We start from the raw sequence: 57,671 nt of genomic DNA on the forward strand, positions 1-57,671 counted from the left end.
CGACGCCCTGGTCGCCGATCTGAACAACTACCTGGCGGGGCGGGTCATCATGGCCCACGCCAACTCAACCCCCGGCTATCGCATCGCGCGGGTCGCCGCCCTGGTCCTGCGCAACTATCCGCGGACCGTGCAGGTCGCGGCGTTGCTGTTTGTCGCCGTGGTGTTGGTGGCCCTCTGTCGCATCCAGGGCGCGGGCGGGTTCGTGCCAGCGGGCGCGGCGGCCACACCGACGGTTCTGGTCGGGTTCACCACGGAAACCCAGGACGCGTTGCAGGGAGGCGCTCTGGGCGCAGAACTGCCCGCGCTGGACCCCGCGAACCCGAAGAGCTATCGCGTGCTGTACGGCCGGGTGCTGGAGAAGCTCGCCGAGGCACACCCCACGGTGGTGGTCTGGGACTATTTTTTCCCCATGTGCCAACCGGAGTTTGATCCAGCATTCACGCGCGGGTTGCGCGCTGTTCAGGCGCCCGTAATCGTCGGTGCCAAGACGATGGACGCGAACGCCGAGCCAGCCCTGTGTCCCGACATTCGCGCTGCGGTGCACGGGTGGGGACTCCTGGCGAGCACGCCGCCGAAACCGGGCGAATCGAACGTGTACCCGGTGCTCGCAGTACAACGCGGGCTCAATCCGCTCATACCGTCGCTGGCGATAGCGGGTTTCGCTGCCGCCCGTCATCCGGATTGCAGTCCGGACGTGCGCGTGGCGGGCAGCCAGCTCGAAGTCCGGTATCGGCGCCGGCAGGTACCGCCGGAGGGGCTGCGATTCCCGTACCGCTCGGATTTCATCCCCTTCATCCAGCGCCAGGAGGTTCTACCCGGGTCCACCGAGCTGGAACCGGGCGACGGGTGCTACTTCGGCGGATTCGGCGCGCGCCGCCTCCCCGAATGGGCCCGGAACGCGATCCGCATGGAGGACGTGCTGACCGGCGACGCGTCGTGGTTGCGGGAGAAATTCGCCGGCCGCGCGGTCCTGATCGGGCAACTGATCCCCGGCATTGATCAACACGAAACCGCGTCGGGCGAAGCGGCCTTCGGGTGTCAGATTCAGGCGATGGTCCTGGCGGACCTGCTCGCGGGTGCGCTGAGCTATCGCTTTGCCCACGAGGAACTGGTCCTGCTGATTCTCTGCGCGTGTGTCGGCGGCGCGCTGCTCGCTGGCCTCGTCCCAGTCCAGCCCGGCCCTTCCCTGCGGCTGTGGATCGGCTTGGCCGCCGCGCTGGTCATGGGGGCCGCCGCGACGGCGATGTTCCTGACGCAGTCGCCAGGGACGCCTGGGATGAACCGGATCGGGCTCGGGATTTGCGCCGCGCTGGCCGGCGCAGGCACCACCCTGATCGTCAAGCTGCTGCACCAGCGTCAGTTGCGGTTGACGCCCGGCATCGTGTGGGTAGCGGACAATACCGGCGCATCGACGACGGTCCTGGCGTCATCGGCGGCGTCCCTCCCGAATGCATAGCTTACGGCTGCTCCCCCTGCCACGAACCGACCGCGGCGATCGCCGGGTCGGTTCATCAATGCCGGTGACTCACCGGGTGCGTGCGCCCCGTGAGTGCGACCGCGAATCTCAAGCTACCCAGCGCGACCCGGTGGACCAGACTACCAGCAGCACCAGGAGTGTCGCCGACACGGCCCACAGGCCCTGAGCGACATAGACGCTCCACTGAACCTCAGTGGCGGTGTAAGAGGGTGGCATGTTGCCTAGCCCTCCACCCCAAGTGTGACGAGTTGGGAAACCAGCGAGATGAACTCGAAAAACCACGAAAAGAACATTACATACCTCTCTTTCGTGCGTTTCTCGCTCCGGAGGGCCTGCCCTCCGCTTCCAATCCCGACCGACGAGACGAATATCTCAATCGTCGGCAGCTCTGAGCTGTGCTGGACCGGCGTATTGATGGCTATCGACCGATTCCACCCCCAGGGCTAAATTAGCTGGGCCCCGAACGAGAGTTTTTTTGCAGCCGCGCAGAATCCGCGCGAGACGTGCCATTTCGGTATCGCTCCCGGACCAATACCCCACCACCAGCCTTGTTGTCGAATATCACCCCCCTGCCGGCGAATACCCGTCCGGCGGGCGTGGCGTCCGAACCGTCCAGGTTCGGGTCGCCGGCTCGTCGGCCGAGCGTGGTAGAATCCCGTCGCAGTTCGCAGGCGACGCAGTACGAGGACCGAGAATGTTTGCCCGCTGGCTTTTTGTCCGACTGCACGCGGCCGAGAAGGCCCTCCGGGACGGGCGGCTCGACGACGCGTACGCCGCGGCGGCCAAGCCGGAGCATCGCGCCGACCCGCGCTGGCAGCAACTGCTCGACGAGCTTGTCAAGCCGCTGGTGGCCCGCGCGCGTCTGGCACGTCAGGGTGGCCGGTACGACGCCGCGCTGGCCGACCTCGACAAGGTCACAGCCCTCGGCCGCGGCGGGCCTGACGTGGACGTCTTGCGGCAGGAAATTGCGGTGGAGCTGCGGCAGCACGTGGAACGGGACGCTGACCGGCGGGCGGCGGCCGGGCGTGTCGCCGAGCACCTGGATGCCGGCCGGCTGGAGACGGGCCGGCTCAACGTGCAGCGTGTGGACGATCCGCGGCAGCGCGCGGAACTGGCCGAAGAGCTGGACATCCGCGTGCAGCGCAGCGCGCAACTGCTCCAGCAGGCAACGGCCGCGCTCGAGCGTGACGACGTGCTGGCCGCCGTACGCTACTGGCACGAGGCCTGTGAACGGCACGGACGCACGCGGGATTCCGATACGTTCGCCGCGCGGCTCGGCGCGGCGTGCCGAAAGGCGATCGAGACGTGGGTGGACGACGGGCGGATGGACTGCCTGGTTGCGGCGCGCAGCGGGCTCGGCGCCTTGTTGCCGATGGAGCCGACGCTGGCTGAGTCCGACCGGGTCGTAGGGTTGTGCATGCGGGCCGTGAGCCAGTTCTCAGCCGCGGACTACGCCGGCCTGCGGCAGACGCTGCTGCGTCTGAAGGCGGCGCGCGGCAGGGTGTCGTGGGTCGAGGGCGCGCTCAAGGCGCTGGCCGGCATCGTGGAAGGCCAGGATGCGCTGCTCGCCTCTCCGCTGGGGCTGTATGTCACGACGGCGGAACCGGCGGCGCGGCGTGCGAGCCCGACCGGCCACACGGACACGGCCGCCGGTGCGATCGCGGCGCCGGACGCGCTGCGGATCGACCGGCCTCTGTTGATGCTGGTGGATGGCGGCGGAAGCTGCCTGCTGGTGCACGAGGACCGTGTCCGCATTGGCCGCGCGGGCAGCTCGATGACGGTGGAAGTGCCGGTGCCGGGCGACCTGCAATCGCACCACGCCGACGTCGTGCGCCATGGCGAGGACTATTTCCTGACGGCGTACGGGCCGGTGGAAGTCAATCATCGGCGGGTGACGCATACGCTGCTGCGGGATGGCGATCGCATCGCGCTGGGCGGGCAGGCGAAGATGGTGTTCTGCAAGCCCAGCGCGAAGAGCGAATCGGCGGTGTTGCGCCTCTCGCACCGCTGCCGGTTGCCGCAGGATGTGGGCGACGTGGTGCTGTTCCGGCAGACCTGCCTGATCGGCCCCACGGAAAGCTGCCACCTGCGCACGCACGACAGCCAGGGCCAGGTCGTGCTGTTCGAGCGGGGCGGCGGGCTGCACGCGCGGCCGACCGCGGAACCGGCCTGGCAGAGCAGCCCGTCGCGGCCGGTGCGCACGGGCGAGACGATGGAGTTCGGTGAGCTGCGTCTGACGGTCAAGCCGTACGAGCTACGGGGCTGGAGCGCGGAAGCCTAGGGACGCGCGATGAGCCGGCCCGGTGCCAGAAGCCGGGTCGAGCGGAGGAAGAGACGTGGCGTACACGTTCAAGCATGGTGATCGGCCGCTGGAAGGCGTCACAGTGCAGCGTGCGATCGGCCGCGGCGGGTTCGGCGAGGTGTATTACGCGCTGGCCGACTCGGGGAAGCAGGTCGCGTTGAAGTACCTGCGCGAGAACCCGGAGATCGAGCTGCGTGGCATCGCCCACGTGATGAACCTGAAAAGCCCGCACCTGATCACGATCTACGATGTGAAGCGAAACCCGGCCGGCGAGCCGTTCGTCATCATGGAATATGTGAGCGGCCCGTCGCTGCGTGAGCTGCTCATGGCGGAGCCGGGGGGGTTCAGCGTCCAGAAGGCCGCGTTCTTCCTGAGTGGGATCGCGAAGGGCCTGAGCTACCTGCATGAGCGCGGCATCGTACACCGCGACCTGAAGCCGGCGAACATATTCTACGACGACGGCTACGTGAAGATCGGCGACTACGGGCTCAGCAAGCACATGTCCGTGTCGCAGCACAGCGGCCAGACGGTCAGCGTCGGCACGGTGCACTACATGGCGCCGGAGATCGGCTCGGGGAGCTACACGAAGGCCATCGATATCTACGCGCTCGGCGTGATCCTGTACGAGATGCTGACCGGGCGGCTGCCCTACAGTGGCGCGAGCATGGCCGAGGTGCTGATGCGGCACTTGCGCGATCGGCCGGACCTCAGCGGCATACCGCAGCCGTTTGCCGGGGTCATCGCCAAAGCGCTCGCCAAGGACCCGCAGGAGCGCTACCAGGACGCGGACGAGATGCTCGCGGCGATCATGGAATCCGGCGACGTCGGCCGCAGCATCGACTCGTTCGATGCCACCAGTCTGTCGCGGGTGCCGCGCGCGCCGGAAGCCAGCGACCAGGATCCGACGCTGACGTCGCCGCACCGGCCGTCGCCGCCGCCGCTGCCCTCGATGGACGTGCGGGCGCCGCTGCCGGGGCAACCGCTGCCCGAGCGCCTGCAGCGGAAGTTGGACCGGCTGAACGAGAAGCTGGCCCGCAAGGCGGCGAAGCTGGAGCAGAAGCTGGGGCCGCGGCGTGGTGGGGTTCCGATCCCAGCCGCGCCGGCAGCGACCCCGAAGGTCAATCGGCGCGGGCAGATGTTCGTGCTCCTGGCGGTAGCGGCCGCCATTTCGGTGGCCTTCGGGTCGCTGGCCGGTTCGGGGCGCAGCCCGGAGACATGGGCCGTGTGCATCGCGCTGTTCATCATCGGCGGCACGGTCGGCCCGCTGATCGCGCACCTGCGACTCCTCCGGAACTCGCCACTGCGGAACACGCTGCTCAGCCGGCTGGCGCATGCGAGCATGGCCGGGCTGTTGATGCTTCCGGCGTTCGGAATCGCAGCCGACGAACTGGACCACCGCTTTGCCGGCGACGTTTCTCAGTTGATCCTTGCGCCGATCGTGGCGATCCTGCTCTGCGACTGGGGCAAGCGCATCGAAGCCGGGCGACGAGGCCGCGTGGACGGCTGGGCGGCCTTCTGGCCGGCACTGATCGGCTTTGTGTTGGCGCAGATCCTGGATCTTGAAAACTACGCCTGGGTGGCCGCCGGCATCTGCGCCGCGATCGCGCTGCTGACGCAGGCCGCGGCCAGCATGTGGCCGGCGGTAGCGACACCGACGCCTTTCGCGGTTCCCCCATTGCCGACCACGCCGCCGAAGAACGACGCCGCCGTTCAAGCGGTCGCGCCGCTGGCCGAGGCCGCGACATCGCTGGCCCAGGCAGCTGCCACGCAAGCGAGCAGTCCGCCGCCGCCGCCGGCCGAGCTCATCACCGCGAGCCAGCCTTCGTTCGTCGGGCGGACCGCGCACGCGGGGGTATCGTTTCTGGGCAAGGTGCTGCTGCTCATCGGGCTGGTCTGGGCGCTCGGGCAGGACCCGGCGCTGCACTATGCCCGCGAGTACGCCAACGAGGCGAGTGCGCACGGCGTCCGCGTGGACCGCGACATTCAGCAGTTGATCGACAGCGGTGTGCCCCGTGGGCTGCCGCTGATCCCGCTGGTGCTGGGCAGTCTGCTGCTCATGGCGGCCCGCCGCCGCGACGGCGTCCGACACTTCGTCCGCGGGGCGTGCGGCTACGGTCTGGTGTGCTTCGGTGCACTGAGTGCGATCCTGTGGGGCAGCCGCGGGCTACAAGGGCTGTTCGTCGCCGGGGACATGAGCGGGTGGGACGATCCGGAGTTCTGGGGTCCGATGCTGCTGACGACCCTTGGCCTGGGCGTTGGGGCGCTGCTGCTGCTCTGGCCGGCGCAACGTGATAACAGGCCGATCGTGATCTAGCTGAGAGTGGCACACGTGGTGGAACAAGCTTTCGTGCCTAAGATCATGCTGCTTTTGCTGGGAGCGTTGGCGCTCGCCGGCGGCGTAGTGGCGATTATCGCCGTGGCGCGGCTGGCGATGCGCAAGCCTGTGGCCGGGGTGGTCACCGCAGTGGTGCTGCTCCTGGTGCTGGCCGCCGGCGCCGCGGCGGTGATGGTCGTGCGTGCGCCCGTGTACACAGCGGGACGAGCCTCTCGGCTCATGCCTGTCGCCGTCGAGGTACCGATGCCGCCGGCGCCGCCGGAAGCACCCCGACTCCAGCGGCCGCGCGCGGTCACAATCACCCGGGGCGGAGTTGCCGACGAGCGCGGGCCCGAGTTCGTGACGATCGAGCTGGGCAACCTCGACATGTCGGAGATGCGCGCGGACCTCGATGAGCTGCGCGTTTCGGCGGGCGAGCAGGAGCTGCCGCCGCAGGCGACGGAGTCGGTGTCGAGGCTGGCGGAAGAGTCCATGCCCGAGCGGCTGTTCGAGTACTTCGACCGCCTGGCCAAGGAAACGTCGCCGCCCGCCGAAGCGCTGCGGACACTGCGGACCGAGCTTAAGAAGCTCACTGGTTCCCAGCGGCGCGCGCTCGCCGCGAAGATAGCCGCTCAGCGTGACGCGATCGCGACCTATCGCCTCAAGGCCCTGAGCGACCTGGACGGCGACCCGCGGGACCCGGGGCACTACGGGGTCGAGGCCGAGCTGGAGCCCGACGCGATCTTGCGGCAGGCCGTGCAGGCGCGGGAAACGAGCCGGCGGGAACGGCCGAGGTTTACCCGGCTGTCCGCGCTCGGCACATGCGGCGTGATCGTGGCAGCCGCCATCATCCTGAAGCTGGCGACACGGTGGAACCGCGCGACCGGCACTACCACCATCAAGGTCTAGCACGGCGCCGCGCGGGGTCCGCGGAGCGCCCGCGGGTTGGCCGCCGAGCGCCCCGGCGGTATCCTGCCTGCGCGGCATGCGATCCGTGAGACCAAGGCAGGGCGCGAACGATGGCCGGCGACGAAGCCGAGGCTTTCCTGATTGAAGCGGTGCGGCGCGGCGACCAGGTGGCCTGGCGCGCGGTGATCGAGCGCTACCAGGGGCGGATGCTCAGTTTTGCGCGGCGCATGCTCGCCGAGCGCAGTGAAGCCGAAGACCTCGTCCAGGAGACGTTTCTCGGCTTGCTGCGCAGCCTGCCGACTTACGACGCGAGCCGCGCGCTGGAAACCTACCTGTTCGCGATCCTGCGTAACAAGCTGCACGACTACCTGCGGCGGCGGCAGAAGGGCCAGCGCCAGAGCCTCGATCAACTGGAGATGGACGACGCCCCCGAGGCCTGGGTCGACGCCGACACGCCCAGCCGCTACCTGGCCAACCAGGAGAAACTGACCGCGCAGCGCGCGGCGCTTGTGGCGGGTCTGCGACAATGGGTGGAGCAGTGCACACAGCAGCGCCGCTTTCAGGATCTGATCGTCACCGAGATGCTCGTGGTGCTGGGGCTGCGGAACAAGGAGGTCGCGGCGGACCTGGAGCTGACCGAGCCGGCCGTCGCCGGCATCAAGTTCCGCGTGCTCGAGCAGTGGCGCAAGCTTGCGAGCGCCGCGCCGGGGGCGCAGGAATGGACCGAGGCCGACCTGGCGCTGGACAGCACGCTGGGGCGCATCTGGCGCGAAGAAGGCATCTCGTGTTTGAAACGCTCGACACTCGGGCGGTTCCTGCTGGGCACGCTGGATGAGGAATGGAACGAGTACATCGACTTTCACGTCCACCAGGCCGACTGCGACACGTGCAACGCCAACCTGGACGACCTGCGGAGCGAGGACGAACGCGACGCCGCTGCACACGAAAAGCTGCGTGAGCGGTGCTTTGCATCGAGCGTAGGATTCCTGTCACATTCCCCGGGGAAATGACGCGCGTCAGCGCCGCGCCTGCGTGGTGGCGGCCGATTCGAGCGGCGAGGCCGGAGCCGTTTCGGGCGGCGGCGTGATCTGCTGCGCCCGCTCGCGCAGCCGCACCAGCTCCGTCAGCGCTTCCTCCGGCCACCCGCCGGGCGGGCAGCGCTCCAGCGCCGCCAGCATCGCCAGCGCCTGGCCGGCGCCGGCTGGCGTGAGCCGCATTTCGACCTCGGTCTTCGCCGCGTCCCACAGCGCCAGGCGCTCCGCGACCGGCAGGGCCTGCGCCAGCGCCGCGGCCACGGACTCGTCATAGCGCCCGCTGGCCAGCGCGCAGCGCAACAGATCGAGCGCCACCGGCCCGATGGCATTGGAGCCGACGGCGTGCAGGTCCGCGAGCGCCGCCACATAGGCGGCGACCGCTTCCGTAGGCTGGTCCAGGCGCACGTGCTGTCCGGCGAGCCGCGCCCGGATCAGCCCCAGTCGCCCGCGGTCAACCGGCTCGGTCTCCTGGGCCGCGGTGACGAGGCGCTGCAGAAGCTCGACGCGGCGCTGAATGTCCTGGGGGCTGGTCCCCGACAGACGCGCGATCCAGCGCTCGATGTCGTCGGCGGAACCCTTCGAGAGAATATCCAACACGCCACGCCACGCGGCCTGCCGGATCGTCTCGTCCGTCTCCAGCGGCGAGACAACGCGCTCCCAGAGGGCGCGGACCTGGCTCTCGCTGCCGCTGGAGCCCAGCAGGGCGAGTTTCTGAATCGCCGCCTTGCGCACGCCCGCATCCGGATCGCTCGTGGCTTCGGCAAGGGCGTCGGCGAACTGGGGGCTGTTGAGCGCTGCAATCCCACGGACGGCGGCCTGGCGCACGACAACCGCTTCCTGCCGGTCCAGGGCGGCAACGAAGGCAGGCCCGCAGCGCGGGTCCGCCACGTTCCCCATGGCCCACAAGACGCGCTCCCGCAGCGCGACCTGCGCGGTCTGGCTGCGTTCGAACACGCGCAGCAATGCCTCCACCACGACGTCTTCCTGGTCCTCGGCGAGTACGCCCCGCTCGGCGAGGCGGCCCAGCGCTGCGACGGCTTCCGTCACGCACTGTTCGTCACGCTGTTCGAGCTCGCTCACCAGCGGACCGGTGGCCGACTCGGCGCCGACGTACCCCAGGCCGTTGAGCAGGGCCATGCGCACTTCGCGGGTGCGCGCCGCAGGGAGCATTTCGAGGAACCGCGCGCTGTCATCCCGCTCGCGCAGGCTGGCGACGGTCTGCACCGCTGCCGCCTGCTCCCGGGAATCCGTGCTGCCCAGCAGATCTCGAATGCGATCCTGCAGCTCAGTGGGCAACGACTTGCCTTCGGCCAGGTGGAGCTGCGCGAAGCGCAGCCCGAGCAGCCGGATGGTCGTCGAAGCGTCCGCGAGGTAGCCGACCAGCAGCGTGACGCGTTCGGTATCGGCCGCGCGCAGGAAGCTCGCCTCCAGCGCTTTCGCCAGGCGCGCCTCCATCGTGTCCAGTCGGCGGCGCATTTCACGGTCCTTGCGGACCAGCCGCTCGATCTGCAGCTGCTGCCACACCTCGCGCGAGAGCGTGCGGCTGCCTTCCCACCAGGCGCGGGCCGCGGCCGCGTCCTCGCCGAAGTCCATGGCGGTCGCCTGCGCAAGGGCGCTGAGGGCCGCCTGTGCGAGCGTCGGGTCCGGGTCGGACAACACCGCGACCAGCCCGCCGATCGCCTCGCGCTCGGTCATCAAGCCCAGTGCCGAAATGGCCGCCAGCCGGGCCGGCCGCGTCTGGGTGCTGTCCAACGCCAGTTGCTGGAGGCGGGGAGTCACGCCGTTGTCACGATAGCCCGCCAGCGCGCCCGCGGCGGCCTGTCGGACGGCGGGGTCGGCATCCGCGAGCATGTTGATAAGCGGATCGATGTACGCGGGGTCCAGGAACTCAGGCTGTTCCGCGAGGACCGTGGCGACCGCCACCTTGGCCGCCGCGTTCGGCCCGCTCAGTAGGGTGATCAGCCGCGGCGGGGTCTCGGACCAGCGTTGGAGGAGCAATTCCCGCGCCCCCGTGCGGCGCACGTCCGGAGCGTTCTGACCCTCGATGAGGGCGAGCAGGCTGGCCAGACGCTCCTGGTTGCTGGTGGCGGGCCGGGTGGCCGGCTGCGGGGCGGGTTCCTGCGCGAAACCCGTCACGGCCGCAAGGACCAGGATGAGTCCGACTGCCGCTCGCCACATGTCGATCACCGTCGGCGGTACGTCCGTTTGACAACGCAACGCTAGACCCGGCCTGCCGGCAGGCGTTAGGCGCCGCGCAGCCGATAATAGTTACACCCACACGGAGGCCGGCCGCGGACCGGCGACGGATTATAACCCGATCCGGCGGGCGCACACCCCGCCATGAAGCATTATCTTCTTTTCTCCGATAGAATTGTGATCACACGCTGCGGCTTGAACGAACGGTCGGCGGCGGCTATTGTATCCTCCGGCGTAGCGTCGCGCGGCCGGCTCCACGCGACGTGTCCCGGGACAGTGGAAAGACAGTGTGACCCAACGAGGGCCGTGCTCGACCTGGTGAAGGATCGCGCTATGAAACGCATCGCCTTGGGGCTGCTCGTGTTGTTCGCGGCGCAGGGTGCGGTCACCGCGTATGCCGGTTTCGTCGACAACATCTACCGGGGCTTGGAAATCCTGACCACGCCGCTCGGCGGGCCACTCAGCACGGCCAGCGACGGGACGGTGTTCAACGGTTCGCGCTCCGGCCGGGTGCGCATCGTGCCCAGCGGCATCGGCGAGGGTTACCAGCTCGAACTGGACCGGACGTTTGGAGTCGACTCCCGTGGGCGGGCCGAGACGTTGCACCTGGGCGGCGTGGCCGACCTGACGCTGAGCGGGCCGATTCAGATCACGGCCGGCTACAACGGCCGGGGCATGTTCCGCACGTACCGCGGCGAGTTCGGCGCGTCCAACCTGGGTTATCTCCTGCGGACCAAGACCGGCGCCCAGGATGCCACCATCGCGGGGACGTTCAACACGTCCACCGCCTTCGAAGTCAACCCCCTCGGGTTCTACAACCTGGCGGTGGACATTTCCAACAGCAACGCGTCCTACGCGCTCGACGGCGTCGTCATTCGTGACGAACAGGACATGAACTTCAATGTCGGCCCGATCAACATCCAGGGCAACATCTACTACGACATGGTTCTCGCGCTGCTCAACAGCGCCGGCGTCGACACCTCGGACCTCGAGGAGCTTTTCCCGCGCTCCCCGATCGGCACCATCAACGAGGCCATCCAGGACGCGATTCAGCAACGCGACGTCGTCGCGGGCGTGTCGAGCGAAAACAGCCACGCCGCCCTGCTCGCCAGGGCCGTGATCGGCCAGGACGCCGGTGCCGCGGAGACACTCTTCGCGGACCTGGCAATCGCACCGTCCGTGACCGCCACAGCCGATGCGGCGACCACGCCGGCGCTGGCCGTGCCTGAGCCCGGCGCGCTGCTGCTGCTGACGTTCGGCGCAGGCACCGTCTGGTACTGGCGCCGCCGCGGGTAAAGCCGCACTTGCTTCCACTCCCCCAGAACCGCATGCACCGGCGCGCTACAGGTCGGGTACGCGCATCTCCCCGCTGACCGTCGTGAAACACTGACCGCCGATCTGTACGCGATACCCGTGCGGCGTCGCCTCGACCAGCGCCCGGACCAGCCCGCTGCGATCGCCCGGCCGGCCCTGCGCGCAGAACAGCGCCGCGCGCCCCGCCACGCTGCCGACGACGCCGTTGACTACGAGAAATACGGCGAGCGGGCCGTGCACGCTGCCCGTCACCGGATCCTCGTTCACGCCGACGGCGGGCGCGAAGAAGCGCGAATGCACGCTGACGGCCGGCGACAACGTCGCGGTCGTGGCGACGCAAATGCCGCGGATGTGACAGCGTCGGCACCACGCCGCCAGCTCGTCGTAGCGCGGCTGCAGCTCGGCCAGCGTCTGCCAGCTCCGGACCATGTAGATCACGTCGTCGTCGCGCGTGCGCATCGCTGGTAACGTGGCGTCCAGGTCGTCCACGGTGATCCCCAGCAGTTCGCACGTACGCAGCGGGTTGGTGTGATCCGGCTTCAGGACGGGGTCCGGCACTTGCAGCCACCACACGAACACATCGTGCGGCGCGGGCAGCGACTCGACCTGCAGGCGCAGCGCGCCGGCCGCGCTGTCGAGCACCAGCGCCGCGTCCGACCGGGTCAGCAGTCCACCCAGGCAGCCGCTCTCGTGCAGCGCGTGCGCGGCGGCCAGCGTCGCGTGCCCACAGAAACCAACCTCCTCCGTGGGCGTGAACCAGCGGATCCGCGTCGGACGGTGCAGGTCGTTGGCCCGGCTGAGGAAGGCGGTCTCGCTGGCATGCACCTCGGCGGCGATGCGGCGCATCTGATCCTCGGCCAACTCGTCCGCATCAAACACGACCCCGGCCGGGTTGCCGCGGAAGGGCTGCTCGGCAAACGCATCCACGAGCCAGAAACGCAGGGTCGGTGGCATCGACTGCTCCCAGGCGCGCGGGTGGCGACGCCCACTTACGGCAGTTTATACGCCCGTAGGCCGTCCGACTCCACCAGGATGAGGTGCGTGTCAGTCCACGCGACCCGGCGCGGGCGGCCCGCGTCACGCAGCCGGAACTCCGTCGTGGACGCGGGCTGCGTAACGGGCTGCGACGCGGTCAACTCGATCAGTCCCAGGCACAGCGTCGTCGCGGGGCCGACGGCGCGCTCGCCAAGCGTATACAGCCGCGTCGCGCGCGCAACATGCCAGCCGAGCAAACGCTCGCCGTCCACGGCCTGCCGAACGAGCGGCGTGCCATCCGTCATCGTATGGAGCGCCACGCCGCGCTCGTCCGCCAGCACGACGCAGTCGCCGGTCACCGCCAGCGACGGCGTGCCATGAACCGGTCCGACCGATTGCGTCGCCGTACGCCGGCCGGCGGCGAGGTCGAATGTGACCAGACGGTGGCCGTCCAGCACCAGCAGCCGCGCGCCGCGCGCCGCGTCTGCATCCACGGCTATGGCCGTCGCGCGCAGCTCAACCGGCCCGAGCGGGATCATGCGCGGCGGTCCAGCGTCCGGCCAGAGCGCAGCTTCCGACGAGGTGACGGTCAGCAGTCCCTCGGCGACCAACGTGCTCCACACCGGCCACACCGGGCCCAGTTCGCGCGTGCGCACCGCCGGTGGACGCTCCGCCAGCCGCACGAATGCCGCACGCACGCGGCCGCCTGTTTTTGAGAGCACCACCGCCGTCTCGGCGCGGACATGCAGCCGCGCGATCGGCAACGGGTCCAGGTGCGTCACCCAGGTCTCCGTGGCGTCGGTGGGCGACCAGAGCGCAACGCGGCCATCCGTGTTTACCAGCAGCAGGTCACCGGCGTGCGTGACAACGGCGTGCTGCCAACTGCTCAACACCTCCGGGTCACCCGGGAAGTCCGCGGCCTGCGCGGATCGCCCGCCGAGCTGGTGCACCAGGCGCGCCGGCGCGGCGATCCGAATCGCATAGGCGGAGTACCGGTCGAAGCAGAAGGCGGTGTCGGACGGGTGCTGCCCGCGCACGAGCCGAACACCGGGCGCGGCCTCGATCGGCGCGGTCAGCCGCATTTGGCCCGTGGCCGGGTCGAGCACGTGCAACGCGCCGGCCGGCGTAGCCAGCAGCAGTGCCTCGGCCTCTTTCGCTGCCACGGGCTCGACCCATTCCACGCCGGCTGCCAGAGGATATGTCCACGCCGGCACGAGTTCGGCCCCCGCGCTCTGGGCGTGCGCCACGACAGACAGCGTCATAGTGACCGAGGCCGCGAGCACGCGCCATCCGCGCGGCGGGGTCATAGCGAGGTCGCCAAGACTGCGCTAACGGCGCGGCGGAGGTTCTCAGCGGTCGCAGCGAGCGCGGCGTCCTCCGGCGTGCCCGGCGGCGTGATGCACACGATCTGCCGCACGCCAACCGCCCGGGCGAGGTCGGCCAGCGTTTGTCGCGGCTTCAGGCGGGCCGCGCCGACCAGTGCGATGGTGGGAACACATTCCTTGGCGGCGAGGCGCGCCACCCCTGCGACGACCTTGCCGCCCACCGTTTGCTCGTCGATCCGCCCCTCACCGGTCAGGCACAGGTCGCAGCCCCGCAACCGGTTGATCAGTTCCACCCTCCGGGCGACCTCGTCGAAACCCCGGCACAACTGCGCGCCGCACGCGCTCGCCAGCCCGAACGGCAACCCCCCCGCCGCCCCCATGCCCGGGCGCGCGTGCACATCCGCGCCGCTCAGCCGCGCCAGCAACGCCGCCCAGTGAGCAAGGCCGCGCTCCAGTTCCGCCACAGCGGCGGGCGACGCGCCTTTTTGCGGGCCGAACACGGCCGCCGCCCCGCGTGGCCCCAGCAGCGGATTGTCGACATCGCAGAGGATTTCGATGTTCGCCGCCGGCGCCGCCGGTGGTCGCACGCTGCCAATCGTCGCCAGCATGCCGCCCGTGATCGGCACGTTGAGCACCGCGCCGGCGTGATCGAAGAACTTCCAGCCCAGGGCCTGCAGACAACCCGCCCCACCGTCCACCGTGGCCGATCCGCCGACACAAAGCAGCACGCGCGTGCAGCCGGCCGCCAGGGCCGCGCGCAGCACTTGCCCGGTGCCAAAGCTCGTCGTCCGCAGCGCGTTACGCTCCGCGGGCGTCAGCAGGGCCAGCCCCGACGCCTCGGCCATTTCAACGAGGGCCGTGTCCAGCTCCGCCTGCCACCAGCGCGCCGTGTGCTCGCGGCCAAGTGGATCAAGCACGTCCGCCGCGCACTCCGTGGCCCCCAAGACTTTGGCCAGCACACGCCCGGTGCCCTCGCCGCCGTCGCCCAGCGGACAGCTGACGATCTCCGCGTCCGGGCGCGCGGCACGCACGCCGTCAGCGATTGCGGCCGCGACGCCCGCGGCGTCCAGGGCATGCTTGAACTTGTCCGGCGCGATCAGGATCTTCACGCTTCGTCGTCACCCTCGTCGCGACCGCCGCCCCACGTGCGGAACGGAAGGAAGCCGCGCTTCGACGGACTGCGCAGGAACGCCAGCAGCCGTCGGCCCGGCTCCGTCTGCACCATGTCCGCCACGCGCTCGACCGCACGCGGGAACAGCAGTCCGCTGTGGTAAATCACCTGGTAGCACTTCTTGATCTCAAGCCGCTCGGGCGGCGACATCCCCGCCCGCCGCAGGCCGATCGTGTTCGGCCCGAGGATCACCTGCGGGAACCGGACCAGCATGAACGGGGGGATGTCCTGCGCCAGGGGCACGTTGCCGCCGATCATCGCGAGCTCGCCGATGCGCATGAACTGGTGCAGCACGACGTTGCCGCTGATGAACGCCCGCGCGCCGACCTCGACGTGCCCGGCCAGCATCGCCCCGTTGGCGAGGGTCACGTCGTCGCCGACGATGCAGTTGTGGCCGACGTGGCTGGTCGCCATCAGGAAGCACCGCGCGCCGATGGTCGTCGTGCTGTCGGGCATCGTCCCACGGTGAATGCTGACGTGCTCGCGAATTACAGTCTCGTCGCCGATTCGCGTATAACTGGGCGCTCCCTTCCACTTCATGTCCTGTGGCGGGTGACCGACGACCGCGAAAGGATGGATGCAGCAGCGGGCGCCGAGCGTGGTGCCTTCGGAGACATACGCGTGCGGGTAAAGGCGCGTTCCGGCGCCGATATGAGCGTTCTTTTCAACCACGGCGTACGCGCCGATTTCAGCGGTCGGGTCGATCTCGGCCGTCGCGTCGATGATCGCGGTCGGGTGAATGGGCATGGATATTCCGGACGGCGCGGGGCACACAGCCTCGTCGACCGGCCGCGCCGCCGTTCGCGAGGATCCGGCTCGCGCCGCCGCACACAGCCGCGCGGGCCAGACCGGCCTAAGGACGGGCGGATTTTAGCATGAAACGGTGGGCGCGTCGTCGGCGTCACGCGCCCGGCCGATCAGGCGGCCGTCGTGCAGCACGGCCCGCGGGCGCGGCCGAAGCCGCAGCAGTTCCGGAATTTCTGCAACCGGCCAGACGGCGAGGTTCGCCGTGGCGCCTTCGAGGACCCGGTGGCAACCCAGGTTGACCACTTCGCCGGCCTGGCAGCAGATCATCTCCATGGCTTGCTTCATGCGGTGCGGGCTGCTCATGTGGTCGGCATGCACCAGCAGCCAGGCCTGGTCGAGCATCTGCCCGGTCCCGAGCGGGTAGAACGGGTCCTTGATGCAGTCCTGACCGGCTGCGCAGATGACGCCGGCGTCAAGCAGCTCGCGGACGCGCGTCAGGCCACGGCGCTTGGGATAGCGGTCGCAGCGACCCTGCAGGTGCAGGTTCACGCCGGGGTTTGTGACCACGCGGACGCCCGCCTCGGCCAGCAGCCCGATCACGCGGGCCGCGTGCACGTCTGTACAGCTCGACAGCGCGCAGACATGCGACGCCGTCACACGACCCTGCCAGCCGCGTTCGATCGTCAGGGCGGCGAGGTGCTCGGTGTACATGCTCTGTGGATCGTCGGTCTCGTCGATGTGGACGTCGATTGCCGTGTTGAATTCTGCAGCCAGGTCGAAGACGAGCTCGAGATGGCGCAACCCGTCGCGCGGCACGCGTTCGATGTGCGGGATGCCGCCGACGAGATCGACGCCCGACTTGAGCGCTTGGCGCATCAGATCGACGGCCCCCGGATCGCGAATCAGGCCGTCTTGCGGAAACGCAACGAGCTGGATCTTGCATTCGCGGCACGTGTCCTCACGCGCCGCGAGCACGCCCTCGCACAGGCGCAGGCCGGCCGCCGAGCCGACGTCAATGTGGCTGCGCAGGATGCCGGTGCCAAAGCCGATCTCGGTGCGAATTGCCCGGACGGCGCGGGCCCGCGTGTTCTCCGCCGTGATCTCCGCCTTGGCGCGCGACCAGAGCCCGATCGCTTCGAGCAGCGTGCCGGACTGGTTCTCCGGAACGAGATCGAGCGAGTACGCCAGGTCCAGATGCACGTGGGCATCGACCAGCGCCGGCGTCACCAGGCCGCCGGCCGCATCGACCTCATCGGCCGCGGCTCGTCTGCCCGGCGTGGCCGGTGCCGGCTCAGCCACGATGGCGGCGATCCGCCCGGCGTCCAGCTCCAGCGTCCACAGCCCCTCCAGGTCGCGCCGCCGCGCGTGTACGATGCGTTTCACGTTCATGGTGCCACCGTGCTTACGGAGTCGGATCCGGATGCGGACGGCGGAACACTTCGTCTACTCTTCCGCCTCGAGCGCTTCCGCGCTGGCCGCCAACTGCACGGCGCGGTCCAGCAGCCGCTTCATCTCGCGCACCGCCTCGCGCAGGCCGACAAACACGGCCCGCGCCACGATGCTGTGCCCGATGTTGAACTCGCCGAACGCCCCCAGCGCCGCGATCGGCTCGATGTTGCGATAGGTCAGGCCGTGCCCGGCGTGGACCTCCAGGCCGCATTCCCAGCCGATTTCGAGCCCGCGGCAGAGCGTCGCCAGGGCCGCGTCGCGCTGCCGGTCATTGCGGGCGTGGGCATAGCCGCCGGTCCAGAGCTCGACGGCGTCGAAGCCGCACCCGGCGGACGCGCGCAACTGTTCCTCGGTCGGCTCGATGAAAGCGCTCGTGACGATGCCGGCGTTTTTCAGCTTGCGGACGACCGGGGCGATGCGTCGCCGCAGCCGGGCCACGTCGAGCCCCCCTTCCGTGGTCAGCTCCTGCCGGCGCTCGGGCACCAGCGTGCACTGATCCGGCCGCAGGCGCAGGGCAATCCGCACGATGCCCGGGTTGATCGCCATCTCCATGTTCAGCTTGCACGCGACGGACTGCTTGAGCAGTTCCGCGTCGCGGTCATTGATGTGCCGGCGGTCCTCCCGCAAGTGGAACGTGATCCCGTCCGCGCCGCCCAGTTCGGCCTCGGCCGCCGCCCAGACCGGATCGGGCTCATCGGTGCGGCGGGCCTGGCGCACCGTGGCGACGTGGTCGATGTTCACTCCCAGCTTGTTCATTGCGCCAACCTCCTGCTGCGCGGGGTATGGTAACCGCTTGTCGGGCGGGGCTGTAGGGGCCGCGTCGGCGCCCCCTCTCGGGTAGGGCAGGTCGCGTCTGTTTGCGACCTGCCGTCCGCTGCGCCGCATGGTGGGTCGCTGGCGCGACCCGCCTTCGGCTGCGCACCTAACGCTCTTCCTCGCTGAGAGCTCGCGCGAGCGTGCGCAGAAGTGCTTCCGTATCGCGCTGCAGGCTCTCGGACTGCCGCACGGTCAGCAACCCGGCGTGGCAAGTGGTCTGGCCGGTGCCACCGTTGACCACCCATGAGTCTGGTTCGACCGCCTGCGTCAGCATTTGCTCAAGCTCCCTGGCGGCGTCGAACTCCGGTATGGACATCGAGGGCGACGCGCCACGCGCGCCGGGTACGTCGCTCATGGGCACCAAACGCGCCCGGCGAATGTAACGCTTGACGGCACGCTCGTGCTCGGCCTCGGTGGCGGCCAGTAGCGCACGCACATCGTAGATCCGCACGGCCATGCGTCGCGCGAGGATTTCACCCGTGCTGATCCGCAGGCATCCGTCGCGGACCTCGTACGCAAGGCGCAGCTCATTGCCGGCGTCCGCGAGCGCAAGTTCCAGAGCTTGACGAACCGACAGACCGCGAAAGTCGCAGCGGATGGGCGCTTCCCGCTCGACGCCCATACTGTTCAGCGCGTCCCAGTCCGCCCACACGCAGCCCGGCACCACGTCGGACAGCAGCGCGACGAACTCCTCAAGCGTGGTTATGTCGGTCGCTTGGGGCAGGGGCGCCGCCAGCACAGCCTGAATGCGCTGGTCCGCCACAGCACTGTCTGGCGCGGTCTCGGGAAGCGCGTACACGCGAATGGCTATCGCCTGGCGGCTGTGCAGCCCGCCTTGTGCACACCCCGCAGCGAGCGCGGACACTATCGCGACGGCGACGGCAGCAGTGACTCGGCGCATGGCACACCTCCTCTGCCAGCTTGGACGCCGCATCATAGTGCCAAGTTCCCCGGCGGGCCGCCCAGATTGCGCAGCTCGGCCGGTCGCGCACGGACGCGACCTGCCCTACAAATCGGCGCGGACCCGCGCCTGGGCCGGCGGCGGCGTGATATGCTGTTGGGGGTGGTCGTGCCGCGCGTGGCGGCGCGACTGCCGCGGGACGTGAGCGGACCACGATGTCGAGTTTCGGCCACTGGTTCCTGACGCCGGTCGTGTTCGCGATTCTCCTGGTGGTCGGGCTGCTGCTGGTGGTGTACGTGCTGCTGCTTGCGGCGCAGCGTCGTGGCGGGGCCGGCCGCATCTGTCCGTCGAAACACTGCGGGCATCGCAACCCGCCCCAGGCCCATTACTGCGCCCGCTGCGGAGCGGAGCTGCCGCACGACTAGGCCGCTGCCAGGCGCGGTTCGCACACACTATGGGACCTCCCCGTTTTCACACCGCGCACAACGGAGGCCCGCCAGCCCGTGCCGATATGGATACCGAGGGCCCGCGCGGCACGGCGCGCGCGGTTTCGGAGCCGCGGCACGCCGGCCTGCCCGCCGGACCACGCGCCCCCGCGGCGCGACGGGAGACACCATGCCGGACACCAGTGCGAACATCGAATTGCGGGAGATCGGTTCGGCCGGCCTGCTGCTGAACTGCACCGGCGGATTGTCCTGGGAAGAGCGCACCCGGCTCGCAAGCGCCGTCGAGGAATACCTGGCGACGCGGCCGGGCGTGACGGCGGTGGTCTGCGATCTGGCCGCGGTCACGTTCGTGAACTCCGCCGGCCTGGGCGCGCTGTGTCAACTCGTCGGCCGGCTCCGCGCCCGCGGGGCCCGGCTGATCTTCACCAGCGTGCCGCAGCCAATCGCACGCATGTTCTCCACCGTCGGCATGGACCGTCTCGCCGAAACCGCGCGGGATGTACCCGCCGCCCTCGCCGCGCTCGGTTTGCCCGCGCCGCCCGTGGCCGGCCAGGCGTGACGCCGCCGCGGACTACATCACACTCACCGAGAGCAGGCAACATGGAACCGACCGCGGCGTTTGCGGCCGGGAACCGCGCTCGCGCTTCGGGCTCGGATTGGGCTTCGACCCGCTCAAGGTGCGAGAACCCTTTGCGCCAAGAGCATGAGATACGGGATCAAAGAGGTTCCTGCCAGGAACCTCTTGGACCCGATGGCGTGGCGCCCTTTTGACATTTTGCTGACCGCTCAGCGGGGCGCCAGGCCGAGCTTGGCGCGCCAACCGGTTCGATTCGCGGGCACGGTCTGTCCCGCGAGACGGGTGGCCAGCGCGCGGATGGCGGCGCGAACCTTGTTCCGGTGCGTCAGCGGATTGCCCAGGTCCAGTGCGGTGTGCACCGCCTTGAAGTCGCTCGGCACAGTGGCCAGGATGCGGCGTCCGAGTTGCCGTTCGACGGGCTCCGTCGCGCACGAATTGGCCCGCTCGTCGTAGCGGTTGACGACCAGCTCGATGAGCTCTTCGGAAAAGCCTTCGGCGCGGACCGCCGCGATAATGCGCTGCGCGTTCTTGACACTCGGCACGGTGAGCTGCAGCACCAGGATCAGCTTCGTGCATTCCTCGATGGCGACGCCCGCCACCGGCGACAGGCAACGCGGCAGGTCCAGCACGCTGTGCGCGTACGTCGCGGCAGCCGTTCGGAGAATGTCCCGCACGGCGGACTCGTCGATCGCGTGCGCTTCCTGGATCGTGTGCGGCCGGGCGAACACGTGGATGCCGAGCGGCAGCGCGGTGCTCGCCTTGCTCAGCAGGTCGGCATCCACCTTGCCCGCAGTCGCCACATCGGCCAGCGTGTACCGCGGCGCCAGATCGAACGCATCGGCCACCCCGCCGTACTCGAAGTCCAGGTCGAACAGCGCCGTGGCATCCTTCGTCAGATACGCCAGTTCTACGGCCAGGTGGGTGGCGATCGACGTGGTGCCAGCGCCCCCGATCGAGCCGAGCACGGCGAAAACGCGGCCGCCGCCGGGCTGGTCCGCGACCGGCTGGTGGCCGCGCGCCCGCTGCAGGGCGGCGGTGAGATCGGCGGCGTCCAGCGGGCGGGTGGTCACCTGAGCGCAGCCAGCGCGCTGCGCGCTGATGACGCGCTGGATATCCGCCCGCGCGGTCACGCCCACCACCGCGAGTCGCGGCTTGGCTTCAATCAGCCGTGCGATGGCGCGGATCGCATCCGGCGCGTCGAGGTCGAGGAGCACCGCGTCCGCGTCGAACGCGCTGAGCGCCGTCAGCAGCTCATGCAGATCGGTCGTGGACACGACGATGGAATAGCCCGGGACGAGCTCGGGCGCGACGTCCTGGACTCTGTAAACACACAGCTTGTGCGCCACCACTGCTCCTCGCATGCGCGGGACCGTCCCATAAAGCGTGACGGCGCCGTCGCCGGCAACCTGCTCGACTGGGAACATCGGCCCTTTCGCATCCGCGGTTAAGCACCGACCGGCGACGGCGTGCCCCGAGTTGGCCCTCCTCACGATCGGCGTGCCACGGCGGGTCACGCCTGGAGACCAGCGAGTTATTCCCGGAATTTGCTATTTCCCCCAGCCGCCTGCTCCGTACGTCCGAGTCGCCGGGCGTTGCCGCCGGGGGCGTTCTCGCTAGTCGAGAGACACACGCTGGCCGCCACGCCAAGTTCGGCACGCCCCCGCGCTGGCAAGGATCTCGCGCGCCGGCGCGCGGGATTGGTTTTCTGAAAACACGCGCTGAATCCGTGCGGTGAGGACGCTGAGGGCGCGGAGAATACCTGGATTGCTGGATTCTGGCGGGTAAATGCGGTGATAAGGTGATGAGGGGGACGGGGCGGCGGAGCCGCCAGGGAACTGGGAACGGGAAACCGGGAGCGGGGCGGCGGACCACGGCCCGAGCCGCGCAGGGGAGTGAGCGGACGTGCCGCGCACCGCCGGAACGTCGACCGGAAACTGGGATGGTGTTTCCGGATTAGAGGCTGGTTCGTCCGCCCTCCGGGCGGGGAAAGACAAAGGAAGTGAGGTTTTGCTGTCCAAGGGGCTTAAGCCGCCTGGCAACCAGCGCGCGCCCTCTCAGGACGAAGCTGGGCACCGAGGCGGAGCTTGGTGCTCGCCGGCAGGTCGAAAGGCGGTCCGGAACCTCTTCTTGTTGAGCGGAAAAGACACCCGACCCTTTCTTCCCTTCCGCGCGGGGCGGTTCGCGTTCAGCGATCCGGCAGTGTGCGGGCCACGCGGAATCCGCCCCAACTGAACGCCAGGTCGGGCTCGCCCTTGCCGCGGTTGGCCACGCGCTCGCGCTCCACGGGGCAACCGAAGCCCGCGTCACGGCAGGTCCGCAGCGCGGCGCTCGGCGGACCGGTGGGATTCTGCACCGGACTGTGTGCGTAGTACTCCTCGCCGTACCAATCCCAACACCACTCATAGACGTTGCCGCTGACGTCATGCAACCCCAACGCGTTGGGCGCAAAGCTCCCCGCAGGGGCCGTGAAGGCGTAGCCGTCGTCGTAGCCGCTCCAGAGCTTGTTGATGCCCCACTGCCGGCGGGCGGCCTCGTCGCACGTGTTGCCGGCGCGGCGACCGCCGATGTACGGCTCACCGTTGCCCCAGGCATACCGGCAGTCAAGGCCGCGACTGCGGGCGGCGAACTCCCACTCGGCCTCGGTCGGCAACCGGTAGCCGTCGGCCGTGAAGTCGCAAGTGATTGTGTCGCCGCTGCCACGATAGCAAGGCGGCAGGCCCTCCCGGCGACTGCGCCAGTTGCAGTACTCGACCGCGTCGTACCAACTCACGCAGACCACCGGATGGCCGTCGTCCTGCTCGAAGTACGGGTTCTTCCAGCTCGCGTCCGGCCGCGTCTCGACCTTCTTTCCCACGAACACCTTGGCGTCGCCGGCGCGCTCCGCGCTGGTCACGTACCCGGTCGCTTCCACGAATTGGCGGAACTGGCCGACCGTAACCTCATGCTTGCCGATCGCGTACGAGCGCAGCTCGACCGAGTGCGGGGGCCTCTCATCGGCTTCGCCGCCCTCGAACGTGTTCCCCATCTGGAACGAACCGCCGCGAACCACGACGAGGTCGCGCGCAACTTGAGCACAGCCCGACCACAGCACGGTCAGGGCCACCACTGTCACGGTCGCCTTCATGATAATCTCCTCAACCCGTCCGCCGGGCTGACCGCGAGGCGGGGACGTTGTGGTATAGCGCGACAGCCACCTATTTCTGTGCCTCCAATTTCGCCGGCGGGGAACCGACCGGCCGTAGACGCAGACGCCGGCCGCAGTTTGCACTATGGCGACATGTTACTGCGCGGCGGGCGTGTGTTCGACTGGCGGCGGGGAGGCAAGGCTGATTCGTCCGCCCGTTGGACGGGGAAGAGGAAAAGGAGGTGGGCCTTCTATCCCAGGGGCTGAAGCCCCCTGGCAAGCGCCGCGCGCCCGCCGTGCGAAGATGGGTGAAGAGGCGGAGCTGTGTGCTCCCCGGCTCAGCGGGGACTTCGCACTCCCTACACCGGCAGGAACGCCGGTGCCACTGACCCGCTCGCTGGCGTTTCGCGCTTTGACTGTGCTTACCCGTCTGCGAACCGGCATGGCAGCAGTAGCGCGGCACGCAGCCGGCGAAGGTATTCGCGGCGGGGAATCTCGATGGCGCCGAAACGGGCGAGGTGCGGCGTCGTCCATTGGGTGTCGAGCAGCGTGAAGCCGCGGGCCTTCAAACGCTCGACCAACGCCGCCAGCGCGACCTTCGAGGCGCCGGTCACGCGCGTGAACATCGACTCGCCGAAGAACGCGCCGCCGAGCGCTACGCCGTAGAGGCCGCCGGCGAGATTATCGGCCTGCCAGCACTCCACGCTGTGGGCGAAGCCCTGCCGATGCAGCTCGGTGTACGTGGCCATGATGCTTTCCGAAATCCACGTACCCTCCGCCCGGTCGGCGCAGGCCGCGATGACCTCGGCGAACGCCGTGTCGATGCGGACCTCGAACACGCGGCGCTGGATGAGCTGGCGCACGGTGCGGGGCACGTGGAACTTGTCCAGGGGGAAGATGCAGCGCGGGTCGGGGCTGAACCAGGCGATCTCGCCGTCCGGATCGGCCATCGGGAACGCCCCGATGCTGTAGGCGTGCAGCACAAGCTCGGGGGGCAGTGGCGAATCCATCGGGCACACGGCCTTCCGGCGGTCGGAACCGCGACCGGCGGGGCGGATAAATGGGCCTGCGGCACTTCCAAGCCGGCCGCGAAGAATCTATCCTGTCGGAATGCAGAAAGTCCAGCCGGCACAGCAGATAGGGAAGGCGGGGGAGCCAACCGCCGCCGCGACGGGGGCCGGGCTGTTCGGGGTGGCAGCCGATTTTCCGGACTGGCTGGCCCGTGGGCGCGCCGAAATAGAGGAAGCCCTCGCCGCGCACCTGCGCGAGCTGGAAATCGTGATGGGGCCGCACAGTCGCCTACCGGCCGCCGTACAGTACTCGGTGAAGGTCGGCGGCAAGCGTGTCCGGCCGATCCTGGTGCTGGAGACGTGCCGGGTGTGCGGCGGGCGGACGGAGACGGGGCTGCCTGCGGCCCTGGCCATCGAGCTGGTGCACACATTCTCACTGATTCACGACGACTTGCCGGCGATGGATGACGACGACCTGCGTCGCGGGCAGCCGACGAATCACAAGGTATTCGGCGAAGGGATGGCGGTTCTGGCCGGGGACTGGCTGGTGACGCACGCGTTTTCGCTGCTGGCGTCGGACCGTTGCGACCGCGGGATCGTGCCCGCGCTGGTCCAGGCCTTGGCGGACGGCACGAAGTGGATGATCGAGGGGCAAGGGGCCGATATTGAAGGTGAAAGTCGGCCCACGGACCCCAAACTGGTGCAATACATCGACGAGCACAAGACCGCGGCGTTGATCGAGACGTCCTGTCGTCTGGGGGCGTTGTGCGCGGCAGCGCCCGCGGAGTCCGTGGCGGCGCTCGCACGATACGGACGGCACCTGGGCCTCGCATTTCAGATTGTGGATGACATCCTGGACGCGACGAGCACCGCGGAAAAGATGGGCAAGCGCGTCGGGAAAGACGCCGGTGCGGCAAAGCAGACGTATCCGGCGGCGTTTGGGCTCGAGGCGAGCAAAGCCCGGGCGTGGCAGGAAGTGGAAGCGGCGCTGCGTGTGCTGGATTCGTTCGGCAGCCGCGCCGATCGGTTGCGCGACTTGGCGCGTTTTGTGGTGAGCCGGGACTGCTAGTGGGTTTGGGCCGACGGCCCCGGTTCAAAAGCGGTCGCTACAGGACACAGGGCATGATGAACATTCTGAATTCAATTGCCGGGCCGGCGGACGTGCAGCGGTTGTCGTTGGCTGAGCTGGGGCAGTTGGCGGGCGAGATCCGGGCGCGGATCATCGACGTGGTGAGCAAGAACGGCGGGCACCTGGCGAGCAATCTCGGGGTGGTGGAGCTGACGCTGGCGCTGCACCGCGTGTTCGATTTCAGCCGCGACCGGCTGCTGTGGGACGTCGGGCACCAATGCTACGTCCACAAGCTGATCACCGGGCGCAACGCGCGGTTCGATACGCTGCGCCAGGCCGGCGGCATCAGCGGCTTCCCGAACAAGGCCGAAAGCGAGTTCGACCTGTTCAACGTCGGCCACGCAGGCACGGCGATCGCGACCGCGGTGGGCCTGGCGCGCGGCGACCAGGCGCTGGGGCGCGACCGGCGGACAGTGGCACTGGTCGGCGACGCGAGCATCGTGAACGGCGTCGCGTTCGAGGGCCTGAACCAGGCGGGCGTGCTCAAGCGGCAATTCCTGGTGATCCTCAACGACAACTCGATGGGGATTGCGAAGACGCAGGGTGGGCTGGCGACGTACCTGGCGCGCTTCCGCGTGAGCAGCCTGTACGAAGAAGTGAAGCACAAGGTCGAGAACCTGCTGCCGAAGGTGCCGGTGGTGGGCAAAAGCGTGCAGGATGCGCTGGCGCACATCAAGCAGGGCATCAAGGCGACGGTTTCGCCGCACCAGATTTTTGAGCAGCTCGGGTTCCTGTACGTCGGTCCGGTGGACGGACATGATCTGCCGCACCTGGTCGATCTGCTGCAGTTGTTGAAAGACGTGGCCCAGCCGGTGCTGCTGCACGTGCACACGGAGAAGGGGCGTGGCTGCTCGTGGGCGATGGACGATCCGTGTGCGTTCCACAGCCCGGGCAAGCTGAAGATCGAGGGTGACACAGTCAGTGCCGTGAAGAGTGAGCGCAAGAGCTGGACAAGCGCCTTCGCCGACGCGGTCGTCCGCATCATGCAGGAAGACGAGCGTGTCTTCGCGTTGACGGCAGCGATGCCGGATGGGACCGGGCTGGCAAAGGTCCGCAACGTGTTGCCGGATCGGTGCCTGGACTGCGGCATCGCCGAGAGCTGCACGACGGACATCGCGGCGGGCATGGCGCGGGCGGGGCTGCGGCCGCTGGCGTGCATTTACTCGACGTTTCTGCAGCGGGCGTTCGATCAGGTGTTTCAGGAGGTCGTGCTCCAGGGGTTGCCGGTCGGGTTCTGCCTTGATCGCGCGGGACTGGTCGGGGGCGACGGCTCGGTACACCACGGCTATCTCGACATCGCCTATCTGCGCGCGTTCCAGGGCATGGTGCTCATGGCGCCGGCGGACGAGCCGGAGCTGGAGCAGATCCTGCGATTGGGGTTGAAGCTGTCCGGGCCGTGGGCGGTGCGCTATCCGCGCGACACGGTGCCCGACGAGCTTGGGGCTGCGCCGCCGTTTGTACTCGGCAAATGCCGCGTGCTGCGCGAGGGGCCGGACGCGACGATCCTGGCGTATGGCAGCCTGGTGCCGACCGCGCTGGAGGCGGCGCAGCGGTTGGCCAGCGAGGACATTTTCGTGTCCGTCGTCAATGCCCGGTTCGCGAAGCCGATCGACGAGGACATGGTGACGACGGCCGTCACGCGCGGCGCGCCGGTGGTCACGGTTGAAGAGCATTCGGTCACGGGCGGCTTCGGCAGCGCGGTGCTGGAGACGGCGAACCGGTTGGGGCTGGCGACGGACGGCATCATCCGGCTGGGGATGGCGCCGGAGCGCTTCTACGAGCACGGGGCGCGCAGCGGGCAACTCGCCGAGGCCGGGCTTGACGCGATGGGCATCGCGGCGACGGTCCGGCGGGCCGTGCAGGCGGTACGCAGCGCGGGCGAGTTGGCGCCGCAGACGCCGGCCGAGCGAGCGACGCGCGTGCGGCGTACGTCGTAGCCCGGGGCGGCTGGGCCGGGACGCCGCGCAACGGAAACACGCTGCCGTGGACGCATTCGTTGCCAGACACTTGCAGGGCGTCTCGCGCACCTACGCGATCCTGGTGCCGATGCTGCCGCCGCCGCTGGCAGACGCCGTGGGGCTGGCCTACCTGGTCATGCGGATCGTCGACACGGTGGAGGATGATCCGCAGCTGACGGCGGACGAGCGGCGGCGCTATTTCGCGGTGCTTGCCGCGGCGCTGGGCGGTGATGCAGCGGCGGCCCAAACGCTGGCGCAGCCGCTGGGGGACAACGATGACGAACGCGCCTTGATGGTGGACGCGCCGGAAGTGCTGGCGCGCGTGCGGGCACTGCCGATGGAGCAGCGGACCGCGCTGGCGGACTGTGCGCGGGCGATGATGGTCGGCGTGCAGACGCTGATGGCGCGCAGCGCCGCTCGGGGCGTGCCCTATCCCGCCGTGTGCGACGTGACGGAGCTGCGCGAGTACTGCTATTACGTGGCCGGCGTCGTGGGCGAGATGCTGTGTGCGTTGATGGCAGGCTACCTGCGGCAGCCGGGTTTGCTGGAGCGGCGCGCGGAGGCGGTGGAGCTGGGCACGGGGCTGCAACTGGTCAATATCCTCAAGGACGCGCGCGACGACGCCGAGCATGGCCGGCGCTATCTGCCGATCGTCGCGGACGGCGCGGCAGCCGCGCGCGTGTATCAGGAGGTGCTGGAAGAAGCGCGGCGGAGCCTGCAGCGCGGCATCGCGTACGTGCTGGCGCTGCCAGCGACGCAGCGCGCGCTGCGCTCGTTCTGCGGGTTGCCGATCGCGTGGGGGGCCCTGACGCTGGCGCGGGCGCAGCGCGACTCGACTGCGGCAAAGATCGGGCGCGCTGCGATCCGCGACACGATCGCACAGTTCGAGACCATTGCGGGTGATGATCAACGGCTGCGGCAGTATCTCGGGGGACTGCTTACCTCGTGAGCGCGAGAAGACCAATCCACGCGGCAACCCGGCTGGCCGCCCGCGCTACGGTTGCCAGGCAATGTGAATGTGCACGCGCCCCACGTTGCGGTCGCGGAGTTCGACGACCACATAAGTGCCGCGCTCGGACGCCCGGCTCGCCGTGAAGCGGATCTCCGGCGCGGTGCCCGAGTCGCAGGCTACTTCGCCGGCACTGGTCTTCAGCTCGACCGGTACCCGGCCGCCCATGTCCCACGCGGAAAGCGCCAGGTTGTCGGAGTAGTCCGTGGACTGTCTGACCACCACCGTCGCCCCCGCGGCGCTCGCGGGCAGCTTGATGCAGTACTCGGGGCCGGCGGAGCGGCAAGTACCCTGCAAGTCGTCTCGGTGATCCAGCGTGATGTCCACCGCGAGATCCTGGTCGCGCTGTCGCTCGGTCAGGATCAGCGGTGTGCGCAGCCGACCGATGACAGTGGATGGCTCGTCGTGCGCGACGCCATCGAGCGTCAGCGTGATGACCGAGTTCTTCGACAGCGGCCGGCCCCCCGGCGGGTCCTGCTTGATGACGTGTCCGGTCGTGGTCCCGGCGGGGAGAAACTGCCAGCGCAGGTCCAGGCTGCGCAGGATGTTCGCGGCTTCCTGCGCCCACGCGCCGATATCCCGATCCCAGCCGCGACCAACCAGGAACGGGGCGTGCAGGGCCGGGGTCGGCGTCCAGTAGGTGCGCTTGTACACATCCACCAGGTGGCAGGTCACTTCGTACTGGTCCGCGGTCGCCGACGGTTCGTGGGTCCCGCCGGCCCGGCTGCGGACGACGGGGGCGAACTGATTGCCGTGGGTGTCGGACAGCATCTGTGCCACGGTTTCCGCCGATTCCCCGGGCTTGCGCAGGAAGAGGGACTGACCTTCAATCAGAATCCAGTCCGTGCATCCCTGCGTGGGGTGCAGCCGCACGAGCGCCGCGGAACCCACGGCGCCGCCCTCGACCATGGTGGAGTTGTCGAAAGCGCTCGTACCGCGCAGGTACCAGAGGGTGCCCCAGTAGATGGGCGTCGTGCTCTGTTGCGCACAGGTCGTGGTCAGAAGCGGATCCGCGGCGTGTGCGACACCGGTGGCGATGGTCGCGATGAGTGCCAGGCAGTGCCCAGCGAGCACCGGCGGTGAGACCTGGTTCGCGTACATGCTGAGTTCCTTTCTGAGCTGCAGACCGTGCGCGGCGTGCGCGGCGGATCAGTCGGCCCGGGACCCGAATCCGAGCACTGGCCCAGCCGGCGGGTGACGCGTGCGTTCGAGCCGCGTGGCCAGCGCGGCGCCCAGCCACAGGCCGATGATGGCGCTCGCGGGCAGGAAGATCACGTGCAGCGTCCGCGCCACGGCGGCGCAGACCGCGACCACGGCCCCGGACGCCAGCAGGCACAACAGCCAGCGCGTCACGGCGGGCCGCCGGCCGAATTGCACGCCGAACCACACGCCGATCGTCGCGCAGACCAGCAGAACGATAAGCTCGATGAGCAGATATGGCGGCGGCGTGGCGACGCCGCGCAGCAGGTCTCCCAGTACAGTTGCGTGCACATACACATGGAATTCGTCGCGGCCGCCGCGGCCGTCATCCACGCGGCTGCGATCCGGTTTAGCGCTGTGCTGGGCGCGCGTGTCGCCGATGATGACGAGCTTGCGGGTCAGCCGCGGTGCCAATGCCGCGTGCGGCGCCGTGAGCACGTCCTGATAGGGCACCGTGTGACGGGCGAGCAATTCGGGCGGCGCTATCAGCGTCACGGCACACGCGGTGTGCCAGTCCGTGGTGTTGGCCAGCGCGGCATCGCCGGGCCGCCAGTCTTTCTGCACATGCGCGACGGGAATCTCGTCGGCGACCGGCGACCAGCGCCCGCGGCCGGCGGCGGTCGGCTCCGGATCGAAGTAGTCAATGGTCAGGTAGGCCAGGTCCGGGTTCCAGGAGTACTTGGGCGTGCCGGGGTGACGGGCGGCGGCGTACGTCGCCAGCGCGAGCGACGGGATGGGGGCGGCGCGCGGCGCGACCGCCAGCAAGGCCGTGCCCTTCACGAGACGATGGTTCAAGAGGTGAATGCAGCCCCAGCCGTCGATATGCTCGGTGAGGGCCGCGCTGAGCAGCGGGCGTCCGTCCGCCGCCGCGCCGCGCGTGCCGACGATCACGCGGGTCCCGGCGGCCCGAAGCGTGGCGAGCCCGCGGATCAGGTAGCTGTCATGCGCGGGCGCGTCGCTCTCGAACGCGATATCCCAGCACACCACGCGCAGGTTCAGTTGCGCCAGGCGCTCCATGAGGGCACCGTGCAGGCGGCGCCACGAGAACGGGTCGGCCGGGTCCACGCCCGGGATGCCTGCCGCCTCCGCGAGCCGGGGGAGCGCCTCGCAGGCGGCGTCATCGAACGCGATGACGGCGACATCCTCGGACCAAGCCGGTCCGCTGGGCGCGCGCGCCAGGCGGCGCGCATAGGACTCGAAACCGCGGTCGGGCCAGCTCACCAGCCAGCGCGTGCGATGCAGCGCCAGGGCGCAGACGAACGTGAGCAGGAGCACGCCGACGTACGCAACGTGCGGGCTGCGCTGCACGCCGCGGCGAAACTGCTTGCGCAGCAGGTAGAGGACACTGTCGCGCCGGGCGGCGATGGGCTCGCCGGCGAGGTAGTGGGTCAGGTCCTGGGCCAGCTCGCCGGCCGTCTGATAGCGGCGCTTGCGCTCCTTTTGCAGACACTTTAGGACGATCGTCTCCAGCTCGTCGTTGATCTCCGGGCGCAGTTGGCGCGGCCGGACCGGCTCGGCCTGCAGGATGTTGTTCAGTACATCGTGCAGGCGGCCGACGACCTCATACGGAAAGCGGCCGGTGAGCATGTAGTAAAGCATCACGCCGAGCGCGTACACGTCGCTGCGCGGATCGATCCGGCCCGGAACGGCCTCGGCCTGCTCGGGCGAGGCCCAGGGCAGGCTGCCCATGAACTGGCCGGTGACGGTGACCGGGGGCAGCTCGTCGGCCGCGGCGCGCGCGGCTACGCGGGCCAGGCCGAAGTCGAGAATATGCGGCTCGCCATCGGCGTCGATGCGGATGTTGCTCGGCTTCAGGTCGCGATGGACGATGCCGCGCAGATGGGCGGCGTAGACCGCGTTGCAGATCTTGACGAACACGCGCAGGCATTCGTCCGGCGGACGCGGCGCGGTGGCCAGCCAGGCATCCAGTGGCTGCCCCGAGATGTAGTCCATCACCAAGTAGTGGCAGCCCGCCGCCAGGCCACTGTCATGGATCGCGACGATGTTCGGGTGGTTGAGCTGGCCGAGGATCTCGATTTCACGCTCGAAGCGGGCCCGTTCGGCGGGGGCGGCCAGCGGCCCGGACTTCAGCGCCTTCAGCGCGACCTTGCGCTTCGTAGATTTCTGCAGCGCCTGGTACACGACGCCCTGTCCGCCGCGGTGAATTTCGCGCAGCAGCGTGTAGCCGGGGAAGGCGTCGGGCGCCAGCGAGTCGGCGAACGCGACGCACGGGGTGGTACCGACGTCCGGCGGCGACTCAGGCGGCGAGATGGCCGTGGGGCCGTCGGGTGACACCGGACCCGTGGTGGAGTCATCCGGCCGCGGGACGGATGGCGGCGGCCCGGCTTGCGGCGGCGGATCGGTGGGTTGCTGCGGGCTCATGGCGCCGCTCCGGCAGTCGACGGTAAGAGTAGCCCTGACGACGCGTACCCGGCCCTGGGCGGCACGGCGTCCACCGCGGCAAATTGTACGGTGAGTGGGCGAAGTCTCGCAACGTGGCGGGCGAAGTGTGCAGGGCGGCGGATCATCGGGAGAGGAGCGTGTGGATGCTGGTGCCGACCGACGTGAGCGTGTCACCCACAATCAGCCCAGTGCAGACCGTGATCAGGAACCGGCTGGACCAGTCGCGGCACCACTTGCCAAGCAGGAGGGCGACCAGACCACCCAGAAAGATGGCCGCCGAGACACTGGCTGGGAATACGAACGCCATCCCCACGCTGGCGGTACTGGGCACCCAGCGTCGTGCGCGCGCCGGCGCCAGGCGCTCACCCAGCGTCAGGGCCACGGCGACCAGCGCGGCGATGAGCATCGCGAGTGGCGTGCCGGCGGGTAGCCCGCGAAAGCCGCCCTGGAACAGCTCCGCGACGACCATGACGCCGCGCACCCCCGGTGCGGGCAGCTCTTCGGTCAGCAGTTGCGTGGCGGGGTTGGGGACCAGCAGCGTGTAGGCGAACGCGGCCGCGCATGCACCCGCCGCCGCGCCGCAAAGTTGAGCGATGGTCTGGGCGCGCGGCGCAGCGCCGAGGAGCGCACCGCACTTGAGGTCGCTGAGCAGGTCGGCGCACTGGCTTGCGGCGCCGCTGGTGACGTTGGCCGCCATCAGGTTCGCCGCCGGGCTTTGCGGCAGCAGCGCCCCGACCGCGAGCTGCGTGAGTTTGGCCACGGGAGCGATGGGGTTCATGCCGGTCTCGCCGGCGACGCGTGCTGCGCCGAGCGCGAGGATGAATGCGAGCAGCACGCCAACGGCGGCGACCCACCACGGTACGGCGAACAGCAGCACCTGTACGCCAATCACTGTCACGAGCGACGCCCCTAGGGCCAGGGCATATGGACTGCGGCGTTGCAGGCTGCCTGGGCCAGGCTGACTTGTGAAGAGGCGTGCCACGCCGGTGGCCAGTGCGCGCCAGGAGAATGCCAGCGAGACCAGCGCCGCGACCACCATCATGGTCACGCCCGGCCACACCAGCCACGTGACCATCTCCGGATAGGTCGCGGCCCGCATCGTGCCGTCGGCCAGCAGCGGCGGGGCAATGAGCCCGAAGGCGACGATCGAGCCAAGCAGGAGCGAGGCGCACGTGCGGAACCCGATCAGACCGCCGACCGCCGGCAGCAGTGGCGACGTACTCAGGCCGAAGGTCAAGTCGGACAGTCTCAGGCCGCGCAGGGCCCCAGGCGCAGCGAGCGTGCCGATCCTGGCGACGTACGTAGACACGGCGAGGCAGGCACTGGCCGCCGCCCCAACGAGTAACGCCTCGATCCGCGCGGCCGCTTCACGTCCATGGCGCCCAGTGGCGTAGCCGACCGGCTGGTCCGGGGGGAGCGGCGCGCCGGACACTGCCGCGGCGCATTCGCGCGCGTGCAGGCCGCGCAGCGTCTCGGCGCCGGCAATTCCGACCGCGAAGGGCAGCTTCTCGGCGACGATCATCTGCCGGCGCAGGCCGACGGCGATCACGTTCCCCAACAGGCAGACGACCAGCAGCCAGCCGGCCAGCACCGGCCAGCTCAGCGTCTGACCGGTGAGCAGCGCGAGCGCGGGGATCGCGGTCACGAGGCCGGCCGAGGGTACATACGCGGCGGCCGAGCAACCCGTCTGGTTGATGTTATTCTCGAGCATGTCGAAGCGGCGGACCCGCCCGCCGCTCAGGCCTTCGACGCCCGCCCAGAAGCCGTAGCCGAGCAAGGCCGCAACGATCGACATGTTGAAAACCATGCCGAGCTTCAGGCCGGCGTAGATGTTGCAGACGGAAAGCACAGCGCCGAGCAGCGCGCCGGTGAGCACGCCGCGGAGCGTCAATTGCGGCGCGTCTGGACAAAGTGTCAAGGGCGTCGGATTGGCCGCGCCCGTGGTTGGCGCGTCCGAGGTGGGGGTCGCTTCCGTGCCCACGCTGACCACTCCATGCAGGCGCCCGCGCGGCGCGGCCGCGCGCGCACGGCAGGCATGGTACGTGAATCGGCGCGGGCGTCAACCGCGTACGGCGTCGCTCGTCGGCTGGCTCTCCGGCGTCGCGCGGAAGCGGGCGGCGTCCGCCGGCCGGTCCCAGGCGTCATAAAGTTCCACAATGCGCTGCCGCAGCCGCCGCGCGCGCGGATGCGCGGCGCCGACGGTCGCGCTCAGACGCTCGTACGCCGCCAGCATGTGCGCCTCCGCCTCCGCAAAGCGCTGCAATCCGGCGAGGGCCCGTCCGTACCAGCCCTCGACGACGGCCGGATACCAGTGCTCGGGCGGCATGACCTGGCGCACCTTCTCCAGCAGGGCGCCGAACTCGTCGGCGGCCGCCTGGAAGTCCCCGCGCTCGTACAAGAGCGTGCCGAGCTGGACCCGGGCGTGCAGCGTCTCGAGGGCCTCGTCGCCAAACGCCTGCCGGCGCTGCTGGAGGGCCCGTCGGATCAGCGGCTCGGCTTCGTCGAACCGCTGCAGGTCGGTCAGCGCGGTGCCGAGGTTCACCATCGCCGTGGACGTATACGGACTGCTTTCGCCCAGGGCGCGGAGGCAGCCCTCCAGAGCGGCGCGATAGATGGGCTCGGCGTCGGCGGGCCGTTCCTGGAGCTGCAGGCACTGCGCCAGGCTGTTCATCGCGTAGAGCGTGTCGAGGTGCTCGTCGCCGTTGGTCCGCCGGGAGGTCTCGAGCGCAGCGCGCAGCAGGGGCTCGGCCTCGGCATAGCGACCCTGGACGTTGAGCATCCCGGCCAGGGCCCCCATGGCGCCGAGCGTGTCCGTGTGCTCCGGCCCCAGGACGCGTTGGGCGCGCTCGACGGCTTCGCGCAAAAGCGGCTCCGCCTCGCCAAACTGGCCTTGATGGGAAAGCTCGAGGCCCAGGTTGGCGATGGCGACGATGGTCTCCGGATGGTCCGAGCCGAGAATACGGCGTTCATTCTCGAGGACCGCGCGCAGCAGCGCGAGCGCCTCATCGCGCGGGCCGGTGATCCCCAGCAGCCGGGAATAGCTGCTCATGGCCCGCAGCGTGTCGCGGTGCTGCGGGCCGAGCACGCGCCGCGCCGTCTCCAGTCGCTGCCGCATCAGGCTGCCCGCCTCTTCCAGCTTGCCCTGGGTGCACAGGACGCTGGCCAGGTTGCCCATGCTGGTAAGCGTGTCGAGGGCGTCCTCGCCCAGCAGCCGCCGGCTGTTGGCCAGGGCCGCGCGATGCAGCGCCTCGGCTTCATCGAGCTGTCCGAGCATCTCGAGCACGTACGCCAGATCGTTCATCGTGCGGGTGGTGTCGATGTGGTCGTCGCCGAGCACGCGACGCCGCGCGTCCAGCACCTGCCGCAACAGTGTCACCGCCTCGTCCAGTTTGCCCTGCTGCCTCTTGAGCCAGGCAATCGCCGCGAGACTGGAAAGCGTGTCGGGATGCTCCGCGCCGGCGGCGCCGCGCCACAAGTCGTAGGCCGCCTGCAGTTGCGGCTCGCTTTCGGCAAACAGGCCCAGACTGGAGTAGGCGTTGCCGATGGCCTCGTGCAGGGCCGCCGCCGTAGGCGCATCGAGGTCGGTCGACTCCGCGAGCTCGCGGCTGGCCTTGTCGAGCACGTCGGCCACGCGGGCCTCGCGCCCCAGGTCGAGCGGCATGGTGAGCATATTCACCAGGAACAGGTTGATGGCGTGCGTCTGGGCGGATTTTCGCTGCGACTCGGTGCGGGCAACCACCTCGGCGGCCCGGGCCTTCTCGGCGGCGTCGAGGCGCTGATCGGCCAGTTGCTCGGCTTCCGTGGCCCGCAGCCACAGCACGCTGAGCAGCACGGCCGCCCCGAGGGTGATGAGCAGGAACACGCTGGTGATGCGCGCGACGTACTTGTAGCGCCGCATGGCTTTGCGCAGCGTGTACAGCGCGCTGTCGCGCTTCGCTTCGATCGGCTCGTTGGCCAGGTAGTGCCGGATGTCGCGGGCCAGGTCGCCGGCGCTCTGGTAACGCCGGTCGGGCTCCTTGGCCAGGCATTTCAGCACCAGCGTGTCGACCTCGTCGTCGAGCTCGCGCCGCAGGCTGCTGGGCCGCAGCGGCTCGATGCTCTGGATGTTGTGCAGCACCTCGCGCAGCCCCCCCACCACCGGGTACGGGAACCGGCGGGTCAGGAGCTGGAACAGGATCACGCCCAGCGCGTACACGTCGCTGCGAACGTCGGTCGCGTGCGGGCTGCCGTCCGCCTGCTCCGGGCTGGCCCACGGCGGCGAACCCATGAACTCGCCGGTCAGGCTCATCGGCGATTCGCCCACGTTGGCGTGCGAGTCGGTCGCGGCCTTGGCCAGGCCAAAGTCGAGCACGAACGGTTCGCCGGCGGGGTCGATGCGAATGTTGCTCGGCTTCAGGTCGCGGTGGATCACGCCCCGCTGGTGCGCGTAGTTCACGGCATCGCAGACCTTGGCGAAAAGCTGAAAGGTGGCGCGCACCGAGAACAGCGGCGAAGCCTCGCTCCGCGGCATGGGGACGCGCACGTCGAGCGGCTCGCCGCGGTGCGTCTTCGACCAGTCGTCGGCCAGGGCCGCGTCGCCGATCAGCTCGTCGAGCCCCACGCCCTCGATGAATTCCATCACATAGTAGGGGTAGCCGGCGTCCGTCACGCCGCTGTCATAAAGCCGCACGATGTTCGGATGGTGCAGCGTGGCGATCAGGTCGATCTCACGCTCGAAACGCCGGCGACGCGAATCGGATGCCCAGGCGCCGTCGAGCAGGACCTTGATCGCCACGCGGCGCTTCGTGGAGCGCTGCGTGGCGCTGAAAACCACACCCTGGCCGCCGCGGCGGATTTCGCGCAGCTCATCGTAGCCGGGGATGCTGGGCTGGCGCGGGGCCGGCGCCCGGCTCTGCTTGACCGCACCGAGCAGTTGCTCGGCGTCCTCGTACCAGTTCGACTGCGTGCCCATCGCCACCCCGGATCGCTCACCCCTCTTCGCCGACCTGTTGCTCCACCAGCTCCGTGAGGCGCTTCATGATCCGCGACTTCGCCTGGTAGACCTGGTCCACGCTCAGCCCGAGGGCCTCGGCCGTCTCGCGGGCGTCGCGGCCCTCGACGGCGTAGCGCTGAAAGGCCTGCCGATCCGCGTCGTTGAACTCGACGGCGATGGTCCGCATGGCCTGGCGGGCGTGGTACTGGCGCCACTCCGCTTCCCAGGCCGCCTCGACGTCCTCGTCCTCGCACGCCGCACGCGTCGCTTCCTCGAGGTGCTCCAGGTCCACTTCGCCGTGGCGGGCCATACGGCGTTTGAAAATGGCGTGCAGCGTGATCGTCTTCAGGTACGAGCGGAACTTGCCGCGGGCCGGATCGTAGTGGAACCCGGGCAGCGTCTTGCTGAGCGCGAGCAGGACTTCCTGGGCCACGTCGTCGCAGTCGGCGGGCTGCAGGCTGCGGCGGCGCGCGAAGCCCGCGATGAGCTCCGCGTAGCGCTCATGAAACTCACGCCAGGCAGCGGGATCCTGTCCGTTGCTCAGGCGCTGCAGCAAGCTGATGTGAGTGGTTTGCCCGTACATGTTCTCCAGTATATCCCCGTCGGGCGGCGAATAGATATAGTCTTTGCCTGGCGCCACCTTACCGGACCAGCGCATCCCGCGCAGACTCGGGCCGGACCGCATCCGGCGGGCGCGGGCGCAGTGTCAGCAGGGCAGCGACCGTGGCGGCCGTGCCGAGCAAGGCACAGATGGTGAAGGTCCACTCGGCGGGGGCCGCCCGCGCAAGTTGCCGGCGATACACCTGCTGCAGGTCAGCCAGCGTGTCTTCCAGGGTGACCGGCGGCGGGCCGGCGTCCGCAGGCCAGTCGGCCAACTCCGCGTTGTACTTGTGGGTGGCGTACGCGGCCGTCTCGGCCCAGGTGCCGCGCCCCCGTGGCAGCCAGAGCGGCCAGCTCAATTGCCCCAGCATGACGACCAGCAACAACAGGAGGCCCGGCCACAGGCGGGGCGCAAACGTGACGGCCACGCCGAGGAAGGGCAGGACCAGGATCAGGTAGCGCTCATGGACCTCGGTCGGGATCATCATGAACAGCAGCAGGCTGAGCATGGTCCACAGCACCAGCCCCCGGCGGTCGCGCCGCCAGCGCCACAGCATGAACAACAACCCCGCTAGCAACGCCAGCACCAGCCAGATCTTGCTCCACGTGCCCCGGGTGAGGCCCAGCCATTTCGCATGTGCGTCGAGTGAATCCGTGAGCAGGAGGTGCAGGTACCAGATATTGAACGCCTTCAGCGTGGTCAATTTGCTGTAAATCGCGAACAGGTTCTCATGGTAGCTGCGCAGGTACCACGCCCAGCCGCTGTGCAACGTGAACGGCAGCGCCATGAGCAGCAGCACGCCGAGCGCCACCACGCCCCCGACCAGCGGCTTCCAGACCGGCCGCGTCGTCAGCAGGGCATAGCCCCACAGCGGGATGAACAGCACGGCCTGCGTCTTGAGGGCGAACGCCACGCCCCAGAGCACGCCCGCCAGCACCCAGCGTTCGTGGAGCATCGCGTGCAGCATCCAGACCCCCGCCGCCAGCAGGATCGAGTCGGTCTGGGCCCAGATCACCGAGTCCCACCACAAAATAGGCAGAAACAGCGCCGCGACGTAGATCCACAGAGGAGCCCACCCCGGACGAAAACGCCGGACCAGCGCCGCGCAACCCCAGGCGGTCAGGAAGTCTCCCACCATGCTCCAGAACGTGAAGCAGCTCAGCGACTCGACGGTGTTCAGCAGCCGATCCGGACGCAGCGCGCTGAAGGCCGCCCCGGACACGGCCAACAGGTAGACCGACAGCGGCGGATAGTTACAGACGCGGTCGAACTTGCGTTGCGAGATGTGCCAGGTGCGCTTGCTCTTGTCCCAGTGGCGCAGGTCATAGCGGTGCGGCCGTTCGGTGTAGAGGCTCAGCAGCCCGCGATCCTGCGCTTGCAGGCCCCAGCGGACGAAGTCGTCGTGGTCGCCGGGGTAAAGCATGCCGGCGAAGACCGGGATGGGGGGTGTCGGCAACAGGGGCGCGGCGAGGAGTCCGGCGCGGAGCAGGATGGCTGCGACAGTCACGCCGAGCCAGAGTCCCCAAGGCGGCGCGGCCGGCCCACGACGAGCGCACCGGACGGCGGGGTGAGGTTCCCACAGTCGCCGTGGCTGGTGTGTCATGCCGCGCTCACCGGGTTCCAGGTTGGGAAGGACCAGAGCCGCGCCGGCTTATAGCGCGCCGCGCCAGCGGGCGTCAAGCTGGCTGGACGGGGGCGCAAAAAGTGCCCGCCGGGGCACGTCGTGCGACCGGCGGGCTGTTTCGTTGGCTGCTGTAACGACAGCCACGTTCGCTGCATCACAGCAGCCTAGCGTTTATCACCCTTCACTGGATCACCTCCTTTCTACACGGGCCACTTCCCGGCCGGCCTCTGGTGAGGACGCCACGCCGGGCTTTGTCCCGTTCGCCGACCGTCACCGGCGAACACGACAGGTGCTGGATCCGAAGCACCTGGCGGAGGTGGTGAGGCGGGCAGCGGTCTCGCCCAATCTTTGAGAGGGCTGCGCCGCCGCAGCGGCCTCCGCTATCCCCATTATCGCCAGAACCGGGCGCGGGTCAAGAGAGAAGTTGCGCGGGCGGCCGCGGCGCATAATTGTCGCGCCCGGTCGCGCGGCCCAAGCTGGCCAACGGGGTGGGGTGCGCTAGTCGAAGCGCGTCGCCGGCCGCGCGGCCAGGCAATGCACCGCCAGCGGGCACAGCGCGCGCCGCACATCGCGCAGCGGAAAGCCATCACTGATTGCGCGCTCGACGCGGGCGGCCAGGCGCGCGAGGACCGGGAACCCCGCCGCAGGAGTTTCGACCCGGATGTGCGTCGCGATCTTCAGCAAGCGGGCCGCATCGTCGGCGGCAAAGGCGGCCTGCATCGCGGCGACCGCGGCGCGCAGCTCGTGGACGCAGGCGTCAATCACGTCGCCGAATCCGGGCTCGCTGATCATGGCGCTGATCAGCGGCTTCGGCCGCGCGGCGCGGACGAGGTCCGCGAGACACTCAGATTGCACGGGCTTGTTGACGAACGCGTCGCAGCCGCCGTTGATGCACAGGTAGTGGCTGGCCTCGGTCGTCGAGGCCGTCAGCGCGACGATCATCCACAGGTATCCCTTTTCGCGCAGCTCGCGGGCGGCACTCGGCCCATCGAGTTCCGGCATGTCCATGTCGAGCAGGATCAGATCGAACCGCTCGGCCAGCGCGGCGGCGACGGCCTGACGGCCGTTGGCCACGCAGGTCACGTCGGCATGGTGGCGCGCGAGCGCCTGCGTCAGGATGCGGCAGACGGTCAGGCTGTCATCCGCGACGAGGATGCGGCAGCGCCAGGCCGGCGGGGCAAAGCGCGGAACATCGATCGCGCGATCGAACGTCACCCGCAACTCCCAGAGGCCATCGGCCTGCGTCAGCGGGTCGCACGCCGCAACGCGCCCGGGAACCTCATCCCAGCCGCTTTCCGCGTCGATCAGGTACACGACGCAGGGCACCTCGGGCCGCAGCCAGGTCGTGGACACCGCGCACAACGCCCGTGTGCCAAGCAGCCGCGCATGCACCCCAAAAGACCGCGACGGCTGCTGCGGTTGACGCATGTCCACGCGGAGAGTCCGCACGCGATACTTGTAGAGGGAATCGGCCCGACAGCCGCCTTGCGCCAGATCCACCGGACCAGCCTGTGCGTCCAGTTGGTCGAGGAGCTGCGACAGCGAATGATTGTCCAGTGCGTTGGCCGGGCTCAACACCATTGACCTACCCGCCCGTCGGGCGGCTCGTATTCCGCGGGCGCGCAACCCCCAACGCGGGCTCGCCCTGTTTTCATCGGCCCCGGCGGCGGGCCGCATGATTGGCACCGGCGACCAGCCGGGCACGCCCGATAAGCCGCCGGCCGCGGCCCAGCCGGCAGTTCGGCGCTGAATTGCACGGCGGCACTTGACAGTCGGCCGCGACCAGGGCATACTGTACTATGTCAGATAGTACAGTATGACGAGGTCGCCGTGGCCCTGGAATTCCGCATCTCAACCGGCAGCCCCCTGCCGATCTACCGCCAGATCGTCGATCAGGTCCGGCACGCCGTCGCCGTCGGCCACCAGCACGCCGGCGATCCGCTCCCCAGCGTCCGGGCGCTGGCCGAGTCGCTGGTCGTCAATCCCAACACCGTCGCCAAGGCCTACGCCGAACTCGTCCACGACGGCGTGCTCGAGTCCCGCCAGGGGCGCGGGTTCTTCGTCGCCGACCGGCGGCAGGTGTTTTCGCGTGCGGAGCGGGTGCGGCGGTTGGAGCAGGCGCTGGATGCGCTGCTGAGCGAAGCGCTCGTGCTGAACTTCACGCCGGATGAGATTCGCGCGGCGCTCGACAAGCGCCTGGCGCACTACGAGCCGGGCGCGGAGCCGAACCGAGGGTCCGAGTGATGGCTGAATATGTAATTGAAACACAGCAACTGACCCGCTACTTCGGCCGCACGGGCGCGGTGCGCGAGCTCGATCTCGCCGTGCCGCGCGGCTGCGTGTTCGGCTTTCTCGGGCGGAACGGCGCGGGTAAAACGACCACGATCCGCATGTTGCTGGGACTGTTGGAGCCGACGCGCGGCGCGGCGACGGTGCTGCGTCAGGACAGCCGGACGCTGTCGCCTGCGGGGCGCGCGCGGATCGGATACCTCGCCGAGGGCCATCACGTCTACGGGTGGATGCGCGTGGCCGAGTGCGGGCGCTTCCAGCGGAGCTTCTACGCGCGCTGGAACGAGGAGTTGTATCGCAACGTGGTCGAGTATTTCGGCCTGGAGCCGGACACGCGCGTCCGCGATCTCTCGCGCGGGCAGCGCGCGGGGCTGTGCCTGGCGCTGACGCTCGCGCCGGACCCGGAACTGCTGATCCTGGATGACCCGGCCCTGGGTCTGGACCCGGTGGCCCGGCGGGCCCTGCTCGAAGCGATGGTCTACGTGACGCGCCAGGCGGACCGGACCATCTTCTTCTCATCGCACCTCGTCGACGATGTCGAGCGCGTCGCGGACCGGATCGCGATTCTCGACCACGGGCGCTTGCGGGCGTGTTGCACCGTGGACGAGTTTCGGCGGCGCGTGCAGCGCGTCGTGCTGCACTTCTCCGGCCCGCCGCCGGCCGTGCCGGACATCCCGGGGCTGCTGCACGCCCGACGCACCGAGCGCGAGCTGTCGTTGACGATCGCGAACTGCGACGAGCGCACCGAGGCGTTGCTCGGCCGGCTGGGGGCAGCGCGCCGCGAGCCGGTCGCACTGGACCTCGAGGAGGCGTTCATCGACTACGTGGGAGTGCGGGGAGCCGCGCGGCCGCTCGTGCCGGAGTCGGGAGGTGCTGCATGAGGGCACTCATCTGGAAAGAGGTCCGCGAACAGGTGAAGTGGGCGATGCTCTGGCTGATTGCGATCGGGCTGGCATGCGGCGCGGCGCTCTCGGCGGTGAGTGTGCGGGACTGGGACAACGTCTCCCTGCTGTGCAGCCGCCTCTTCTACGCCGTCATGCTGTTCGGCGCCACCCTCGGCGGCCTGTTGCTCGGCCTGCTCCAGACACTGCCGGAGGCGCGTCCGGGGCGCTGGGCGTTCCTGATGCATCGGCCGCTGGCGCGGCCGCGGATCTTCGGGGCGAAGGTCTGCGGCGGGCTGCTCCTGTTCGTGCCGGCGCTGGGGCTGCCGCTGCTGGGCTCGGCGATCTGGGTGGCCACGCCCGGCAACGTGGCCGCGCCGTTCGATGCTCGCTCAGTGCTGCCGGGCATTGGCGCGATCCTGACCGGGATCATGTTCTACTTCGCGGGGCTGCTGGTCGGGCTGCGCCCGGCACGGTGGTGGTGCAGCCGGGGCGTGCCCCTGGTGACGGCGGCGGCGATCGCGTTTGTCGGCGTGGCGGTGACCGAGTTCTGGCAGGCGGTGCTGGTCAACGCGGTCGGCATTGTGCTGCTCGCGGTCTGCGCCGCCGGGTGTTTCCTGGCCAACGGCGAATACCGGCCGCTGCCGCGCGTTGCCCGGCTGGCGCTGGGCGTGACGTTGTTCGCCGGCATCGGCGTCGTGATCGCGGTGGTTGGCACGGTGAGCGCGGAGAGTCTCGACGACGAGCACTACACGTTTCATCAGTATCAGATCGACGGCGCGGGGCGTATCTTGCGGCTCACACATGTCGATCAGCGGCTGGTGAGCGTGGTCGATCCCCAGGGTGCGGAGGTCGAGGCGTACCGCGACCCGCGTGCGCGAGCGCAGCTCGACAGCAGGCTGCTGCGCGCCGTGTCCCTGCACGCGGAACCAGAGCAGGTCCCCCACTACTGGAGCGGCGCACGGTTCGTTGCGCCGGTGATGTTCCCGGAGGATACCGCGTGGTACTCGGTGCCGGCCGAGCGGCTGTTGTACGGCTACTCACTGCGGACGAAGCGGCCGCTCGGGACACTGGGGCCGGACGGATTTGTGCCGGCCGAACAGGGACTGGCCCGCCCGTTCGCAGCGCGGGTGCAGGTGGCGTGGGGTGGCGCGGGCGTGTTTCTCGCCGACCGAGACACGCTGTACCGCATCGATTTTGACACACGCGAAATACAGCCGGTCTACGCGCTGCCCGCACCGGAAACGGTGCTGGCCTGTGGCGTGTTACGCGGCCCGATCGCGAGAGAGAGCCCGGGCATCATCGTGCTGACCCGCGCGCACCTGCGGCTGCTGGGGATCGACGGCACGCCGCAGTTCACGCTGGCGCACCCGGTCGAGCTCACGACGTACGGCTACGTATCCGCGGGGATGACGAACGATGCCACACGCTGCATCGTCTGGTATCGCCCCGCGCAGCCGGCACAGGAACTTGCCGGCTTCACGCTGCCGGAGATCGTGCTGGAGTTCGGCGCGGATGGCCGGGAGTTGCAACGGCACGAGTTGCCCGCGCTGCCTCCGCCGTCAGGGACGTTGAGCGCCTGGCGCGGTCTGGGCGGCGCGGCGCTGCCGTCCGGCGCGGTCATCGGGCTCTATGGCTGGGCGTACCTGCGGAAGGCCTGCGGAGATACGCAGGGTGCCATCACGCTGGCCGAACTACACCGCGAGTTCGGCGGGCCCTGGAATGCGTTTCGTGTTGTCTCATTGAGCGCGTTCCTCGCGTCGGTCGTCGCGTGTCCGCTGATCGCATGGCGCATCAGTCGCCGTTACGCGTTCACACCGCGCGCCCGAAGGTTGTGGATTATGCTGGCGCTTCTGGGCGGGCCTGTGATGCTCTTGACGCTGGCGGCGCTACGCGACTGGCCGGCGCGCGTGGCGTGTCCGGCCTGTGCGCGGTGGCGCGTCGTGGACCGCGACGCGTGCGAACACTGCGGCGCACCTTGGCCCCCGCCGCCGACGGACGGAACCGAAGTCTTCGACACGCCCGAGTCAGCCGCGTGACCACCGAAAGACGCTTCGGACACCTTTTCGGGGCTTGGCTCAGAGTCGCTTGAAAGCCCGGATTTCCGCGTCGCGGATCATCAGGTGTTCGAGCTTCTCCAGACGCGGGGCAGGGCCGATCGCGGTCAGTCGCCCCGCCAGGCCCTCCGGCGTCTTGATCAGCGTCCAGGACCGCCGGCGCACGCGGGCTTCTTTCACGAGGCGCTCGATCGTGTCGCGCGGACTGGCACCGGGTTCCAACTCGACCTCGAACGTCGCCGCCGTGTGCCAGCGGGCAATCTGCTTCTCAGTCACGCCCAACCCGAACAGCACCGCGCTGGCGAGGACTGTTCCCAGCGTCCCCAGCACGAAGTGCCCCGCCCCAAAGGCCATCCCCACGCTCGCCACCGCCCAGATCGTCGCCGCCGTGGTCAGGCCGACGACATGGTTGCGCCGCTGGATGATCGCCCCCGCGCCGAGAAAGCCGACGCCGGTCACGATCTGCGCCGCGATGCGCGTCCGATCCACGCCGGGCGCATCCTCCGCCAGCCGCACGGACAGGAGTGTGAACAACGCCGCCCCCAGGCAGATCATGATGTTCGTGCGGAACCCCGCCGGCTTGTCGTGCAGCTCGCGCTCGAGCCCGATCACCGCACCGGCGAAGGCCGCGGCCAGCAGCTTGATGATGTCAACCCACTCTGGCATAGGCTGTGTACCGCCGCCGGATTGTACCCGCAGCACCGCAGCGCAGCAGCCGCACGGCGGCAAGTTCGCTTGACGCCCCCCCGGCGTGGTGTACACTTCGAATTGGCGGCGATGCCGCCGAGTTCCCGTAGCTCAACTGGATAGAGCGTCGGCCTCCGGAGCCGAAGGTTGTGGGTTCGAACCCCGCCGGGAACGTCCTCCTGAAGCCGGCCGACCAGGCGAACATTCGAAGCAGGGAGCGGGTGGGGTCCGCAGTCCACCAGACGCTGCACGCGTCCAGTCACGCACCGGCGACCGCGCCCACGGAATGCGACTGGCCGTCCGGCGACCTGCAGCCAACGCAATATATTGGGGGGCAGCGTTCCGGACTTGCAACATATAGAACCAAATAGTACTGTGTCTGGCGAAACACGGCCGTCGCGCCTTGCCGAACGCATCCAGTCAAAGCTCGCGTCGGGCCGAATCGGCGATCGCGCGGCACAGACAGCAGGAAGGAGCCTTTGCCATGTCTTGCAGGACGCAGTGCACACCCCGCACCATCACGCTCGTTTGCCGCCACCCGATGATCTTGCTGGCGCTGTCCTCCATCGCGGTCACCGGCTTGGTCGGTGGCTGCCCGCCGGACGTGCTGATCTACGGAAACACGAACTTCACCGACGAAGGCAACGGCACGAACACCGACGGTGACCAGTCCGGCCTGGTCAATCCCGACTTGATTGGCCCCACCGGCCCGACCGGGCCCACCGGCCCCGAGGGCGACCCCGGCCCGCGCGGCGCCACCGGCGCCACGGGCGCCAAGGGCGCGCAGGGCGCGACCGGCGCGCGGGGCGCCGACGGCGACCCGGGCGCGATTGGCCCCGAGGGCCCCGTCGGTCCCTCCGGCCCGCAGGGCGAGCCCGGCACGTCGTACACCATCGGCACCGGTCTGACCCTCGACGGAACGACCGTCCAGATCGACACATCGTTCCTCGATGAACGCGTGCAGGCCAATGCCTGGTTGCTCGGCGGCAATGCCGGTGTTGACCCGGCCGCGAACTTCCTCGGCACCAATGACGATACAGCCCTGAATTTCGGCGTGAACGGCTACCCCGCGCTGCGCCTCGAGCCCACCGCGCTCAGCCCCAACATTATCGCCGGATTCGCAGGCAACGCCGTTACGGACGGCGCGGTCGGCGCGGCCGTGCTGGGCGGCGGCACCACCAACGCCACCAACCAGGTCTCCGCCAGCTATGCGACCGTCGCGGGCGGCTATGACAACAGCGCCGCGGGCCCCGGAGCCAGCATCGCGGGCGGCGCCGGCAACAGCGCGGTGGGCGAGACGGCGGTGATCGGCGGCGGCCTCGAGAACGCCGCCAGCGGCGATCACGCCACGGTCCCCGGCGGCAATCAGAATCACGCCGCGGGCGATTACAGCTTCGCGGCCGGCCGGCGTGCCAAGGCGCTGCACCGCGGCAGCTTCGTGTGGGGTGACGCGACGTTCGATGACATCGCGTCGCTGGGCCCAAATCAGTTCATCGTCCGCGCCAGCGGTGGCCTGTGGTTCGGTACGCACAGCGCCCCGACCTTCCCGGCCAACGCGTTCCTTGCCACCAGCACCGGGGCATACCTGAGCCAGGATGGCGTCTGGATGAACGCGGCGGGCGGCGCGCTGCGCGAGACGCTCCAGGCCGTCGATGCTCGGGCGGTCCTGAAGCAGATTGTCAACCTGCCGATCGTCTCCTGGACGTTCAAGAACGACGCCGCGCAAGTCCGCCATGTCGGCCCCGCCGCCGCGGACTTCCGGACCGCGTTCCAGGTCGGCGCCGGCGATGAACACATCGCGACGATCGACGCCGACGGGGTGGCGCTCGCGGGCATCCAGGGTCTCTACCAGTTGCTCCAGGAAAAGGACGCCGCTCTGGCCGCGCAGCAGCAGCGGATCGCGGACCTGGAGGCGCGTCTGCAGAAGATCGAAGCGCTCCTGGACGCGCCGAAATAGCGCCCGGACGCATCCTGCGCGACAGGCCGCGATACACCGGTGCGCATCGGCTATACGCTGTCGCCCAGACCGCCGCAACCCGCCCGCACTCGGCTATAATCCTCGGTGTGCGGACGGCGGCGGTTCAGTGGCCGCCCGCGGCCGACGATGTCCACACTGGGTGCCCCGCGATGCCCGAGCCGGCGATCGTGCCAGACAGCCATAACCTCGCCTTCGTCGAACAGCTCTACGCTGAATACCTGCGCGATCCGGCGTCCGTGCCGTCGGCCTGGCGCGCCTACTTTGACGGGTTCACGCCACGGCACAGCGCGCCCGGGCTGCGGCTGGGCCCATCGTTCCAGCCGCGCAGCCTCTTCAATCCGCCGCCCGCCCACAACGGCCTCGGGGCTGCAACCGCCGGCGCACAGGTCGCCATCCACCAGGACCGCGTCGACCAACTGATACGCGCTTACCGTGTCCGCGGCCACATCGTCGCCGCGGTCGATCCGCTGCATCATGGCGTCCCCCACCCGGAGGAGCTCAAACCCGCGCACTACGGCTTCACGCGCGACGACATGAAACGCCCGTTCTCCAGCCGCACGATCCATGGCGCCGCGGTCCGCACGCTGCGTGAAATCCTGCTCCTCATGCGCAACACCTACTGCCGCGCGATCGGCGTGCAGTTCATGCACATCGATCAGCTCGAGGCCCGCCACTGGCTGCAGGAGCGCATGGAAGGCACGCAGAACCGCATCGCCCTGAGCCGGGCGGCCCAGCTCCGCATCCTCACGCGCCTCACCGACGCCGTCATCTTCGAGGAGTTCATCCAGAAGAAATACGTCGGCGCCAAGCGTTTTTCGCTCGAAGGCGGCGAAAGCCTCATCCCCCTGCTCGACCTGGCCATCGAACGCGCCGGCAGCCAGGGCGTCGAGGAAATCGTCATCGGCATGGCCCACCGCGGCCGCCTGAACGTCCTCGCCAACATCATGGGCAAGAGCCCGCGCCAGATTTTCCGGCAGTTCGAGAACGTCGACGCCGAACTGTATCTGGGCCGCGGCGACGTGAAGTACCACCAGGGCTATCACGGCGACTGGACCACCGCCGCGGGCCAGACGCTGCACCTGGCGCTGTGCTTCAACCCCAGCCACCTGGAATTCGTCAACCCGGTGGTCCTCGGCCGCGTCCGCGCGAAGCAGGATCGTCTCGGCGACACGGAACGGCGTCGCAGCCTGGCGCTGCTCATTCACGGCGATGCCGCGTTCGCGGGCGAGGGCATCGTGCAGGAAACGCTGAACCTCAGCGAGCTGGCGGGTTACCGCACGGGCGGCACGCTGCACGTAATCGTGAACAACCAGCTTGGCTTCACGACCAGTCCCCAGGAAGGCCGCTCGACGCGTTACGCGACCGACGTGGCCAAAATGCTTCAGAGCCCGATCTTCCACGTGAACGGCGAGAACCCCGAGGCGGTCGCCCAGGTCGTGCAACTGGCGCTCGACTTTCGCCACGAGTTCCGCCGCGACGTCGTCATCGACATGTACTGCTATCGTCGGCACGGCCACAACGAGGGCGACGAGCCGTCGTTCACGCAGCCCGGGCTGTATCGTCGGATCGAGGCGCGCCCGTCCGTCCGCGACGGCTATCTCAAGCACCTGCTCGAGCTGGGTGAAGTCACGCGCGACGAGGCCGATGAGATCGCGGCGCGGCGGCGTGCATACCTGGAGCAGGAGCTGGCGGGCGCGCTTAGCGAAGGTCCTTCCGTGAGCGCCCGCCCCAGCACGCTCGGCCGCATCTGGAGCCGCTACGCGGGCGGGCCGGATGCAAACGTCCCGGAAGTCGATACAGGCTTGCCCCGCGAGCAGTTGACCGCGCTGCTCGCAGCCCAGACGAAGTTGCCCGCCGATTTCCATCTGCACCCAAAGCTCAAGCGCTTGCTCGAGCAGCGCCGCCAGATGGCCGGGGGGCAAAAGCCGCTCGACTGGGCCAACGGCGAAGCCCTCGCGTTTGCCACGCTGCTCGCCGGAGGCACGCGGGTGCGCCTTACTGGCCAGGACTGCGGCCGCGGGACGTTCAGTCAGCGCCACGCGATCCTGTATGACTATCAGAACAGCCAGCCGTACGTCCCTTTGCAGCACATCGCGCCCGACCAGGCCGCGTTCGATATCCGTAACAGCCCGCTCTGCGAGGCGGGCGCGCTTGGATTCGAATACGGCTACAGCATCGCGTACCCCGATGGTCTGGTCATCTGGGAGGCGCAGTTCGGCGATTTCGTCAACGCCGCGCAGGTGATCGTCGACCAGTTTCTCGCCAGCGCCGAGGAGAAATGGCACAGTCTCAGCGGCCTGGTCCTGCTGCTGCCGCACGGGATGGAGGGCCAGGGGCCCGAGCACTCCAGCGCCCGGCTGGAGCGGTTTCTCATGCTGGCCGCCGCCGACAACCTCCAGGTGGTGAACCCGAGCACACCCGCGCAGTATTTTCACGTGCTGCGCCGCCAGGTGCTGCGCCCGTGGCGCAAGCCGCTGGTCGTGATGACGCCGAAGAGCCTGCTGCGGCACCCGCAGGCAACCTCGACGCTGGACGCTTTCGCGACCGGTCGTTTCCAGCGCGTGCTGCCGGACGACCTGCCGGCCGCAGGCGTACGGCGGATTCTGCTCTGCAGCGGCAAGGTCTACTACGAGTTGCGACACGCGCGCGAGAAGCGCCGGCGCACGGATGTCGCCCTGATCCGCGTCGAACAGTACTACCCCTTGCCGGAAGCGGCGCTGCAGACCGTTCTGGCGCCCTACGCCGCCGACGTGCCGGTCTACTGGACCCAGGAAGAGCCCGCGAACATGGGCGCGGCCCCCCACTTCCGCATAAGATTCGGCGCATCGCTGTGCGGCCATCCGCTCCGGTGGCTCAGCCGGCCCGCTGCCGCCAGCCCGGCCACCGGCTCGCACGCCAGCCACGAGCTGGAACAGCAGCGCCTGATCGACCAGGCCTTTGAAGACACGGGCGAACACCGCTGAGGCGGCGCGTGTGCGCGGGAGATCGACCGACATGGCCGTTGAACTGAAGATCCCGTCCGCCGGCGAATCGATCACCGAGGTCCAGATCGGCGCGTGGGCCAAGACCGAGGGCGACTACGTCGAGCGCGACGAGACCGTCGTCGAGATTGAAACCGACAAAGCCTCCATGGAGCTGCCCGCCCCTGTGAGCGGCTTTCTCACCAAGTGCCTCAAGCCAGCCGGCGAGATCGTCCCGGTCGGCACCGTGATCGCGCTGCTGGAAGAAGCACCGCGCCCAGCGACAGTCGCGACCGGAGCCAAGGCCGGGGCTGCCCCGGCGCGCACCGCCACCGGCGCCCCGCCCGCCACGGAGGCCCGCGCGGCCGGAGCCGCCGCACACGTGATGCCGGCCGCGCGGCGGGCGCTCGCGGACGCCGGCCTGCAACCTGCCGATGTGCAGCCCACCGGCCCCGGCGGCCGACTGCTGAAGGAAGATGTGCAGCGCCACGTGGCCCAGGGTGGCGACGGCGCGCGCCCAGCCGCGACGCCGACGACGCAACCGCCGCCAGCCCCGCCCGCCGCGGACCGCCACGAAGAAGTCGTCCCGATGACCATGCTGCGTCGCCGCATCGCCCAGCGCCTCGTCGAGGCGAAGCAGACCATGGCCATGCTGACCACCTTCAACGAGGTGGACATGTCGGCGATCTTTGCGCTGCGCGACCAGCGCGGCGAGGATTTCAACAGGAAGTACGGGATCAAGCTCGGCCTGATGTCGTTCTTCGTGAAGGCCGCGATCGACGCGCTCAAACGCTTCCCGGCGGTGAACGCGGAGATCCGCGGGCATGACATCGTCTACAAGAACTACTATGACATCGGCATCGCCGTCAGCACGGACCAGGGCCTCGTGGTACCGGTGGTGCGCGGCGCGGAGCGGCTGAGTTTCGCCGAAGTGGAGCTCGCCATCGCCGACCTCGCCAAGCGCGCCCGCGAGCGCAAGATTGCCGTCGAGGAGCTGCAGGGCGGCACGTTCACGATCACCAACGGCGGCGTGTTTGGCTCGCTGCTGGCGACACCGATCATCAACCCGCCGCAAAGCGCCATCCTCGGTCTGCACGCCATCCAGGACCGCCCCGTCGCCCGCAACGGCCAGGTCGTGATCCGCCCGATGATGTACATCGCGCTGACCTACGATCACCGTATTATCGACGGGCGCGAATCGGTCTCTTTCCTGAAGCGCATCAAGGAGTGCGTCGAAGAGCCCGCGCGGATGCTGATCGAAGTGTAGCCCCGCGGCCGCTACCGATTCCGCGCCGCTGGCACGGTGTACGAGTACGCCACTTCGCCGTTCGGCCCGTCGCCCGGCAAATACGCCCGCACATAGTCCACCGTGACCTGCTGCGGCGCCACCGTCACGCGGACGTGCCCCGTATTCGGCACCACGTCGCCCGCAACATACTCGCCGAGAGCGTAGTAACCCGTACTGTACGCGGCGTCGCTGGGCTGCGGGCACTCCTGGTAGATCACGCCGTCCAGCTCCTGCCGCGCGAACACGTGATCGTGGGCGTGAAAGAAGATCGTCACCCCGTTGGCGACGAGGAGAGCGTGGATCGGCACGCCCCAGCCCGGCCGGTAGCAGTCAAACGCGTACGTCCCGTCCAGTGCCTCGCCGCCCCACTCGAATGAGCCCCTGCCGCCCAGCGCGTGGCTCGCCGCCTCGATGCCGCCGCGCCCGTACGTATTCACGCCGCCGGTGATGTGATGCGCGAAGACGAACTTGAACGTCGCGGAACTGCCCTGCAGCGTGTACCCCAGCCAGTCATACTGGTCGCGGCCCAGCGTCCAATCCCAGTTGTCGCCGCTGCCCGGGTAATGAATGTCCCCGTGCGGGCAGCGCGGCGTGTACCAGTACGGGTCCAGCACCACGAAGAGCGCGTCGCCCCATTCCCACGCGTAGTAGTTCTCACGCCGTCCGACGAACGGCGCCTCGTAGCGGTCACCCGTGTAGAAATCATCGGGCTGCGGCAGGGGATAGATCAGCTTGCGCGCGTTCGCCGCCCAGACCGCCACGTTCCACGGGGTGCCATTCAGCCGCCAGCCCTGCTCGCCCTCGTGGTTACCCAGCACCAGGTAGTACGGCGCCGAATGGCACGCCAGGTCGAGATAGGGCCGCTGGTCGAGCTGCCGATCGACCGCCTCCGCGAAGTCGACGACATCGCGGCCGGCATACATCTCGCTGTGGATCGAGTCACCCATGTCGAGGAGAAAGTCCGGCGCGTCCCAGCTCACGTTCTGAAGCGTCCGCCGATAGAGCGCGTATCCGTTCGGCGTCCAGCCCAGCTCCTGGAGGTGCGAGTCGGCCACGATGGCGAAGGTGAAGGAGCTGCCGCGCGCGCGCGCCGTGTGAAACGTGCGCGGCGGGCCCGCCTCGAAGGGGCCGCCCTCGGCCGGCCGGTAGCGCAGGCGGTAGTAATAACGCATATCCGGGCGCAGGCGCTCGAGGCGTACCACGTGCGGCGTGCCGCCCGGCACACAGACGACCGGACTCTGGTGCGTGTAGCTCCCCGGCGACAGGCCCCACTCGAAGTACATGTCGAGCGTCACGAGCGACATCACGCTCAGCGTCGCGGATTCGTCCGTCGGCCGCGAGACCAATTCACGTCCCACGAAGGTTGCCCGCAGTGTTCGGTAGAGTTCGAGCCGCGCCTCGACGCTGTCAAACGGGCAGTGCAGCGGCGCCGCGTGAAAATCATGGCTGGCCAGAATGCTGGTCGGATCCGAACCCCGGTCTTCGATCACGACCGCCAGCACCTTGCCGTCCGGCCCGGTGCCCCAGCCGGGCCGCGCCACGATCTCGTTGACGACGGCGGAGATGTCCGGGCTATAGCGCCGCAGCGGCACGCACAACTTGTCCGTGAACGGCTCCGGCCAGTCATGCGCGACATCCCAATTCACCAGCGTTTCCGTCTTCGGCTGCTGCGACGGCCGCGCCTCATCGAACGGCACGGCACTGTCCGCAGCGACGCCCACGACCGCCAGGCGTACCAGCGAGCTGACGTACCCCTGCCCCGACCCGGGCAGCACCAGGCGCGCGTATGCGAACTGTTCGCCCGCGCTGATCTGCGGCACCTGGAATCGCAAGCCCAGCTCGTACAGCCCGCCGCGACCGGCTCCCATGCGATTGAGGCCGCTCTGCAGGTAGCCATCGTCGTGCCAATCGCTCCGGTCGACTTCGGTGCCATCGTCGCCGTCCAGTGCGATCCCGATCGAGAGGACTTCCGTCCCGGTGAAAAGCTGCTGAAACACCGCCAAATCACGCAGATCCAGCCCCGCCGCGCCATCCAGGTCCAGGCAGGCACACTCGTCCGGCGATCCGCCCAGGCCGCCCGCCAGCAGCGCGAAGTCCGTGAAGTCGACCACCCAGTCGAGGTTGCAGTCCCCGGGCGAAGTCGGCGCAGACTGCGCCGCGGCTCCGCCCACCAACGAGCCGAGCGCGATCAACACGAGCGAGATGCGGCCGGGTCGAGACATGACCGCCCATTACCGCCGTGGCAGCCCCAGTGCCCACTTCACGCGTACATTTCAGCGTACCACGACGGCCCGGCGCCGGGCAATGACAATCGGGCCGCCCGCCGTCGCGCCTGTCCGCGCGTCCGGCGGGCCGCTAAGATCACCCGTTCAGCAGGGAGACCGCCCGTGATCCAGCATGACCTGATTGTTATCGGAGCCGGCCCCGGCGGGTATGTCGCCGCCATCCGGGCCGCCCAACTCGGCCTCAACGTCGCCTGCATCGAGCGGGAGGCCGCGCTCGGCGGCACGTGTCTCCGCATCGGCTGCATCCCCAGCAAGGCCCTGCTCGAGTCGAGCGCGCGCTATGCCGCGGCCCGCGACGAATTGAGGGAGCACGGCGTTAAAGTCGGCGCGGTCGAGCTGGATCTGCCGGCCATGCTGAAGCGCAAGGACCAGATCGTCGGCGGGCTCACCAAGGGCATCGAGGCGCTGTTCAAGAAGAACAAGGTCACGCGCTACAGCGGCCACGCACGGCTCGCCGGCCCTGGCCGCGTGGTGGTGACTTCACCAGAACCCCAAGCGGCAGCGCGGGGTCCGCGCAGCGCACCGGCGGGCACTGCTCAAGAGCAGTGGCACACGGAGACGGGTCAGCGCAGAGCGTCGGCGGGCACTGCTCAAGAGCAGTGGCACACGACGGAGTTGCAGGCCAAGCACATCATCATCGCCACGGGCTCGCAATCCGCCCCGCTCAAGGGCGTCGAGCTCGACGATAACCGCATCGGCACGAGCACCGAGGCCCTCGCCTATCCCGAGGTCCCGCAGCATCTCGTCGTCATCGGCGCCGGCTACATCGGCCTCGAGCTGGGCTCCGTCTGGCGCCGGCTCGGCGCACAGGTCACCGTGCTGGAGTACCTCGACCGCATCCTGCCCGGCATGGACGACGAGCTGGCGGCCGAAGCGCTGAAGCTGCTCAAACGCCAGGGGCTGGAATTCCATCTCGGCGCGCGCGTGACCGCCGCCCGGCGTGTCACGGCGGAAGGTGCACCACCCTGCGTCGTCGAAGCTGATGGCCTCGATCCGATTGCGTGCGACCGCGTTCTGCTCGCGGTCGGCCGCGTGCCCAACACGAGCGACCTCGGCCTCGACACGGTCGGCATCTCGCTCGACGAGAAGCGCCGCATCCCGGTGAACGAGCATTTCGCCACCGCCGTCGCGGGCATCTACGCCATCGGCGACGTCATTCGCGGGCCGATGCTCGCGCACAAGGCGGAGGACGAGGGCGTCGCGTGCGTCGAGCACATCGTCACCGGCTACGGCCACGTGAACTACGACGCGATCCCCGGCGTCTGCTACACCGAGCCTGAAATCGCCGCCGTCGGCAGGACGGAGGAGCAACTGAAAGCCGCCGGCGTCAATTACCGCAAGGGCGTCTTTCAGATTCGCGGCAATGGCCGGGCCCGCGCGCTGGGCCACATCGACGGCCGCGTGAAGATCCTGGCGGACGCCGATACGGACCGTATCCTCGGCGTGCACATCATCGGCCCGCACGCCGGCGACCTGATCGCAGAGGCGGCGGTCGCGATCGAGTTCGGCGCGAGTGCGGAGGACTTGGCCCGCAGCTCACACGCGCACCCCACACTCGCGGAGTGCCTGAAGGAGGCCGCGCTCGCCGTCGACGGCCGGGCGATTCATGCGTAGCGAGCGAGTAAATTACATAGGACCCGGCCCGTCAGACCGCTACAACACGGTGAGTGTGCCGCATGCCGACGGGGTCACGAAGCCCGTCTACGTCCCGGCGAACGGACATGGAAGTGCCGAACAGAGTTGCGCGTCCGCGTTTCCGCAGTACTCTCTGGACAGGTGCCGCGATCGCATTCGCAGTTCTGGTTGCGCCTGGCTTGGTGATCGGCTGCCTTGTGGTACGCAGTGCGTCCGTACGGTTCAATGCGTATGGGGGTTACGCCAACGCCCTGACGTATTACTACGACCGGCACGGTAGCATGCCAGTCACATTGTCGGAGCTGGAAGAATGCTACCAAGCATACGACCATCGCAGGGCCAACCTGCCGCCACCGCCGCCTTTCGAGCGACCGACGTTCCGGCCTCTCCCACCGTCCGCACCGGGGATGTACCTGATGATCGTGGAGCCTGAACAACGGGGGTTGTTCGACTGGACCAGGTATCTGATTTACGCCTCAACGGACTCCAACCAACCCAGGATTGACAGCGTGTGGACCTGGCAGGTCGCCGGGCGTGTTCGTGACGACGATGCCCGCCGACCCCAGCACGCTTCTGTGCCATAGCGGAAGTAGATGGCGGCGGTGGCACAATTGAGAATCGCAGTGGTTCATCCAGCGGCCTGTCGCCGATACGCCCAGCGCTGACCGCGCAGCGCGATTCCCGTCGGCCTGCAGTGCGCGGCCCGGAAACGCGGCGCGAATGGGTCGGCTTCAGCCGACCCCGGATTGCCTCGTCCGAGCCACCGCATGCCTGGCAATGCTCCCTTTCCTCACACGAGGTGAACAAGAAAAGGGTCGAAGCGATGGGCGCTTTACCCTCTCCCGGCCCTCCCCCTGACCGGGGGAGGGGTTTGATGCCGGCGATTGGTGCGAAGCGGGGCACTACGTCCCGAACGTCGCCTGAAACGCACCGAAGTCCGCCAGGTCAACGTCGCCGTCCACATTAGCGTCGAACGCTGCACAGCCGGGGGCCGTGTACACCACACCTGGGCCGGCGAGGTTCGGGGCGAAGTACGTGAAGTCCGTCCAGTTGACGCTGCCGCTGCAATTGCAGTCCATGAGTTCGCACGGCTCGGTCAGAATGTCCACGACCACGCCCTCGATGACCGTCAGTTGGTACGGCAAGCCGACGAGCAGTTGGTACCAGCCGTTGTACGAGCCGCCCCAGCCAAAATTGAGGTGGTAGTAGTTGTCGGTGTTGTACCCATCGATGACGAGGTTGTGCCCAACGGTCCAGGCCTCGTTGACCACCGCCAGCAGCGCCGGCGCGGCCGCCTGCATGTTGGCCGCAATCCGCGTCTCCAGGTCGGGATCGCTCTCCACCAGCAGCTCCGCCGTTGTGCAGCCGAACCGCTGCAACCCGCTGAAGGCTTGCGCGACCTCGAAGGTCCCGGAACCCGACGCACTGTAGACCTGGTGCGCCGCCGCCCCGCACGCATAGACCAGCGCCGCCTTGCTCGTGTTCGTCGGCGTCGTGCCATAGAAGTAGTTGCCGAACAGCGTGTTGAGGTACGTGTTCAGCATGGGCCACGACGGAAAGCTGCGCGCCAGGAACGCGTTGTCGATCCAGAAGTTGTTGCCGCCGTAGCTGTGGTAGTAATCGTCGGCATCCGCGAAGGTCGTGCCGTTGAGCCGGGCGTGATAGTTGAGAATCTGCGCCATCGCGACGGCCGGGCAGCCGGCGATGCTGCGGGCCCCGGCGACGAGGTCCATTGGGCACAGGTTGTTATACGGGGCAGACTGCGTCCAGTTTGTGAGCAGCCACCCGCCGGTGGGCGTCGTTCCGGCCGGGGGCCACTGCTCGAAGCGGCCGCCGCGCGGCGCGCCGGGATTCAGATACGCAGCCCACGCCGCACGCTGCCGCGCGGCGACGTCCGCGGGCAACTCGACGGCATGGGCGAGCCGCCGGTGCAGGTCCCATTGCAGCACGTCCGCGAGCGGATTGCCGGGCGCGAGGTCGCAGCCGGCGTCGTTCTCGAACGCATACGCAATCACCGGCGGCAGCGCGGTGTCGCCGGCGACGATGATGTAGCCGCGCGGCAACAAGTCGAAGCAGTAGCACAGGATGCGGTCGGCTTCGGCGTCGCGTAGTTCGCGGACGTCACCGACGGTACAGGCGTCGGCCTGGCCGAGCCGGACGAGGTGCTGGCGGGCGACGATCGCGGCCGTGTCGGCGCCGACGGGGCCGGCGACGGACTGGGCGTCGTCCGCGACGGCGACTGCCACCACGGACATCTGGATGACAATCACAGAGAAGAGGCGGCGAAGGGCTCGCGGCACTGGCGGCAAGGTCACAGGCTTCCCTCCGGAGAAAGCGGCGTCCGGCTGACGGGGTGGACGCATCCCAGGCACATTGTTACGCCGGCGCAGGCCCAGCACACGCTACGCGACGCCGACCCGCATGCATCATAGCAAAATCGCCACGACGGCGGAAACGGGGCGCACGGAGAGTGACAACTCGCGACATGCGACGGGCCGGGTGTCCGATAGCCTGCCCATCCTCAAACGCTACGTCTGGGCTTCGTTGGTGCCGGAGGTCTGGAATTGATCGGGATAGTGCTGCCGGGCACAGTCCGGGCAGAGGCCGTGCGAGAAAAGCGCCGCGGAG

General features: G+C 69.0%; 40 protein-coding genes and 1 tRNA gene (2 of these 41 only partly in view). 19 read left to right on the plus strand and 22 right to left on the minus strand.

The features are described 5' to 3' along the window. From KA383_11455 to KA383_11475, 5 genes are all read left to right on the plus strand, one after another. A protein-coding gene (locus KA383_11455) for a protein kinase (protein ID MBP7746735.1) crosses the window boundary here: on the plus strand, window positions 1-1,456 show its 3' portion. It extends 911 nt beyond the left edge of the window; the window shows 1,456 of its 2,367 coding nt (coding positions 912-2,367); its start codon lies off the left edge, out of view; the stop codon is at window positions 1,454-1,456. A 715-nt stretch (window positions 1,457-2,171) separates the two neighbouring features. Then, entirely contained in the window at window positions 2,172-3,758 is a 1,587-nt protein-coding gene (locus KA383_11460; GenBank protein ID MBP7746736.1) for a hypothetical protein, read from the plus strand. A 55-nt stretch (window positions 3,759-3,813) separates the two neighbouring features. Next, window positions 3,814-6,093: a serine/threonine protein kinase gene (locus KA383_11465; protein MBP7746737.1), complete on the plus strand. Its 2,280-nt coding sequence runs from the start codon at window positions 3,814-3,816 to the stop codon at window positions 6,091-6,093. 33 nt (window positions 6,094-6,126) lie between these two features. Continuing rightward, window positions 6,127-7,002, plus strand: a complete 876-nt coding sequence (locus KA383_11470; protein MBP7746738.1) for a hypothetical protein — start codon at window positions 6,127-6,129, stop codon at window positions 7,000-7,002. A 110-nt stretch (window positions 7,003-7,112) separates the two neighbouring features. Next, the gene (locus KA383_11475; protein ID MBP7746739.1) at window positions 7,113-8,012 is read left to right on the plus strand and encodes a sigma-70 family RNA polymerase sigma factor; all 900 of its coding nucleotides are present in this window, start codon (window positions 7,113-7,115) and stop codon (window positions 8,010-8,012) included. Window positions 8,013-8,018: 6 nt separating this feature from the next. Here the strand turns inward: KA383_11475 and KA383_11480 are convergent, their stop codons facing one another. Beyond that, window positions 8,019-10,214, minus strand: a complete 2,196-nt coding sequence (locus KA383_11480; protein ID MBP7746740.1) for a HEAT repeat domain-containing protein — start codon at window positions 10,212-10,214, stop codon at window positions 8,019-8,021. A 351-nt stretch (window positions 10,215-10,565) separates the two neighbouring features. On the opposite strand from KA383_11480, the gene KA383_11485 reads away from it, so the two are divergent. Then, on the plus strand, window positions 10,566-11,528 hold the full coding sequence (locus KA383_11485; GenBank protein MBP7746741.1) for a PEP-CTERM sorting domain-containing protein: 963 nt from the start codon (window positions 10,566-10,568) through the stop codon (window positions 11,526-11,528). 45 nt (window positions 11,529-11,573) lie between these two features. On the opposite strand, the gene KA383_11490 is transcribed toward KA383_11485, so the two are convergent. From KA383_11490 to KA383_11520, 7 genes are all read right to left on the minus strand, one after another. Next, entirely contained in the window at window positions 11,574-12,500 is a 927-nt protein-coding gene (locus tag KA383_11490; GenBank protein ID MBP7746742.1) for a PhzF family phenazine biosynthesis protein, read from the minus strand. Between the two features lie 35 nt (window positions 12,501-12,535). Continuing rightward, on the minus strand, window positions 12,536-13,783 hold the full coding sequence (locus KA383_11495; protein MBP7746743.1) for a hypothetical protein: 1,248 nt from the start codon (window positions 13,781-13,783) through the stop codon (window positions 12,536-12,538). 41 nt (window positions 13,784-13,824) lie between these two features. Further along, window positions 13,825-14,955 carry a glycerate kinase gene (locus KA383_11500; GenBank protein ID MBP7746744.1) on the minus strand — a complete coding sequence of 377 codons (1,131 nt, stop codon included), beginning with the start codon at window positions 14,953-14,955 and terminating at the stop codon, window positions 13,825-13,827. Then, a complete protein-coding gene (gene lpxA / locus KA383_11505; protein MBP7746745.1) occupies window positions 14,952-15,764 on the minus strand; it encodes an acyl-ACP--UDP-N-acetylglucosamine O-acyltransferase in 813 nt (270 codons plus the stop codon). The genes KA383_11500 and lpxA overlap by 4 nt, the downstream gene beginning before the upstream one ends. Window positions 15,765-15,887: 123 nt before the next feature. Beyond that, a complete protein-coding gene (locus KA383_11510; GenBank protein MBP7746746.1) occupies window positions 15,888-17,153 on the minus strand; it encodes an amidohydrolase family protein in 1,266 nt (421 codons plus the stop codon). Between the two features lie 54 nt (window positions 17,154-17,207). Then, window positions 17,208-17,969, minus strand: a complete 762-nt coding sequence (locus KA383_11515; protein MBP7746747.1) for a pyridoxine 5'-phosphate synthase — start codon at window positions 17,967-17,969, stop codon at window positions 17,208-17,210. 166 nt (window positions 17,970-18,135) lie between these two features. Next, window positions 18,136-18,930, minus strand: a complete 795-nt coding sequence (locus KA383_11520) for a hypothetical protein (protein ID MBP7746748.1) — start codon at window positions 18,928-18,930, stop codon at window positions 18,136-18,138. 215 nt (window positions 18,931-19,145) lie between these two features. Here KA383_11520 and KA383_11525 point away from each other — a divergent pair, with 215 nt between their 5' ends. Further along, window positions 19,146-19,355 carry a hypothetical protein gene (locus KA383_11525; protein MBP7746749.1) on the plus strand — a complete coding sequence of 70 codons (210 nt, stop codon included), beginning with the start codon at window positions 19,146-19,148 and terminating at the stop codon, window positions 19,353-19,355. 190 nt (window positions 19,356-19,545) lie between these two features. Then, window positions 19,546-19,935 (plus strand): STAS domain-containing protein, encoded by a 390-nt coding sequence (locus KA383_11530; GenBank protein ID MBP7746750.1) that lies wholly within the window; start codon window positions 19,546-19,548, stop codon window positions 19,933-19,935. Between the two features lie 227 nt (window positions 19,936-20,162). On the opposite strand, the gene KA383_11535 is transcribed toward KA383_11530, so the two are convergent. The 3 genes from KA383_11535 to KA383_11545 all read right to left on the minus strand — a co-directional run bounded on the left by KA383_11535 (window position 20,163) and on the right by KA383_11545 (window position 24,087). Beyond that, complete coding sequence (locus KA383_11535) at window positions 20,163-21,299, minus strand: hypothetical protein (protein ID MBP7746751.1); 1,137 nt, start codon at window positions 21,297-21,299, stop codon at window positions 20,163-20,165. A gap of 839 nt (window positions 21,300-22,138) precedes the next feature. Next, on the minus strand, window positions 22,139-23,077 hold the full coding sequence (locus tag KA383_11540; protein MBP7746752.1) for a formylglycine-generating enzyme family protein: 939 nt from the start codon (window positions 23,075-23,077) through the stop codon (window positions 22,139-22,141). A 422-nt stretch (window positions 23,078-23,499) separates the two neighbouring features. Next, a complete protein-coding gene (locus KA383_11545) occupies window positions 23,500-24,087 on the minus strand; it encodes a leucyl/phenylalanyl-tRNA--protein transferase (GenBank protein MBP7746753.1) in 588 nt (195 codons plus the stop codon). A gap of 100 nt (window positions 24,088-24,187) precedes the next feature. Between KA383_11545 and KA383_11550 the strand changes: the two genes are divergently transcribed. The 3 genes from KA383_11550 to KA383_11560 are packed head-to-tail and all read left to right on the plus strand — an operon-like array spanning window position 24,188 to window position 28,123. Further along, window positions 24,188-25,156 carry a polyprenyl synthetase family protein gene (locus KA383_11550; protein MBP7746754.1) on the plus strand — a complete coding sequence of 323 codons (969 nt, stop codon included), beginning with the start codon at window positions 24,188-24,190 and terminating at the stop codon, window positions 25,154-25,156. A gap of 53 nt (window positions 25,157-25,209) precedes the next feature. Then, window positions 25,210-27,153, plus strand: a complete 1,944-nt coding sequence (locus KA383_11555; GenBank protein ID MBP7746755.1) for a 1-deoxy-D-xylulose-5-phosphate synthase — start codon at window positions 25,210-25,212, stop codon at window positions 27,151-27,153. Between the two features lie 46 nt (window positions 27,154-27,199). After that, on the plus strand, window positions 27,200-28,123 hold the full coding sequence (locus KA383_11560) for a squalene/phytoene synthase family protein (protein ID MBP7746756.1): 924 nt from the start codon (window positions 27,200-27,202) through the stop codon (window positions 28,121-28,123). Window positions 28,124-28,168: 45 nt separating this feature from the next. Here the strand turns inward: KA383_11560 and KA383_11565 are convergent, their stop codons facing one another. The 7 genes from KA383_11565 to KA383_11595 form a co-directional block, all read right to left on the minus strand. Next, on the minus strand, window positions 28,169-29,284 hold the full coding sequence (locus KA383_11565) for a PASTA domain-containing protein (GenBank protein ID MBP7746757.1): 1,116 nt from the start codon (window positions 29,282-29,284) through the stop codon (window positions 28,169-28,171). Between the two features lie 48 nt (window positions 29,285-29,332). Next, window positions 29,333-31,765: a protein kinase gene (locus KA383_11570; GenBank protein MBP7746758.1), complete on the minus strand. Its 2,433-nt coding sequence runs from the start codon at window positions 31,763-31,765 to the stop codon at window positions 29,333-29,335. Between the two features lie 142 nt (window positions 31,766-31,907). Next, window positions 31,908-33,767 carry an OPT/YSL family transporter gene (locus tag KA383_11575; GenBank protein ID MBP7746759.1) on the minus strand — a complete coding sequence of 620 codons (1,860 nt, stop codon included), beginning with the start codon at window positions 33,765-33,767 and terminating at the stop codon, window positions 31,908-31,910. 78 nt (window positions 33,768-33,845) lie between these two features. Next, on the minus strand, window positions 33,846-36,737 hold the full coding sequence (locus tag KA383_11580) for a tetratricopeptide repeat protein (protein ID MBP7746760.1): 2,892 nt from the start codon (window positions 36,735-36,737) through the stop codon (window positions 33,846-33,848). 16 nt (window positions 36,738-36,753) lie between these two features. Beyond that, a complete protein-coding gene (locus KA383_11585; GenBank protein ID MBP7746761.1) occupies window positions 36,754-37,341 on the minus strand; it encodes a sigma-70 family RNA polymerase sigma factor in 588 nt (195 codons plus the stop codon). A gap of 58 nt (window positions 37,342-37,399) precedes the next feature. Continuing rightward, entirely contained in the window at window positions 37,400-38,866 is a 1,467-nt protein-coding gene (locus tag KA383_11590) for a DUF2029 domain-containing protein (protein MBP7746762.1), read from the minus strand. A 615-nt stretch (window positions 38,867-39,481) separates the two neighbouring features. Then, window positions 39,482-40,558: a response regulator gene (locus KA383_11595; protein ID MBP7746763.1), complete on the minus strand. Its 1,077-nt coding sequence runs from the start codon at window positions 40,556-40,558 to the stop codon at window positions 39,482-39,484. A 261-nt stretch (window positions 40,559-40,819) separates the two neighbouring features. Between KA383_11595 and KA383_11600 the strand changes: the two genes are divergently transcribed. The 3 genes from KA383_11600 to KA383_11610 are packed head-to-tail and all read left to right on the plus strand — an operon-like array spanning window position 40,820 to window position 44,192. Further along, window positions 40,820-41,227 carry a GntR family transcriptional regulator gene (locus KA383_11600; GenBank protein MBP7746764.1) on the plus strand — a complete coding sequence of 136 codons (408 nt, stop codon included), beginning with the start codon at window positions 40,820-40,822 and terminating at the stop codon, window positions 41,225-41,227. Next, window positions 41,227-42,153: an ABC transporter ATP-binding protein gene (locus KA383_11605; GenBank protein MBP7746765.1), complete on the plus strand. Its 927-nt coding sequence runs from the start codon at window positions 41,227-41,229 to the stop codon at window positions 42,151-42,153. The genes KA383_11600 and KA383_11605 overlap by 1 nt, the downstream gene beginning before the upstream one ends. After that, window positions 42,150-44,192, plus strand: a complete 2,043-nt coding sequence (locus tag KA383_11610) for a hypothetical protein (GenBank protein MBP7746766.1) — start codon at window positions 42,150-42,152, stop codon at window positions 44,190-44,192. Before KA383_11605 ends, KA383_11610 begins: the two co-directional genes overlap by 4 nt. A 39-nt stretch (window positions 44,193-44,231) precedes the next feature. On the opposite strand, the gene KA383_11615 is transcribed toward KA383_11610, so the two are convergent. Continuing rightward, a complete protein-coding gene (locus tag KA383_11615) occupies window positions 44,232-44,876 on the minus strand; it encodes an MgtC/SapB family protein (protein MBP7746767.1) in 645 nt (214 codons plus the stop codon). A gap of 121 nt (window positions 44,877-44,997) precedes the next feature. On the opposite strand from KA383_11615, the gene KA383_11620 reads away from it, so the two are divergent. From KA383_11620 to odhB, 4 genes are all read left to right on the plus strand, one after another. Continuing rightward, window positions 44,998-45,071: transfer RNA gene (locus KA383_11620), tRNA-Arg, on the plus strand. Window positions 45,072-45,381: 310 nt separating this feature from the next. Next, a complete protein-coding gene (locus tag KA383_11625) occupies window positions 45,382-46,854 on the plus strand; it encodes a hypothetical protein (GenBank protein MBP7746768.1) in 1,473 nt (490 codons plus the stop codon). Between the two features lie 170 nt (window positions 46,855-47,024). Next, window positions 47,025-49,838: a 2-oxoglutarate dehydrogenase E1 component gene (locus tag KA383_11630; protein MBP7746769.1), complete on the plus strand. Its 2,814-nt coding sequence runs from the start codon at window positions 47,025-47,027 to the stop codon at window positions 49,836-49,838. A gap of 31 nt (window positions 49,839-49,869) precedes the next feature. After that, entirely contained in the window at window positions 49,870-51,102 is a 1,233-nt protein-coding gene (gene odhB, locus KA383_11635; protein ID MBP7746770.1) for a 2-oxoglutarate dehydrogenase complex dihydrolipoyllysine-residue succinyltransferase, read from the plus strand. A gap of 11 nt (window positions 51,103-51,113) precedes the next feature. Here the strand turns inward: odhB and KA383_11640 are convergent, their stop codons facing one another. After that, window positions 51,114-52,769 carry a metallophosphoesterase gene (locus KA383_11640; GenBank protein ID MBP7746771.1) on the minus strand — a complete coding sequence of 552 codons (1,656 nt, stop codon included), beginning with the start codon at window positions 52,767-52,769 and terminating at the stop codon, window positions 51,114-51,116. Here KA383_11640 and KA383_11645 point away from each other — a divergent pair. Then, the gene (locus KA383_11645; GenBank protein MBP7746772.1) at window positions 52,749-55,022 is read left to right on the plus strand and encodes a dihydrolipoyl dehydrogenase; all 2,274 of its coding nucleotides are present in this window, start codon (window positions 52,749-52,751) and stop codon (window positions 55,020-55,022) included. The genes KA383_11640 and KA383_11645 overlap by 21 nt on opposite strands. A 923-nt stretch (window positions 55,023-55,945) precedes the next feature. Here the strand turns inward: KA383_11645 and KA383_11650 are convergent. Together KA383_11650 and KA383_11655 are read right to left on the minus strand one after the other, a co-directional pair. Next, window positions 55,946-57,298, minus strand: coding sequence for a C10 family peptidase (locus tag KA383_11650; GenBank protein MBP7746773.1), 1,353 nt, complete (start codon window positions 57,296-57,298; stop codon window positions 55,946-55,948). A gap of 273 nt (window positions 57,299-57,571) precedes the next feature. Beyond that, window positions 57,572-57,671, minus strand: the 3' portion of a protein-coding gene (locus tag KA383_11655; GenBank protein MBP7746774.1) for a hypothetical protein. 323 nt of this gene lie beyond the right edge of the window; only the last 100 of its 423 coding nucleotides appear in the window; its start codon lies beyond the right edge, outside the window; it ends in the stop codon at window positions 57,572-57,574.

Source organism: Phycisphaerae bacterium, assembly GCA_017999985.1.
Taxonomy (GTDB): Bacteria; Planctomycetota; Phycisphaerae; order UBA1845; family Fen-1342; genus JAGNKU01.

Excerpts from the sequence above, each read along its gene's own strand:
- KA383_11460 (MBP7746736.1), top strand. The coding sequence starts at position 2,172 with ATGTTTGCCCGCTGGCTTTTTGTCCGACTGCACGCGGCCGAGAAGGCC.
- KA383_11475 (MBP7746739.1), top strand. The coding sequence starts at position 7,113 with ATGGCCGGCGACGAAGCCGAGGCTTTCCTGATTGAAGCGGTGCGGCGC.
- KA383_11480 (MBP7746740.1), bottom strand. The coding sequence starts at position 10,214 with ATGTGGCGAGCGGCAGTCGGACTCATCCTGGTCCTTGCGGCCGTGACG.
- KA383_11485 (MBP7746741.1), top strand. The coding sequence starts at position 10,566 with ATGAAACGCATCGCCTTGGGGCTGCTCGTGTTGTTCGCGGCGCAGGGT.
- KA383_11490 (MBP7746742.1), bottom strand. The coding sequence starts at position 12,500 with ATGCCACCGACCCTGCGTTTCTGGCTCGTGGATGCGTTTGCCGAGCAG.
- KA383_11495 (MBP7746743.1), bottom strand. The coding sequence starts at position 13,783 with ATGACGCTGTCTGTCGTGGCGCACGCCCAGAGCGCGGGGGCCGAACTC.
- lpxA (MBP7746745.1), bottom strand. The coding sequence starts at position 15,764 with ATGCCCATTCACCCGACCGCGATCATCGACGCGACGGCCGAGATCGAC.
- KA383_11510 (MBP7746746.1), bottom strand. The coding sequence starts at position 17,153 with ATGAACGTGAAACGCATCGTACACGCGCGGCGGCGCGACCTGGAGGGG.
- KA383_11515 (MBP7746747.1), bottom strand. The coding sequence starts at position 17,969 with ATGAACAAGCTGGGAGTGAACATCGACCACGTCGCCACGGTGCGCCAG.
- KA383_11520 (MBP7746748.1), bottom strand. The coding sequence starts at position 18,930 with ATGCGCCGAGTCACTGCTGCCGTCGCCGTCGCGATAGTGTCCGCGCTC.
- KA383_11525 (MBP7746749.1), top strand. The coding sequence starts at position 19,146 with ATGTCGAGTTTCGGCCACTGGTTCCTGACGCCGGTCGTGTTCGCGATT.
- KA383_11530 (MBP7746750.1), top strand. The coding sequence starts at position 19,546 with ATGCCGGACACCAGTGCGAACATCGAATTGCGGGAGATCGGTTCGGCC.
- KA383_11540 (MBP7746752.1), bottom strand. The coding sequence starts at position 23,077 with ATGAAGGCGACCGTGACAGTGGTGGCCCTGACCGTGCTGTGGTCGGGC.
- KA383_11545 (MBP7746753.1), bottom strand. The coding sequence starts at position 24,087 with ATGGATTCGCCACTGCCCCCCGAGCTTGTGCTGCACGCCTACAGCATC.
- KA383_11550 (MBP7746754.1), top strand. The coding sequence starts at position 24,188 with ATGCAGAAAGTCCAGCCGGCACAGCAGATAGGGAAGGCGGGGGAGCCA.
- KA383_11555 (MBP7746755.1), top strand. The coding sequence starts at position 25,210 with ATGATGAACATTCTGAATTCAATTGCCGGGCCGGCGGACGTGCAGCGG.
- KA383_11565 (MBP7746757.1), bottom strand. The coding sequence starts at position 29,284 with ATGTACGCGAACCAGGTCTCACCGCCGGTGCTCGCTGGGCACTGCCTG.
- KA383_11570 (MBP7746758.1), bottom strand. The coding sequence starts at position 31,765 with ATGAGCCCGCAGCAACCCACCGATCCGCCGCCGCAAGCCGGGCCGCCG.
- KA383_11580 (MBP7746760.1), bottom strand. The coding sequence starts at position 36,737 with ATGGGCACGCAGTCGAACTGGTACGAGGACGCCGAGCAACTGCTCGGT.
- KA383_11585 (MBP7746761.1), bottom strand. The coding sequence starts at position 37,341 with ATGTACGGGCAAACCACTCACATCAGCTTGCTGCAGCGCCTGAGCAAC.
- KA383_11605 (MBP7746765.1), top strand. The coding sequence starts at position 41,227 with ATGGCTGAATATGTAATTGAAACACAGCAACTGACCCGCTACTTCGGC.
- KA383_11610 (MBP7746766.1), top strand. The coding sequence starts at position 42,150 with ATGAGGGCACTCATCTGGAAAGAGGTCCGCGAACAGGTGAAGTGGGCG.
- KA383_11615 (MBP7746767.1), bottom strand. The coding sequence starts at position 44,876 with ATGCCAGAGTGGGTTGACATCATCAAGCTGCTGGCCGCGGCCTTCGCC.
- KA383_11625 (MBP7746768.1), top strand. The coding sequence starts at position 45,382 with ATGTCTTGCAGGACGCAGTGCACACCCCGCACCATCACGCTCGTTTGC.
- KA383_11630 (MBP7746769.1), top strand. The coding sequence starts at position 47,025 with ATGCCCGAGCCGGCGATCGTGCCAGACAGCCATAACCTCGCCTTCGTC.
- odhB (MBP7746770.1), top strand. The coding sequence starts at position 49,870 with ATGGCCGTTGAACTGAAGATCCCGTCCGCCGGCGAATCGATCACCGAG.
- KA383_11645 (MBP7746772.1), top strand. The coding sequence starts at position 52,749 with ATGCGCGACATCCCAATTCACCAGCGTTTCCGTCTTCGGCTGCTGCGA.
- KA383_11650 (MBP7746773.1), bottom strand. The coding sequence starts at position 57,298 with ATGTCCGTGGTGGCAGTCGCCGTCGCGGACGACGCCCAGTCCGTCGCC.